Below are 56,009 nucleotides of genomic sequence, written 5' to 3' on the forward strand. Positions count from 1 at the left end.
TAAGTTAAATGTGTTATACTCTTAATAGAACAGGAGGTTGGAAGAATGGGGAAAAAAATCAAATTGATTGAGCCAACAAAGGCGCACATTTCCAAAGCCGAGCGGTTAGATCGTGAAGCTATGCGAGAAGAATTATTTGAATATCCCGACTTGAATACACAGCCTCCAACATTTTTGACAGGTGAGGCGCTAAATGAATGGAATCGGGTTGTGCCTCTACTACAAAGTGACATACCTATTTCAGAATTAGATTATTCTCTAATCACTTCTTACTGTGCAGCGGTTGGGACAATTATAGATTGTCAGAACGATATTAATAAACGTGGTGTGATACTAGCCGATACCGAAAAGCCTAATCCATCGGTTAGAGTGCAATCTCAAGCGATGAAAGATATGCGAATGTTAGCAAATTCATTGGGCATGAGTTTAGATTCCCGAATGAAACTAGCACTCAATAAAGTAAAAGAAAAGCCTGTAGATCCATTCGAAAGTTTGTTAGGCAGTGACTAATTTTGCACTTGAATATGCGGATAAAATCCTTTCGGGTGAAATATTTGGTGGGGAGAAAATAAAACAGGCGTGTGAGCGTTTTAAACGTGATTTGGAGCGTTCACAAAATGACGACTTCCCTTATTATTTCAACGAGCAACAAGCAAATAAAGCAATTGCTTTCATTGAATTATTACCTTCTACAGATGGTTCAAAGATTGAAATGCTACTTTTTCAAAAATGGATTCTTTCAGAGTTATATGGCTGGCGTGAAAAAGGAACAGAAAACAGGCGTTACAATCGTGCATTCATTTCCATGTCACGTAAAAATGGTAAAACCTATTTAGTTTCAGGCATGGCTGCCAACGCTTTATTAATGGAACAGCAACCAGCAGAAGGTAGACAGATTTTATTCGTATCAAATGCACTCAAACAAGCGAAATTGGGCTATAACATGATGAAAAATAGCCTAAATAAAATAGTGAAACAGTCGGAATTTATGCGCCACCGATTAAAAATATTAAATTCTGAAATACGTGATCTATCTTCTAATAGCTTCGCAATGGCATTAGCGAGCGATACATCTACTCTTGATGGCTACGCTGGAACAACCGTCATTATTGACGAATACCACGAACAGAAGGACAGGCGTGTATATAACGTTCTCAAATCTGGTATGGCACAAGAGGAAAACGGCTTACTTGCAATTGTGTCAACTGCTGGACTAAACGTGAATGTACCAATGTATGAAGATTATGAGTTACTTTCTCAAGTGCTAGACGGCAAAGAAAATGCAGACCGTTATTTCATTGCGATATGGGAAATGGATTCAAAAGATTGGATTGAAGATGAAAGCAAATACATTGCGGCCAATCCTATTTTCGAGCATGAGGAAATTAAACGAACGATGTTACCAGCTATTCGTGATGATGTTCAAATCGCACTCAAACAAAATAACTTAAATGCGGTATTGGTGAAAAATTTTAACATGTGGATGCAAGCAAGCGAGGATTCTTATATCAGTGTGGAAGATTGGAAAGCTGGAGAAGCAGAAACACAACCGGATATACGAGGGCGTGACATTTATTTAGGTATCGACCTTTCGAAAACAAACGATTTAACATCTGTAAGCTGGTGTGTTCCGTTGATTGAAACAGGACAACTATATTGTGATAGTCATTCATGGGTTGGTACAAAGTATGGATTAACACAAAAAATTAAACGAGATGGCATTAACTATGTAGCACTTGAACAAGAAGGTGAATGTTCCATCACAAAGTTAGCGAGTGGAATTATCGACTACGAGGATATTTTCAATTGGATCATGCAATTTATCCAAGATAACGAATTGAATGTACAAGCGATATGCTACGACAAATGGAACGCTAACACATTGATTACCAAGTTAGAAAAAGAACATCTTCCATTGGTAGAAGTCCGGCAAGGTGTATTCACATTAAACACACCGACCAGGACATTTAGAGAGCAGTTATATGATGGGAATATTATTCATTCCAAAAATAAGTTACTAACATATGCGGTCAATAATGCGATTTTAAAAATTGATAATAATGGTGTCATTATTAATAAGAATCGAAATAGCGAACGTATTGATCCGATAGCTGCATTGATGAACGCATACACACAAGCTATGTTCCATTTTGAAGATATAGAGGGGGCGAAAGCGAATAATGAGTTTTACGTTTCTGAAAACTTTAGTTTTTAGTCATTTACACACCGTTTTATTATTGCTAGGCATAGCATTTATTGTGGCAGCAGTACAGATTTTAACGAATATTGGCTACACACTTTTAACCACTGGCATATTCATTGTAATTATTGCTCTCTTAATTGAAAGGGGGTGGAAAGATAAATGAGTTTCTTTAAAAGTTTAAACACTGTACACGCACGTTCAGAGCCTTTTCTAGACCATCTAGTTAGCTTAACGTCAGATGATGCAACAATCCAATATACAAGCGTTAGGGCATTGAGAAATAGCGATATTTTCGCTGCGGTAAAAATACTTGCTGGTGATATTGCTTCTAGTGAGCTTATGGGGAATGGGAAAATCGTCAAGTTATTGAATAACATGCCTAACACTTATACAGATAGCTGGCATTTCTTCTTTAGTATAGCAGCCAATGTTTTATTGAATGGTAATGCTTTTGCGGAAATCGAACGAGATTCAAGTGGAAAAGTAATAGCGATTCACCAATTAAGCAATAGTGTAAGTGTTAAACAACTCGACAATGGCAGTATTGTTTACGAAACAACTACAGATGATGGCAAGCAGTACAAACTTGATAGCGAGGATATTCTTCACTTCAAGCACTTCACTACAGATGGATTAGTCGGGGTAAGTCCACTATACGCTTTAAATGGTGAGTTGAAATTACAGGATAGTGGCAACAAACTATTGTCTGGTTTCTTTAATCGAGGGGTTAATGGTGGCGGTATTTTAAAGGTAAAAAAATCCGATTTAGATGCAACAGCTAAAGAAGCTATTCGAAAAAAATTCGATGAAGCGAATGGCAGCACAGACAACGCGCTCAAAACAATTGTATTGGATGAAACATTTGAATATACACCAATTCAGATTAATACTGAGATCCTTAAATTAGTCAATTCTAACGATTGGACAACCAAACAAATTGCTAAAGTATATGGGCTTTCTACAGATCGTTTAGGTGTGGAAGCAAATCATAGTAATACAGAACAATCCAACAAAATGTATTTACAAAACACATTAACGCACTATTTAAAAGCGTTTGAAGGTGAGTTATACAACAAATTAGGTGTAGAGATTACCTTCAATGTAGACCGTTTCAATAGCGATGCACAAACCACATTTGAAAATGCGGTGAAGGCAGTGGAAACGTCCATTATGACAATTAATGAAGCACGTAAGAAAATCGGTCTTGATCCTATTGAAAATGGCGATAGATTAATAGAAAAAAATAAAGTCGAAAGTGGGGTAAGTCTATGACAACTGAAGAAAAAGAAAAGCGTTTAACTGAAAATGCAGACCTGGAAGCACCGACCAAAGCACAAACAGGAGAAGCAGATTCAGAAAACGCTCAAAATGATGATACAAAATCAGACGATACAACGCAAGAAGAAAAAGTGATTAGCGGTTACGCTATAAAATTTGGCACACCTTCTAAGGATTTAGGAGGCTTTGTGGAAGTAATCACACCCGAAGCACTTAAAGAAGTGGATCTCTCAAATGTAATTATGCTACATGGTCATGATTACGGTAAGCCCTTAGCAAGCGTAAAGGCTGGGACGTTAAAGTTAGAGGTTGATGAAATCGGGCTTCATTTTGAAGCAACGTTACAAGACACAACCTATGCAAGCGATATTTACAAAAACATCGAAGCTGGCATTGTGGATTCAATGTCATTCGGTTTCGAAATTGGTATAGATTCATTTGATAAAAAAGAGGACGGAATTGTTACACGTAGCATTGAAAAAATGAATGCGTTACATGAAATTTCAATTGTTACGATTCCAGCTTATAACGAAAGCAATGTGCAAGTTAATACACGCTCATATGAAGCATGGGTAAACCAAAACAACAATACGAAAGAGGTAGATAATATGGCTAAAACACTATTAAATAATGAAAAAACTGAAACACGTTCATTCGAACAATATATTCGTTCGCAAGGGCAAGTACGAGATGGTTTAACAACAGTGAATGCAGATGTAGTCATTCCGAAAGATGTTATTGGTGAAGTATTCGACCTTAAACGTCAACGCTACAACCTAGCACAATACGCTACAGTAAAAGAAGTTTCAAACGGTCAAGGTAAATATCCAGTAGCAACAAATCAAGAAGCGACACTTGCAACAAAAGCAGAATTAGCTTTAATTTCAGATGTGGAAGCCGAAATGTTTACACCAGTTGAATATAAAGTTGAAACGCGCGCTGGTAAAATTGCACTCTCAAATGAAGTGGTAGAAGATTCAGCCGTTGACATTGTGGCAGAGGTAAAGGCCCAACTTGAAAAGCTGGTGGAGAACACAGACAATGCGAATATCATTGCAAAATTAAAAGCCTTCACGAAAGTAACAGGTACAGGATTAGATGACTTGAAAAAAGTGAGTAATGTTACACTAGATCCAGCACTTAGCAAAACAACAATCGTCAACCAAGATTCATTTAACCATTTGGATACATTAAAAGATGCAGATGGGCGTTATATCCTTCAACCAGATGTAACAGCACCAAGTGGTTATTCATTATTCGGTAATCCTGTGGTAGTAGTATCAAACAAATTACTGCCTTCTCCAAAAGCCGGCACATATCCAATGATTATGGGAGATATTGCACAAGCCATTTTTGTAGCACGCAGAAACCAAGTTACTACGCAATGGGAACAATTCGATTACTACAGTCAAGGTCTGGCAGTTATTGTTCGTAATGACTATCAAGTAATTGATGCAGACGCAGCACGTTATATTGAAATTACACCAGCTTAATTTGATTCATAAAGGGATGGGCGTTATGTCTATCCCTATTTTTATAGAAAGGTAGGAATGATATGAACTTAGTAACGGCAACATTAGCAAACATTAAATTATCTTTGCGTGTAGATCAAGATTATGATGATGAAATAATTATGGCACTACTTGAAACAGCCAAGCAATACGTGAAAGATGCTATTGATAGTACCAGCACAAATGGTGTTATAGAGGGATATAAGCAGTATGATTGGGCAGTTAGCCTATTGACACAACATTGGTATGAAGGGCGTTTTGAAGCACCAAAGGAACACATTCCAACAACCGTACAGGCGTTACTTCAACAAATGCGAGGTAAATACTATGCTGGCGAGTAATTATAGACATCGTATTCGGATTTTAGAAGTAACTATTGAAGTAGATGAACTATTACAAGAGATTGAAGTGATTAAAGAAATCGGTTCGTTTTGGGCTGATATTCGCACCTCAAAAGGAGAAGATATTCAAACAGCCGGTACGGAGTTTCAAAAGAATACTTTCCGTTTCATCATGCGGTACAATCCAACAATCCGTAGCAATATGATTATTGAATATCAAGGGCAACGCTATGATATAGATGAAATCGTCAATGATAATATGAGGAATAAAACACTTACCATTATAGGTAGAACTAAATTAGGTTTATAAAAACCTCCTAAAATAGATTGTAAATAATATGGAACTATCACTCTAGTAATTCCACTTGTTACCATGATATTATATTTATTGTGGAAGGAGTGAATAATGTGCGGAATTATACTCAAAGAGAAGCGAAAGTAGCTATTAGAAGTCTAGATACAGCAGTAAATGAGTTATTAACAACAAGTTATGCCACATACCAATCCAAAATAAATCACTTTAATGAACTATCAATTTCAAATCCAATTATCGAATCGATAATTAAACCCTTTAAGGAAATTAAAGTTGATTTTGACGAAATTCATTATAGACAAAATGGTTTTCGGATTGATGAGGTAAGATTGCCAACTGATGTAAATGGTAGAATTGCATATTTGATTCAGATATTTGGAAAAGTTTCAACAGGAGAAATAGTCTTTGAAAAATATACCCATGCCATCTATAGACATCAAAGATTTGAGGATAACATACAAGAGTTTATGTATGATATTGCAAGACCTCAATTATTAGAATTGACTTATATACTAAATGATTTATTAGAATATGAAGTTGATGGTAAAGAAGTAATAACAGAAGCATCTTTTCAATTAATAAATCACGGTTCTATTATTGCTCATCAAGGCAGTAATTTAGCTTTGGGTAAAGATATTCAACAAACAGTATCCAATAATACTTTTTCTAAAGAACTGATTGAAAAAATTGAAGGCGTAGAAGATTTTACAGATCCACAAAAAAGTGAATTAAAATTATTGGCTAGTGAAGTACAAATTGAAATGGGTAAAACAGAACCTTCTCCAAGTAGGTTGAAAGAATTGGCTGGAAAAGTATATGAGATTGGAGAGAACGCGGCTTTAAAAGTTTTTACTACTGTAGTAAGCGATCCAAGATGGGGTCAAGCGGCTGCAGAAACTATGCTGAGTATTTTATAAAATATACTTTATAAGAAGACTATTTATATTTAACTAAGCAACTACAAAAAAAGTGGTTGCTTTTTATTATAGCTGAAGGACACCCGAATTATTGGGCGTCCTCTTTTTTATTTGGTGTGTATTCTATTAAATCAGAGATGTCGCAATCTAAAGCGATACATAACGCTTCTATAGTATTTAGATCAATTCGTGTTACCTCATTCTTTTGCAACGCATATAAAGTATTTTTATTTAATCCACTTTTCTCCACTAATTGTGGAACTTTAATTTTTCTTTCAAACATTATTCTATCCAATGTAATTTTTATCAATATAATCCCTCCTAATTCAATTATACAATGAAGTTGGTATTTTTTCATAATTACTATTGACTAAATATTAACTAGTATGTACAATGAAGTTAGTAAAAAGTACAATGAAGTTAGTACAAATCTATTTGAAGACCATCAAAGGTTAGTCGGTGAATGGACTAGAAATAGCCGATATCTAGAAAGGAGAGAGAAAATGAAAGTTACAGCTAAAGAATGGCGTGTCATGTCAGATCACAATAAACAATTACTTTTAAATGCGGTAGCAACTAAATAAAACATAGATGAAAAGGGGAATGAGAACATGCAACAACAAACACAATACACTTTAAGAACAGTCGCACATGAGAATAGTAGCAATGCATATATTTTATCTGCACAGATGATTCAATTGGAGGTAGTACAGGGTGCTGTAGCTCGCTTAATGGATAGAATTGACGAGATTACACATAAAGGTTGGGATAGAAATCCAGGAATGGCGTGTTGTGCAATTGATGAAATACGAGATACAGTGCGTCTAATTGATATGGCTTTATTTCCGTTATACAAGGAAATGTCAGAAGAAGTAAAAACCCTTAACATTCACGCACAAGAATTGTATGATACTGTAATTAGTGAATCAGAAGTTCAAAGTGTGTAGTTGAGAGCAAAATTGCGCTCTGCTCAAAATTAAGTATATATTGTGAGCTGAATTTTCAGCTGAGAGTTTTATGGTCAGGAATTCAGTGGTAAAAAAGAGCTCCCGGTTTAAGCCGAGAGCTCAGTATATTACAATTTAACATTACGTGTAGTAAAAACCGGTTCGTCACAAACAGTGCATTGCGCTTGATACGTTTCTTCCAAATATTTACCGTATTGACCCTTTTTTTCTTTAGAGTCATAGTATTCACCAAAGTATTGGTTTTCACACGTATCACAAGTGATGATTATCTCTTTCATATTTGTATCCTCCTTCTTTCATATTTTTCATTACTTTAATATCAAAACCCATTCTACAGAAAAAGACAATGATAGCATTTTGATATAATTGATAGAATATAGATAAAGGAATGTTTCAAAATGTGCTGTAACTCTTCAATACTAAAATGAGCAAAAAAATGTTAAAGGTAAATGATTCCTTTTTGTCGAATTGAGTAGATGAAAAGGGAAGTGAATATTATGAGTGAGATAGAGTTAGAAAAAAGATTAAGAATCGGAACTATCCAAAGTGGATTAAGGAGGGCGTATAATAGGTTAGAAAGCGATATAAATAGAACAAAAAATGATGAACAGTTTAATCAAAAAGTTTTTGATGTAAATGCATCAATTTGTGAACTCTTATTTTGGGTGAATGCTAATGATGAATGGCAATGTAAAAACAATGAAACATCCTATTTGCGTAAAAAGCAACCTAAAAAGGATGGTGCAGGTGAACTATATGGATTGAAACATGCATACAATGCATCAAAGCATAACATGAGCTATGTGAACCTCTTTAGCTTTGAAGGAACGAATGATTTTATAAAAGGCTCCAATTTAAAAATAAAAGATCCTTCAACACCAGCAATATGGGTAAATTGTCCAGATGACGAAGAGCATATTAATCAAGTCCTAAATTATAGAAAGTATCTTAAAGGTAAAAATGTTTTAACCACCTTTAATAAAGCAATAACGTTTTTAAATAAGATGAATAACCAAGTGATATTTCGGTAATAAGTATATAACCTGAAAGTTCATTTAACATTCGCACTCTCCGACTGAGGGTGCTTTTCTTATGTCTTCCACAGATTATTGTGGAGGGCGTTTATTACTTAGATTTGATCAACAAAAAAAGATTGAAGTTTAATAGCCCCAATCTAATTATTTCATCTATACAAACATGCCCACCAAAGCGTTAATAATAAGTCCTGAATTTAGCCCCAATTAGCCCCAAATCAGCCTCGAAAATTAGCCCCAATTTAATGTTATTTAAAGTGTTTATATGCATTGTTGATAAAAAATAAAAAGCCTACAGAATATTGATGTAGTAGGCTTTGTGGGAATTAATTATTGCTCTTTACAAAGTAATTTTATTAGTCCGTGAAGCATAAAGATGATAAATAACCTAACATTAATAAAAGACCAATACCCATTGTGATATCCATGCTCATGTTTTGTACCTCCTTTTAAAAAACGACACATTTATCCTGCATACTGCGAGTAAATGCCCTATTAATTAGTTTGGGGCAACAGGATGATGGTCATACAAGCGTTTTCCCAGGATGTGAAGTTTTTACTTTATACATAAATATTGTACAATGAATTTTAAAATTATGAAACCTTTTATAGGGCTTATGCGTATATATTAGTAATAGAATTACCAATTTGTACATAAAGAGAAGGTGTATATTAATGAAGAAATGGGTTCAAAAAAGTATCGTTATTATGGTTGCGTTTTTAACATTTGGATTAATTACGCCAACACATGAAATATGGGAAGCATTTGATCATAATCCGTCAAATCGTGCATCTATCGGACCATCATCTGGGACAAGCACTGCAGAAGCGGCTGCTATTCCGATAGAACAAACAGAAATACAAGAAGACCCTATTGACTACAGTACATTGCTCGTTGATGCGGCGAAAGAGCAGTCCTATGTGAAATTCGGCACAAAAATTGGCCCGAAAATTAGCAATGAATTTGACTCTATTATCTTCCCTAAAATGGAGGAAGCCATTGCAATGACAGTAGAAGGCTTAGACGATGCATCATTAGCATCGTTAACAATTTCAGAGAAGCCAAGTGGTAACTATGGTGAGAAAATTTTTAATATTACTAGCAATGAAACAGGCATGGATTTAATTCGCTTCCATGTTCGTACAGAAAAAAGACCACAGGATGGCTATTATTACAACTTCCACTACCACAGTGCTGAGGACGACTTTATGGCACACAATAACTTAGGGGATATATACTGGGAGAAAAACACACCTCCGAAGTGGTTGTCTTAAAAATCACGAAACACTCGTTTAAAATACGAGTGTTTTTTGTTTGTAAACATTGATAAATCAACGTTTATACTGATTGGCTAAGTAATTATATTTATACCTTATATGGGTGGGGGAGAGAGAAAAAAGGCGAGTGCCCCAAAAAGTGCCCCAATTTCATGTTTTTTTTGATTTCCTCAGAATCTTTAAAGGAACTCAGATTGATAATTTCATCCATAAGATTAGATAAGTGTGCTTCATCTGTTTCAATAGTATATAAATTTAAGAAGCAAGCTCCCATCCACTATATTTACACACAAGAATAAAGTGGTGCTCTTTCTACAACCGTCTATACATTTGTTTTTTTAGTTTAATAAAATATACAGAAAGTTATATTTTTTATTAGGGGGTGATTCTTTGTCAAACCAAACATCAACAAGTCAAAATAGAAAGTATACGATTACCACAGGACCATTTCTCGTTCCATTGGATGCTGCATTTGGACAGCCTAATAATCGACTTGTGATTCTTATTAAAAATCCTACAAGCAAACCACTAGAGGCTAATGTTGTGATTGAATATTGCCCTTCTTTACAGCTTTCAACTGAAGGGATAACACTTCCTTTTATAACTAATCAGAAAGAAAAACCTTTTCTAGAAGGTCTTCCGTCAACTGTTATACCTCCAAGGAGTTGTACTCGATTGGAATTCGATATTAGTTCTCTTGTAAATGGAATACTTCATGTTAAATCTACAGGCGATTATTTAGTAGGAGAACGTCCATTACTTGGAAAACTTGAAATCGAAGTGGTTGGGGGATCAGGCCTTACTAGTCCTACAAATCCTGGCCTCTCTGTTGCAGATCCTTCCATGGTATTCCATTATGGTGATATGAAGGTTATCCTTTAGGGACGTTAGATTATATAAAAAAATCATAAACCGAGCAAGAGTTGCGATAGAAGCACCGAGCTCGGTTTCATTTATTGATGATTAGCTAGTGAAAATAGTAAGAGATAAACTAGAAAAACAGAAGTAAGTATTTGGTGGAAATTTAATCTTTCAGTCGAAAGTTTGATGTAGAAAGGTATTACTTTGAATAATATATTTCTAAATTATATGGTAGGGAGAAGAGTGGTTACATAGTCTTAGAAGTCGAAATTAAAGAATAAGGGACCGTCATTAAAGAATTTTTGGTGTTGAAAAAGAAATGTATGTTTTGTAATGTGGAACATAAAAATAAAAGGGGGAGTATGATGAGTAATCGAAATCTTATACTTCGAAATGTAGTTGAAGATGATCTTCCTATTTTTTTGAGCATCAACAAAACTTTGAAGCCAACTATTTGGCTACCTTTACTAGTAAGGACCCCAACAATTGGGATAGCTTCATTATACTCTAGAACAAAATTCTTACAAATCAAGATATTATTAAGCAAACGATTATAGTCGAAAATAACGTAGTTGGATATGTTCTATGCTTTGAGCAGTTCGGAGAATCAGAAGTTAGCTATTGGATTGGAAATGAATATTGGGGAAAAGAGATCGCAACCAAAGCTTTACAGGATTTTCTAATACATGTTACAATACGTCCCCTTTATGCTCGTGCTGCTAAAGACAATGTAGGATCTCTTAGGGTTTTAAAGAGATGTGGATTCACGATTACAGGTGAGGACAAAGGTTTTTCCAATGCACGCAACAGAGACGTACAGGAGTTTATACTCACTCTCAATTAAAACTTAAGTCGAGGTATTATTGATTGCTTGGCTTTGTCATCCTTGTTGCATTGATTATAATAGTAAATCTAAATCAGCATTGATATGAATAAAGTCTATCCAAAAAGCCTTCCCCGTAATGGAGAAGGCTTATTTTTATTACTGAGTGATACGCTCGAAAAACGCTTTTGTTTTTTCTATATCCGTTACATGTCGATTGCATGTTTGGCTATCTGCGCAAATGTAATTACTATAATTCGTGAACGTTCCAACGACTTGCCCTTTTACAGACGTTGTAAATAGGCCAACATCAGAATGGCGGTTACATAGTGCACATATTCCTTTAATTGTATTGTTAGAGAAAGTTCCTTTAATTGCTTTTAGCTGTTCATCTTGTTCCAGTACGACATATTTTCGATGTGTACCAGGATCATCCCAAGCTAAATAACAAATTTGCTGAAAATCCATTTCTTCAAGCTTCGGTAGCTTGATCTTTTTTTCCTTTTTAAAAAGGCTCTTCACTGTGCTAGCAGTAACTGCTTTGAATGGGATTACGTATGGTTTTAATTGCTCTAAATACACTTCACCCTGTGCACGATCTGTCACATTAAAAAGCTGTTCAATTAGCTGAGTTTCCGCAGTGGAGAGCGATAATTTAGCTGTAATTTCGCTTTCAACAATACCATGTACGGCAAGGATAACGTTTTTATCCTTTGTCGTTGCAAGTGTTTGTATAATTTTTTTCATTTGCTGCTCAAGTAAATGATAGTTCGCGACCGTTAAAAACGGCTGAATTGTTTGTTTTTCCATTTGAATTCACTCCTGAATAGTAGGCTTTTTTATTAAAGGTTACTGGCCTAAAGAGATCCTTCAATCTATGTTATATGCGTTAACTTTTCTAGACCTCTTTGACCTGTAAAGTGTTTGGTCTAGAGCAAGCATTACAAAAGAATGCGTCCATTTCGATTCCTCCTTGAAAAGAAAACTATCCTTATTATAACATTTTTTAGGAATTAAATAAAGTTAGAAAATTCACTTATTTTTATATGTAATATTTGGTATAATAGTTTAATATTTGTTCATCACCCGAAGTTATCTATGACATTTTGATAAAAAACTGTCATGTAAATAGGTTGATTGGAGTGGAGACTGGGCGACTCCTTGGGGAATAGCGATTAGAGGAACGAAGGCTAAAACCATCACATCCTGTGATAACACCTTCGTGACCAACATCGTGTTGGCCCGAGACCCTGGAGCGAGCATCGCGAGTGAAGCGGCTCATCGGACGCCCCCAGGAAAGCGCCCAGTCGGAACGGAAATCGACCCCCACGATATGGTGATGAACTTGAATTTTTGAAAGGGGGAATTTTTATGAAACAGTTTATCCGTCATGAAAATTTATATATTTGGAGAGGGATTGTTAGTAACTAACATGGGATGTTTAGTACTAATAGACCTTCCAAACTCTTAATCTATTGAATATCTAGGAGGACTATTATGCTAAATCAACAAGGATTTAATTTATGGGCTGATGGTTACGATAAAACGGTTCAGCTAAGTGAAGAAAGCAACCAATATCCATTTGCAGGATATAAAGCAGTATTAAATACGATTTTTAACGAGGTCATGCAAATACCGAAATCAACTGTTTTAGACATTGGATTTGGCACCGGGGTGTTAACGGCAAAGCTTTATGACAATGGGCATACGATCAATGGATTCGATTTCTCCTCAAAAATGATCGATATTGCCGAAGAAAAAATGCCTGATGCAAACTTAATGGAGTGGGATTTGTCAAAAGGGCTGCCAACAGCACTTCTTCATCAAAAATATGACGCTATTATAAGCACCTATGCATTGCATCATTTTACCGATGAAATGAAGGTGCAATACATTAAAGAATTATTGTTACATCTAACACCTGAAGGCAAAATTTTTATCGGCGATATCGCGTTTAATACAAGAGCGGACCTTGAAAAGTGCCGTGAAGAAAGTATTGGCTATTGGGATGATGATGAATTTTACTTTGTCCATGAGGAAATGAGTTCCTTATTAAAAGGAGTATGCCAATTAGAATTTTACCCGATCTCGCATTGTGGTGGGGTTTTTGTACTTTCGAATTTTGCGTTGGAAGATGCTTAGATGATTATTTCTGATTATATATATGGTGAATTCGAGATAGAGGATATGTTAGCGGAACTTATTACGAGTAAACCGATGCAAAGATTAAAGGGTATTCATCAAGGTGGGGCAAGTTATCTTGTAATTAGCTAATGGAATGTAACACGTTATGAACATTCAGTTGGTGTCATGCTGTTAATTAAACAGCTCGGAGGCTCTTTAGAGGAGCAGATTGCAGGATTATTGCACGATGTTTCACATACAGCTTTTTCGCACGTCATTGATTTTGTCCTTGAAAATAAAGCGGAAGATTATCACGAAGATATTTTTATGGATGTCATTAGGTAATCAGAAATTCCTATTATACTAAAAAAATATAACTATGATTATGAACATTTCCTTTTAAATACTGCGAACTGGAGTTTACTTGAACAACCAGCTCCAGAATTATATGCAGATCGAGTAGATTTCAACAGGGTGTGTTCGTCAAGATTCTTTGAGTTTCTCGGTAAATCATAAAAAAGTTTCGATAAATCACGAAAAAGTTTCGATAAATTATATAAAACTCTCGATAAATTCACAAAATTCGTCGATAAGTCTAGTGTTCTTCTCGATAAAACGACTGAAAGGGCTGACTATTGTCAGCCCTTTATTTAAATACTCCTTTTAATATATCGGAAACTACGATATAATCGGTTTACGCGATATAATAAAGGAGTAAATTGTATGATCAAAGATATAAATAACTATTTTACATCGATTTTTTACCATCTGCATACAACGCATGAAGATTCAATTTCGCATCAGAGCGTACGTATTTTACAGATGATTCAAAAGGAAGATGAAGTAACAGTGCGTGATATTGCAGGGTTACTGAATATTTCTCAAAATACAGCGTCTGAGCATATCAAAAAGCTGGAGCGTAATGGCTGGGTGAAAAAGGAGCGGGCCCTCGACGATCAACGTAAAGTACATATTCATTTAACAGCTGATGGGCTTCATGTTTTAAAGAAAAACACAGAATTAGATGATAAAAAACTGCAACATGCACTAAACCAGCTTTCAGAAGAAGATCAACAAATGATTTTACAGGCATTTCGTTTATTAAGCGAGGTGGCTAAATAATGTACACATTTGTAAAAATTCTATGCTCAGCAGCCGTTATTGGTATTGTGACAGAGATTGCTAGAAGATTTCCTAGCTATGGTGGCATTATCGCAGCGCTGCCACTTGTCAGTATTTTAAGCATCATTTGGCTTACTGTGCAAAGTGAATCGAGTGAACATATTCAGCGATTTACGGTTGGTGTAATCGTTGGACTACCAGCAACAATGGTGATGCTATTTGTTATTTATATGGCGATGAAATCATCGATCCATATCGTTTTTGCCATTGGACTTGGTGTCATTTCGTGGGCAGTATTTCTAGGTGTTCAAAAAGCCATAGCTAGTATGTTTAATTTTTCTATTTAGGAGAATGATAGATGACAGTGATTCCTATTCAACAATTACCCCAACAAGATGTGGTGCATTTTTTTACGGAGCATTGGGGAAGTACAGAAATGGTCATTTCCAGTGGAATTTATGACTGTAGTAAATTAGAGGGGTTTGTCTATGTAGATGAACAAAACACGATTTTAGGTCTTGTGACATATAGTATTCGTGAAGAAGAATGTGAAATTATTTCCCTTGATAGTATTGTAGAAGGAAAGGGAATAGGTTCATTGCTAGTACAAGCAGTTGAAGAAAATGCTTTCGAACAAGGCTGTATACTCATCACCCTAATAACGACAAATGATAATTTACACGCATTAAAATTTTATCAAAAAAGAGGTTATCACTTAGTCGAAATTATACAAAACGCGGTCGAACAAGCAAGAGCATATAAACCTGAAATTCCTTTAATCGGCAATGATGGAATCCCAATACGTGATGAAATACGATTAGCAAAGCAATCTGGCTTTTACTGAGTCAGGTTGTATTTATTTTCAAGGTTTCATCACCTACGATTTCTCGCTATACTTGATAAGTAGCAAGAAAGTGAGGAATGACATGAAAAAATTACTATTTGTATTATTATTTAGCGTTCTAGTGGTGGGAGCCGCTTTCATCATTTATTTAAAAAGCAATCCACCGCTCGTCATGAACAGCTATACGAATCCTACAGATAATTCAACTATAAGAATCGTAGAAATAGAAAATAAAGGATTGCGTGAGATAGAGCTTCAACAAATACTCGTCAATGATAAAGTGCCTGAAAGTGCCGAGCTTGTCGTGAGTAAGTCTGAACCGTTTGAAGCGGAGACGAAGCTGGTTGGAAATCCGGATATTACCTATCATAAATTAAGGCAAATAACTATTTTTCCTAGTCAATACATAGATCGTCAGGCCATTGGGAAGCATCCTCAGCATTATGCAGTAAAGGTTGAAGCACTTTCTATTAAAAAAATAACGATTAAGTACAAGTATTTAAAAATACCATTTACTTTAACAGCCGAGTTACAAGCGAAAAAGTGAAGTGAAACTATCATCAGTGGGGTTTTCTTACCCCACTGATTTTTAGTCTTCACCAATGGTGCTTTCAAAGGCAGTTGACCTTTCACTAATTTTGGCTGGGATACTTGTATCAACCGCTTTGCTTATTACTGCATGTAAATGTGGTGTAATGGTTTTAATGGCTAAATCAGTATATACTCGTTATTTGTCTTATCCTTTATGCCTATGTCATTTCATAAGATTGTTTGATGAAAAAATACTGTGGCTCCTAAAACATGGTAATCTTATAGTAATAGCCATTGCAATGTTGGGAGGGACTAAATGGGATTACTCGTCGTTAGTATAGTACTTGTTATCTGCGTTTTTACTGTGACTTTAGTGGTTATTCTGAAGCATTCGAAGGAGGATGTTAAGCTAGAAGTAACTGCTGTATGTGAAGGGGAAAATGAAATAGGTCAAGCTATTATGAAGATATATTTTACATTTTCAATTGGCAAACTAGCACAGCGTAACAAAGAAATAATAGGCAGTATTGATTGGTCAAAAGGATGGATGCCTGTTTGCTATAATTTAAAGGAAAATGGGGTCTATCAGAAGCAACGATTACTTCCTGCTACAAATGAGACAACCTATACAACTTTCGAAATAAACGCTACAAATGTTATTGATCATCTGGGACGGGGTGAGGGGTATGTTGTATTAGTTTTAGAGGATTCTATTTCGACAGATAAATCTAGAGCAGGCGTGATTCTTGCTGTAACTGCTAATATGGTGACCTATCAACTATCTGATTCAACTAGCTGGAATAATGACTTTGCAGTTCATCAAAAAATACAAAAAAGCTATTCGTTAGGAGGAAAGGCCTGATGAATAGCTTTTCTATTTGGTAGGAAAAAACGGAACCTATTAAAGTGAATTTCGTAAAATATTAAAGGGAAAGAGTGTCTTGGTTGTATTTCTTATGATAATGGGAAAACCTTGGATCAAACGATGCCTAATCAATAATCGAAAAGAAGGTAAAAACTTTGGATATTTTAACAAATAAATTGATCATGATTGCTTTATTTATTCTCATCATTCATTCGATAGAGACACTTGCGTATGCAGTTCGATTATCAGGTGCACGTGTAAAATTATTAGCCTCTGCATTATCCTTGTTCAATGTAATGGTCATGGTTTCAAGGTTAGCAAATATGATGCAGCAGCCTTTTACTGGAAGTTTGGCTGACACAGCACCGAAAGAAAACACATTAGCGTTTGTGGAGCAGCAATTCCGAGTGCTTATTGGGGCAGCTTCACTAGGTACATTGGTAGGCATTCTACTATTGCCGACTTTTATCGCGATATTTTCAAGGGCCATTATTCATTTATCTGAGGAAAAAGGTTCCATTCCAGCGTTATTCAAAAAAGGTTTTAGTATAGAGTATGTTAAACGTGGAATAAAACACATTCATTTGCCAAGCTTGTCATACTTAAAGGGGATTAGCTGGCGTGATATCCCACTTAAATTATTTATTGTGAATGTCGTAATAACGGCCATCTATACAATTGGTGTCCTGTCTGCACTTTACGCTTCTTTATTAGTTCCAGAAAGAGCAACAACTGCTGTAATGGCATCAGGACTTATTAATGGTGTAGCAACGATGTTATTAATCATATTTATTGACCCTAAAATTTCCGTTCTTGCAGATGATGTTATTAATCAAAGAGGTAGCTACTTAAGCCTGAAACAAGCGTCTGTAATGATGATGGGTTCAAGGTTACTAGGCACATTTTTGGCGCAGCTTTTATTTATTCCAGGGGCAAAATATATAGCCTGGTTTACCCAATTTATGACGTGAGGAGTGTTTACACGGATAATCACTACTCAAGCAGAGTAACAGTTTTCAAGAAGGATTGATAACTTTCAAGTAAAGGGAAATCGATATCTAATGAAAAAATTATGTTTCCTAATTTTGATGATGTTTGTGTTAGTTGCTTGTAGTACGAATCCTCAAGAGGGGGTGCACTACATAGCGAAAAGTGAGCACTGGAAGGCTGTATATCACAGTAATACAGAAGATGGCTTACGAATTTTCTATCTAGGGGAAGAGAAAGACTTAGGTGATTTACAAAGGCTGTTTTTGAAAAGATTGTTGTTGCTATTCAACTAACTGGTAGGGAATCAAGAAAAAAGAGCCATTGACAATGGCTCAAAGGAGAAAAAAGAATTAACATAAAGATCAGAAGAAAAGTAACACAAGACAAGAAATCACATACTTCTTTTTAGGTTAAAAAATTGAATGATTGGATTGCATAGGTGAGCTATACATAGAGCAATAAACAGGGTGTAGTTGTTTCCATTTCCAATAAAGAAAAAGTCAATTACCCATAAAAGTAATAAGGTATAAAATAATATATGGTAACTTATAGAAGAACTCTTTTGAATAATTTGTTTACCCATTTCATCCTTCTTCACTTCTTGACGAGTACCCCAAGTGAAAAATTGCCCCCAGGATACAACTAAAGCAATGATTAATAAATATTCAGTTACACCGTAAGAAAAGTCTTCAAAATAAATATAACTAACTAAAGTACCACCAAAGTATATAGTTAGTATGAATAACACAAAAAAACTGACTATTTCTTTTTTACTCATCATCTCACTCCTTGAAATTGAAATAATTCATCAACAGTACTCTCTAATTGGTAAGCTAATTGAAAAGCTAATTGGAGTGTAGGATCATATTTATCATTTTCAATTGCATTGATGGTTTGTCTGGAGACCCCACAAAGTTTAGCTAATTCTTCTTGTGATAGTTTCTTTGATTTTCGTTTAAGTTTTATAATGTTTTCCATTTCCTTCTCCTTGAATAAAATGTAAAAAGCTTTTTACATTTATAATTGTATTTTACATTTTTTAGAATGTCAAATACTTTTGACTTTTTGTGTTTTGCAAAATTCTTCACTTAAACAATCAAAGTGCTTTTATTGAATGTTAGAGTCAAGATAACTAAAGCAACAATCCTTGAGTAAACAGCCTTTACAAAAAACAATAACAGGGTCTAAAGAAACAATCACTATACATGACACCCGAGTAAATACTGATAAACAGTTTATCTTATCGGAAAAAGAAAGTACGAAAATTTTTAAAAAAGATGCTGCCCCAATTATTCACATTCAGTGGCAGTCTCACAATGAAACTTTAGAAGTAAGAAATAGTTAAAAAAATAAGCATAGGGGAACGTGATGAAATAAGTGGATTTTGCAGTTAATGCGAAATCATTCATACATACCTTTACGCAGAAATAATTGAAAATAGAGTGATCCACATAGCTAATTTCCTACTATGGATAAGCAATTAAAATAACTTTTATTAACTTATCATCAAAAGTTGTAATTGACATTTTTGTTAAAACATATGCCATGTATATTAGTTGATTGGAGTGGAGGCTGAGCGACTCCTTGGGGATCAGCGATAGGGGAACTAAGGCTAAAACCATCACATCCTGTGATAACGCCTTCGTGACCAACATCGTGTTGGCCCGAGACCCTGGAGCGAGCAGTGCGAGTGAAGCGGCTCATCGGACGCCCCCAGGAAAGCGCCCAGCTGGAACGGAAATCAACCACACGTTATGGTGGTGATCCCTTAAATTGTTTCAAGAGAAAATATCAAATATTGACAAGTATTGAAAAATTCGTTATAGTAAGTAACAATTTCACAAAGCAATGAAATTGGCGATGAGAAGGACACGAGTTTTGATAAGCGATTTACAGAGAGGGAGGCAAGGGCTGAAAGCTTCCTAATGCAGCTAGCGAAACTTACTACCTTTGAGCAGTGCTTGGAAACTTGCACCGTACTTGCAACGTTACTGCATTTCAATGAGCCACTAGTGCATCTAGTGGGAATTTGGGTGGAACCACGGGTAATCAACACATGCTCGTCCCTTTATGGGGCGCGAGCATGTGTTTTTTTTATTTTAAAATAAAGGAGTAGAGAACATGTCAAATCAAGTAATTAACATTCAATTTCCAGATGGTAAACAACAAGCATTTTCAAAAGGTGTTACACTAACCGACATTGCACAAGCGATTAGCCCCGCTTTACGTAAAAAAGCAATCGTAGGGAGTGTGAACGGAACCATCATTGATTTGACGCGCCCGATTTTGGAAGATACACAAATTTCCCTGTATGATGCTAGCTCAAAAGAAGGAATTCAGGTAATTCGTCATTCAACAGCCCATTTATTAGCCCAAGCAATTAAGCGTTTATACCCTGATGCTCAATTTGGGGTCGGACCAGTTATAGAAAATGGGTTTTACTATGATATCGACATTGCGCATTCCTTTGCGCCTAATGATTTACAACAAATTGAAAAGATGATGAAGCAAATTGTTCAAGAAAATATACAAATTCAACGCAAAGAAGTAACAAGAGCTGAGGCACAACAGCTATTTGCTCATGATGCGCTAAAGCTAGAGTTATTACAGGATATTCCTGAACATGAAGTGGTGACGGTTTATGAACAAGGAGACTTTTATGATCTTTGTCGTGGACCCCATGTACCTTCTACAGGGAAATTACAACACTTTAAATTAATGAATGTATCAGGTGCTTACTGGCGAGGAGATAGCAATAATCAAATGCTTCAGCGTATATACGGTGTAGCGTTTGCCTCCAAAAAAGAGCTTGAGGAATATTTTGTTTTCCTAGAAGAGGCTGAGAAGCGCAATCACCGAAAGCTAGGAAAAGAACTAGAGTTATTTATGTTTTCAGAGGAAGCACCAGGGATGCCGTTTTATTTAGCAAATGGTCAAATTATTCGCAACGAATTAGAGTCTTATTTACGTCAATTACAAGCAAAATTTGATTACCAAGAAGTACGGACACCATCGATGATGAACCAGCGTTTATGGGAGCAGTCAGGGCATTGGGATCACTATAAAGAAAATATGTACTTTACACATGTAGACGACCAAAGCTTTGCGTTAAAACCTATGAATTGCCCTGGACATATGCTGATTTTTAAAAATGATTTCCATTCATATAGAGATTTACCGATTCGTATGGCTGAATTTGGGCAAGTTCATCGACATGAATTTAGTGGCGCATTAAATGGACTTTTACGAGTGCGTACGTTTTGTCAGGATGATGCACATATTTTTGTTACTCCACAGCAAATTGAAGATGAAATTGCGCTTGCCCTGAAGATTATTGATGAGGTATACCAAGTTTTTGGCTTCCAATACGATATTGAATTATCAACACGTCCCGCTGCTTATATGGGAGAACTTGACCTTTGGAACCAAGCCGAAGCGGCGTTAGAAAACGTACTTACGAATCTAGGCTTTCCTTTTACAATAAATGAAGGTGACGGAGCGTTTTATGGACCAAAAATTGATATTCATATTAAAGATGCCATTCATCGCAGTCATCAATGTGCAACGGTGCAGCTCGATTTCCAACTACCTGAGAAATTCGACTTAACATATGTCAATGAACAGAATGAAAAAGTAAGACCTGTCGTTATTCATCGAGCGGTATTCGGTTCTATTGATCGCTTTTTAGGCATATTGATTGAGCATTATGGAGGGGCGTTCCCAACATGGCTTGCACCTCAGCAAGTAAAAGTCATTGGAGTTGCTGATAAGCATCGAGTATATGTACAGCAAGTTGTTGAAGCTTTACAAAATGAACAAATCCGTGTAAGTATTGACGATCGTCAAGAAAAGCTAGGTAAAAAAATTCGTGAAGCTCAAATGAAAAAAACACCTTATATTGTAGTGCTTGGTGATAAAGAAATGGATACTCAATATGTCACTGTTCGTAAATATGGTCAGCAAGCATTAATTGAAAAACCATTGCAGCAATTTATAGAGGAAATAAAGCAAGAAATACAGCAAAAGGCCTTATCTTAAAAAGGGGACATCCGCATTCATCTCACCATTTATAGAGGTGGGAGACTTCTTTACCTGTACCTGTCACTGTCGTTTTGCTATCAGTACAAAAGGTTGCTGAAAGAAGTAAAACGGGGTCCTATAAAACAATTTAGCTCGACTCTAGGGGAAATCACTACTCCCAAGAGTCGAGCTATAACAGCCATGGAATTTATGTTATTTGCGGAATTTACTAAAAAATGTTAGTTTTTTCTTCGGATTTGCTACTATTAATCAATTTTCAAGCATACAATAAATTAAACAACAAACGAAATACAATTATTTGATGGTATTACTTTGGTAATTACTATCTCCTAAAAGGATAGATTGTGTCTCAGCGTCAATGACCAGGTATTTATGATAAGTCTCCTGATCCATTTGCTTAAAGGATGCTAAAAAATATACTTGTCGATTGGGATGGATAAAAGTATGTTGAGAGAGGTCTGTTTTTTTACGTATAAAGTTTGTTTTTAGATTAAATGTTTCCTCAGCCTTCGATACGTCCTTAAAGGCTATTCTTTGACGAATGTTCAAGGTAGCATTGTTATATTCCTCATAGATTGTCCTATCTAATTGATGATAAAAATCATTCTCGGTACGAAATGCTTGATATTGATTATTAGGATATTTATAAGATGTAGTTCTAGAAGGTATACAAAGAATCGGTGCTATGTTTTCTACTGAATCTTGAGGCTGCTGTAGTAAAAAGCTTGAAGCGACCAATGATAAAATAAATACCTGCATGATTAGGCCTCCTTTTTCCTGTCATCAAGAAGATAGCCCATTTCTATGTTATTTATACATATCTTCTCAACAGCAATAGGCTTTATAACCGGAATCTAATACAGGATAAAACTAGACGAATCATCGAAAATCGTTTTAGCTTGCTTTATTGATCGCTTTTGAATATTTATTTAGTAGGACATCTAATTCTTGGCTACAATCTACTACACTAGGATGGGTGAAACCTAAATCCATAGCCTTTTTATACATATCTTTTCTTTTATTTTCAATCTCCATCTTCAAGAATTGTTTAAACGATATATTAAGCAAAATCTTTTCCCCCTAATTTTTTTCTTCATATTCTTGAAATACATTGACCTCGATTCAACTTTTTCATTGTATCTCACCTAAAATGAAAAATATGTCATATTGTGTATAGCTTGAGAAATTCGTAATTTAGTCATAGAAAAAAATATTAATTCTTACAGGATGGAAAATAATACAGAATAATATCATTAGATATTTAGACCTGTATAAATTACTTTTATTGTATTGATGATGTGTTTTATCACCCTTAATATTAGAATATTAGTGTTTTTTTTTGACTAAATTTCAGAAAATGTTTAAGGTGATATTTAATAGATTAGCGACTTTTTTACTATAAAAATTTAGGCAGGTATCGACGAGAATTTTTATGGACTTTATTTTCTTGTCACAATTTATCAAATATACTTTTTTGTTGTTTGTTATTGAGGAGATTTATTTCTTGTTTAAATGTTGAGAATTTTCGAAATATATAGAATGGTGGGAGAAGTAGTTTGTGAATCTATTAAATGATAGGGGGAGGTATACAATGTTGAAGTTAAAGTTGCCAATGCTAAGCGTTATTGTCGTTTCTAGTGTACTGTTAATAGCATGTTCTGAAGAGAAATCAAAATCAGGAGAATCTCCAGGAACAACAACAGTTACTAACCATACGGTTCAACATGTGGAAGATTCTAAATCGACTCCTCCAGTCATTGATAGGGATTATGATTTTACATATTTAGAGGAATTATCAAAAGAAAAAAGAGATTTATATGAAGAATTCTTAAGCAATGAGAATATTAATAGTTTAAAGACTTTTACACCAGAAGAAATGGTGTTAATTATGATGAATTTAATATTAGAGCATAATTTCGAGAAACTCTATGCAATTACCTACAATAATAATGAGCTTCCAGATAAACAAACCTTTATTGATGAGTATATAAACTATTTATTAGATGAACAAATTCAGGATTATTTAATATACCGATACTACAATGATATCTCATTGGATAAAGAAACTAGTACAGAAAGTATAGCAATAGTTCAACTGGATATAATTTTCGGAAGCTCTCACTATCGTAAGATATTTGCTTTACTAAAAGAGGATGGTATGTGGAAGGTTGATTTATACAATTATATAAAAGAAAAGAAAGCAAAATCTGAAGAAAAATAGAGGAAACAATTATGACCGTAATATATTTTGTAAGACACGCTCATTCTCACTATACAGTTGATGAGTATAATCGTCCGCTTTCTGCTAAAGGGGTTGAGGATAGGGATCGTGTGACTAAATTATTTACCAATAAATTAATCCATACTATATATTCAAGTCCCTATAAAAGATCTGTTCAGACGGTGGAAGGTATAGCACAAGAACATAAGTTAGAAATAAATACGATAGATTCTTTGAAAGAAAGAATATTATCTACTGAAAATATACTTGATTTTGACGCTGCGATGCATCAAGTATGGAGTCATCCGTATTTCGCATTTGAGGGTGGAGAATCAAATGAAACCGCCAAGGAAAGAGCTATTACTGCCTTGCAAAAAATTATCCTTGCACATCCAAATGACAATATAGTGATTGGTACACACGGCAATATTATGGTCTTAATGATGCAATATTTTGATGCACAATATAATAACTCATTTTGGAAGGGACTTTCAATGCCTGATGTTTATCAACTTACATTGCAGCATTTCGTGTTAGGTGATGTACAAAGAATTTGGAAAGAATAGGGGATGAAAAATAGAAGGGGCTGTCAACTGGCAGCCCCTTGCTTCATTTTATCGAGAATTTTTGTGATTTATCGTGAAAATCAAAGTACTTCTAGCCCTTCAGAAGATTGTTTTTCCAATTGAGTCCATTCTTCTCGTAATAAACCGAATAACAAGACATCATGAAATTGACCGAAGCGGAAAAGCTCATTTCGTAAACTACCTTCTTTTGTAAAGCCACACTTTTCATAAGAACGAATAGCTCCTTTATTAAAGCTGAAAACCTGAAGCTTGATTTTATTAATGGAAATATAATTAAAAATAAAGTGAATAAGAGTATTCATTGCATCCGTTCCAAGGCCTTTACCATGCCATTGTTCGCCAATTGAAATGCCTACAAAGCAAGTGCTATTTTTCCAGTTGATTCCATAGACAGCGCAGGAACCGATAAGCTCATTTGACGACTTTTCGAATATACCGAAAAAAAACTCCTCTTTTTTTCCACTAATACTTTGGAAAAATGAAGAATGATCCTCAAAGGTATTTGGAAAGGGAATGTCGTCATTAGCCAGTAACAACGTCTTCTGTTCACTTTCAATTTTTACAAATGCTTCTAAGTCGGAGGAAGTCATTTGCTGTAAAGTAATAGCTTGTCCTGTAAGAAATTCTTTAAAATAGTTTTCCATTTTTTTGTTTTCTCCCTTGTTTAAGAGCTGCAGTTAGAGGTTACATCCCTTGTGTTATTTGTTGTATAAACAAAAATTAACTGCACTTTTCGCACTCATATTCACAACCCCTTAAGTTTAGATAACTTTATAGTAGCATTTTTGGTGATAAATGGAAATAAGAATTTTTAGTGGCTTATCTCCATAACGATGGGGTGATTTCCGTTCCAACTGGGCGCTTTGAAAGCACCGATGTTGGTCACGAAGTCGTTATCACAGGATGTGATGCTTTTAGCCTTCGTTCCTCTATTGCTGATCCCCAAGGAGTCGCCCAGTCGTAACGAAGATCAACTTATACTATACAGGGCATACTTTTTAACAAATGTATCCCCAACTTTTGGTCATGAATCTATTTAAATATATTTTTTTGAAGGGCGCCAATTTGTCTGAATGTCTACATCTTGTTGCTCCATCCAATTTAGAAAATCCTCTGTGCATTGAATATCGTAGTCTAACACTGCCTCATATACATAAATCGAAGGAAGTGTTATGGATTTTTTAAGCAGTTCTTCTTTAATATTCAAAATATACTTCCGACTTTCATTTGTTAAGGAATCGTTCATTAACGATACTAAATCTCTTGATAGAGGGCCATTCCGTGTTTCTGAAAACAGCCACATATCAATATTCCAAACTTCTGATGGCATTTGCTCATATTGTATTTTAAAATAGATACCATTAAATGGTGTTTCTAAATAATTACGATACTTTAATTCTAAAACTTTCTGATTGCTAGTTAAATCAGATAATATCGTCATAGCTTCTACTGCATTAGGGCGAACACAAAATGTTTCGATGTCGATATCTTGATCCACTAGTAAATCGTATGCTGTAGCGCCGACAACATAAGTTTCTCCAATGGTATTCCATTTTTCTATCAGCTCCAATTCTCCTAAAATGAGCATGGCCGTTTCTTTTCGTTTTTGAGCCCTCTCTAATAGTTCCAATATGATCACCTTCTCTAAAATAATTTTCTAAATCATGTTAGAATACATTATATTTTCTGTTTTTTCAATATATTATAATAGGAATAAACTTTACTAAATGTGTACTTTCAATCTATAAATGAAATGTCAAATTCCGGACACATTGTTTATCAGCGCAAAAGTGAATCGTCAGTGGCGAATGTCGTGTGTAGCAAAAGCAATGCGACAGTTACAATTACGCCAAGGTGGAACGACGACTCAAGATGAAAGGGGAGCTATGATGAGATTAAAATTTTATGAAAAAAAAGATGATCACTTAATTGAACGATATACGATCACAGAGGAGCAGCTTCGCTATACGATGTCTCCGAAAGAGTGCATTGAACTAGTGAAACAGGATAACAATCGTCATGCTATTCTTGTATTAGATGAAGATAAGCTCGTGACATTCTTTGTGTTACATGAAAAAGAGGGCGTTAGGCCATATTCCTCTAATGAACAAGCGATTTTAATCCGTGCCTTTTCAACAGATTTCTATGAACAAGGTAAAGGCTATGCGAAAGCGGCATTACAACTTTTGCCAGACTTTGTTTTGGCGCATTTTCCAACCATTAATGAGCTTGTGTTAGGGGTTAATCTACCGAATACTGCCGCACAGTCACTTTATAAAAAATGCGGATTTGTCGATGAAGGAAGGCTGGTAACAGGGCTCAGAGCTAAGATTAAGGTGATGAGTTATTACTTAAGTTAAAGTAACAGCGAAAAACTTGATTAGAACATAATTTTGTGTATAAAGAATGAGGTGAACAGAATGACACAATTGCTGGAAGCAAGTATGAAGCATTGCAATGAAATATGTGCGATTGATCAAGAAGTAATTGGAGATTACTCGAGAAGCGAATATTTGCGTACAGCCACTAACGAACAACGTTGTATTATTCAACAAACAGAAAAAGAGATTACTGGTTTTCTTATTTTTACGAATGACTTTTTTGAAAACTGCTTCATCTCATTAGTTATTGTTAAGCCCTCTGAGAGAAGAAAGGGCGTTGCAACAGCACGGCTAGCTTTTTATGTAGATTTGGCAGCGACACCCAAAATTTTTTCTTCTACTAACCAATCCAATATTAGTATGCATAAGGTATTTGAAACGGCAGGATTTATAAAAAGTGGGTTTATTGAAAACTTAGACGAGGGAGATCCAGAAATCATTTATGTGAAATATAAATAGAAGCAAGGCAAATCTCGCAGTAAGATTTCTGCTGCGAGACTTGCAACTATGAAATTTTATTTTCTTGCTTGTATTATTAAATATCTTGATGAATGCCTATTTGAATGTTTAAAAACTGATGTAATTTCCACAAGAGCTGAATTTAAAGAAAAAGTCATATAGATTGCTGCATATAATGATGTGGGAAAGGAAATGAAGATTAGTCAAATGAAATGGGCTGGTTATGCCGCATGTATCTGGTCGCTCTTGTATATTCCGATTCACGTTTATTGGGCATTTAGAGGAATGGCATGGATGCCTGGGGTTGGAAAGAGGAGGCGATAAAAAAACAGAGTTGATTTCTACGCATTTATGTAGATTAACTCTGTTTTTTTGTTGCCCATCAAGATTTAGTTTAGCAACAATCTTTAAGAAAACGGCTGAGAAAATATACTTATATTTCAAGTATTAGTAAGATGTAGGTAGAGTCTTGCCATCTTTTCGTTAATATAGGTGGCTTGTTTTTTTGATATGAGGGCGTCTTTAAGAGATCTTTTCTCTACTTTGTGTCACGTAATTGTAACAATTCTGAAAAAATAAAATCATTTAAAGGGAAATGATGGCACTTATTTTAATGAATAACGTTATTTTTATTGGTAGCTACTATATAGTTTCCTCAAAAAATGGATCATCACAAAAGGGTGAGGAGGTAAATACCATTTATATAAGTTGATTGGAGGTTGGACGCACCCAGGAAATGATGTTGCGTAAAAAAATACTTTGGAGGATTTTACATTGAGTAAAGAAACATTATTAAGTTTAAGTAGTAATTCATTGTTCGTGGCATTTATTTTACTACTAATCGCCATTATACCGATTGGACTTGCCGTGAAATCCAAAGGAAAGATGTTTGGAAAAGTCGGTCTTCTACTTACATATATTGCATTTGCTTTACAGCTAGTTTATTTCATTTTAAGATGGATTGCTGTTGATCATGCACCTGTAAGTAATATGTATGAGTTTATGACGTTCTTTGGCATCATGCTTACTGGTAGCTATTTGATTATACATTTTTTATATAAGCAAATTGTTGTAGGCTTGTTTACAATCCCTGTGTCATTAATTATTCTCGGTTATGGAAGCGTTTTTACAAAAACGGTTTCACCGCTTGTTCCATCATTGCAAAGTAATTGGTTAACGATTCATGTTATGACAGTTGCATTTTCTAGTGCTGTTTTATCGATCTCATTTGCAACAGGTATTATTTATTTGTTAAAAACATTAGATGTTTCTAAGTTTTCGAAGAGTACAGTTGCCTTGGAATTTGTTATGTATTGTTTAATTGTCGTAATTGGCTTTATTGGGGTTGGTACTTATTTTAACTTAGCAGGGGATAAAATCGAGGTTCAATTTGAAAATAAGCTAGAAAAGAAAGAAACAGCCGAATATACGATGATGCCATTGATTGTCAATAAAGGTGCAGTAACAGCTAGTGGGGATCAGGTTGGCGTTTTGCAAATTACCAATAAGCTAGACGCGAAGAAATTGAACACGATTGTATGGTCATTTATCGTTGGAACGATTTTATATGGGGTGATTGTACTCATTACGAGAAGACGATTAATTGTTTTGTTAAAGCCATTAACAAACCGTGTACAGCCAGCATTAATGGATGAAATTACATATCGAGCTGTTGTCATAGGTTTCCCATTATTTGCCCTAGGAGGTCTGTTGTTTGCTATGATTTGGGCACAGATTGCTTGGAGTAGGTATTGGGGTTGGGATCCTAAGGAAGTGTGGGCACTTATTACATTTTTATTTTATGCCGCTTTCCTTCATTTCCGACTTTCAAAAGGCTGGGAAGGGGAAAAGACAGCTTGGTTAGCGATTATCGGATTTGGAATTATAGTGTTTAACCAAGTATTTGTAAATTTAGTCATTGCAGGTTTACATTCTTACGCATAAGAGAGCTTGCAAATTTCCTAAGTTGAATATAGTTAACTAAAAAAGAGACATCCGCAATTTGGATGTCTCTTGAATTTTGCACTCTACATGTTAAAGCTATAAATTAAAGCTTTACAACATTAGTAGCCTGAGGTCCGCGATTACCTTCTTCAACGCCGAACTCTACTTTTTGGCCTTCTTCTAAAGTTTTAAAGCCATCTGATTGAATAGCAGAGAAATGTACAAATACATCATTTCCACCTTCTACCTCGATAAAACCAAAACCTTTTTCTGCGTTAAACCATTTTACTGTACCTTGTGTCATGTGAAAAACCTCCCAAAAAAATTAAACAATCATATTGCTTCGATCGCTTGCAAAAAAATCACATACTCAAAAGCTCGTATTACTTTTGAATACGTGATTTTAGCGGTTAAGATGAAGTAATGTAATTATTGATTTGATTATATAACAGTTCCAGACATTTATCCAGTATATTCCGAATTTAGTAATATAAAATTTACATTACCTCTATTTTAACCATGCTTTTTCTTTAGCGACAATGACAGCCTCTGCACGTGATTCTACGTTTAGTTTGACAAAAAGTTTAGATAAATAATTTTCAACAGTGCGCTGTGTGACCCCAATGGCTGAAGCAATTGCTTTATTTGTACAACCTTGGGCAACAAGCTGTAAAATCTCTTGCTCCTTGTCACTTAGTAAAACATCTTGCTGCAAATTTGGAAGATTGGTCCGTTGCTGTACAAAATCTAAAAAATCAGCTGATAGAAGGATCTCGCCCCTTAGTGCGGCTTCAATGGTTTGAATCACTTGCTGTTTCGTGGCAAGTTTTGATAATAGTCCATCGATTTTTTTCTCGATAAGCAGTTCGTAATAATCGGAAACCTCATATCCTGTATAGAGTAAAATAAGTGCTTCTGGTTGCTTTTTCTTAATCATTTCTGCAAGTTGAATACCATTGATGGGCTTCATATTAATATCGATCAAAAATAATTGAAAAGATTGAGCATCCATTCTCGACAGAACAGCGACGCTATCCTGTTCCGTGTCTATATGGACATTTGTTAAATCTTGTAATAACGTTTTTGTACCATCTAAAACGACAGGATGGTCATCTATAATAAGAATATTAATCATCTGAATCCACGTCCTCTTGTATTTGAATAAATATATGCATTCCTTCATTTAAATTGGAGGTTATCGTGATATCCCCATTAAAAGCACGGACTCGTTCTCGAATACCATTAATGCCCATAGAAGCTGAAGATTGCATTAAACCTTCAATATTACAGCCAATACCATTATCATCGTATTGGAGGATGAAGCCACGATCTATCGCTAGTAGTTTTAGTGAAACTTCGGTTGCCCCAGCATGCTTAATGGCATTATTTAAGAGCTCCTGCACTAGGCGATAGACGACTAAATGTAAAGTTACATCCTGAAATTGGACACGTTCTATTTGAGCTTTTAACAAAAAGTCTGCTCGTATTTTTACCTTTTGCATTAGTTTCTTTAAGGCGATTTGTAGCCCAAATGTGTCTAGCAAAGGAGGGCTTAAATTCTCACAATACTCACGTAAGTCCTTCGATGCATTCAGCAACTGCTCACGAATATTTAATACCTTTTCTTTTTTTATAATAGGCGAGCTAGCAAGTACATCTAACTCTCTCGCTAAATGAAGTTGCTCTTGCAAAATAGTATCATGTAATTCCTGTGCTAAAATACTTTTCTCCTTTTCAATGATATTCCATAATAATTTGTCGAGCCAAGGAAGCTGTGTATCATTGTGATCCTTCATAAGCTTTATTTCACATACTAAATCTTCAATGAGCTTTAAATTATCAATAAACATCGAGACATAGAGGGCGAGTAACTCTAGCCAAAGAAGCTCTTCTTTTTGTAATACATGTCTAATGGTTAACATGATTTTTTCTTCGCCTGTATCATGTAATAATAGATGATTCTCTATGTTGACTTCATCACAAGTGACAGGCGCTTCTTCCGTTATTGTTGTAATCGTAAAGGCTGTGGTACCAAGCTTTTCTGTTATTTCATACTTAAATTGATCCAGTAATTCTTGCTGATTCTTTGCTTTACCCATACGATTAACCGCAGCATATAAATTATGTACATAATTGCCAGTGGATGAAAAAATAATCTTTCGATATTTAAAATCAAGCTGCTCTTTTATATAGAAACTAGCAATGATGACGAGGAATACTAGTATAAAGACACTCGTAATTTTAACAATCGATAAATTGTCAATTAACAGGATGGTAATACCCGTAGTTAATAGTAATGCACTAAAAAAAGCAAGTGTTGAATAATAACGTAAACGAGATAATTGATATTCAATATCGAATAATCGTTCATTCACTTGAATGAAGATAAAAGAAAAAGGAATAAACAATAAAAATAAGGCAGCTACTTCAGCATGTAAAATAGGGTTCTGCCCTAATAATACAGGTATGACGAAAAACAGTAAAAACGGCAAGAAAGGCGTAATAAATGCAATAGTGATTAAACGGATTTTTTCCAGTTTAGTTCGTATATAACTTGTTAATAAAATATAAATGGCATAGAGAACTAGTGCAGCAAACATTCCTAACTTAATTAATGCTGCTTTCGTATCAAAGTCAGAAATCACATTTATAATGAACTCAGAGCAAGGGATAAATAATAGTAGCGTTACATATAGCCACTTGGTATTAATGTAGGGCCATTCTACACGTTGGTAGCGGAAATAAAATTGTAAAAAGTGAATGAAAAGCACTATGCATAAAACGATACCGGTCCCTATTACTAATGATCCAATTAGATTTCCTCTAACTGAAGCTCCCGTGCTTACATAAGCCAATGAACAGGTTAATAAAAATAATGTAAGTAGACTAGTTAGTGGATTATCCTTATTTCTTCGCCATAAATAGATAGCAACGCCAAAAGATAGAACAAAATAAAAAAGTGGAAAAATAATTTGCAAATAAAATTCTTCCGGAATATCTTTATGCTTAATTGAAACAGCATGAACATCCCCATTAGGTTTCATAAATGTTAGTTCTTTTGCACAACGAACGTAAGAATCGAGTTGATTAGAACTAATGGACTTGCCATCAATTGTCAGTAATAGATCACCTTTTTCGATATTATTTTGCTGTGCCCAATTTGGATAATAGAACTCGGTCATGACTAGTTGGTCGCTAGTTGTGTCTACCGAAATGCCGATATAAGGTATTTTCGATGCGACTACAAGTACATAAATACCGAGGAGTAGGTAGGTTATAAAAATACTATATGTCCATTTACTCATCGTTTTCTCTCAATTATTTGCATGATAAAAATGCCCCATTTCAATCTTAAGTACTACTATATTATCCATAATTTTTGGTAATTTTGGAATACCGAAAAAGTTGTTTCGGAAAACCACTATTGCTTTTTCGGAATAACGAAGTAGTTTTTTCGGTGTAGTCTATGATAGTGTAAATCTATCATATGTGACGAAAAGGGGGAGCGTTGCATGACAAAGAAAGGATTGTCACTTGTCCTTTTTCTAGTCGTCATAATGTCGTACCCAATGACAACAATCGCTAAGAACTTAGAGAATGATGCAGTGAAAGTAGATATTTGCATTATTGGGGGTGACAATCGTTTTGTTTATAAGATTCCAAAGAATTTACATAATGATACGCCGTATGTTGAAATGAAGAATAAAATTGAATCCTCCTTAGCGAGTCATTGGAAGATCGAGGACGCTCGCTATGAAGCCCACCAGACGGATGTTTCGTATGTTTTTTCGATTAAAGATTTAATTAATGAAAAACAAGATGGGGGAATAAAGGTAGCGATTCCATATACATTTTTAGTAGGGATGTTTGGCGAAAACGATGCCATTCAATTACGGATTTTGGCCAGCAAATTAATCGATTGGCAAGCTAACTCAATGGATTTGGCAACTCCCGGCTTTGTGGAACCGCCTACTTATTTTAGTGAGCAGGAATATGTGTATGAGGGTGATGTCAACGAGCTACTAGATCAGCGGGTTGGCCATTTTAATGGCTCGATTATGAAAGGGCAAATGGTACTATATATTGTTATTTATTTTAGCTTTATTGTGGCGCAACTTATTGCCTGTTTCATATTATCGAGTCGCTTAAAAAAGAGAATTATTAAAAACCCAGAAAACATGCATCAGTTCCGTAAGCTTAATTATATGTATCAAATCATTCCATTCATTATTATCGGAGTGCAAATTGTTTATCTAATCATGTCAGGGTTACTGACTGCGATTGGTCTCTATTTTAACCCAGGGGTTGACCTATTGTTTATTATTGTCCCTGTTTTATTTAATATTATTTTGTTGCCAATGTTTTTTGTCACGACGGAGTCTGAAATCGCAAGGGAGCTAGAACACAATTCCTTTAGTGCAAACAGGTAAATATTGTATTTATTCTTTTGGCATTCACATGTTGTTATTAGATGATATAATGGTCAACAGCATACTTGAAGGAGCTGTTGGTGAACATGGCGCATCCAGAAATCGCGTACTTAAATTTATTACAACATATATTAGATAATGGTGTTAAAAAAGAAGATCGTACAGGAACAGGTACATACAGCGTATTTGGCTATCAAATGCGATTTGATTTAAGCAAAGGCTTTCCTCTATTAACGACGAAACGTGTACCATTCAAACTTGTAGCAAGTGAGCTACTTTGGTTTATTAAAGGGGATACAAATATTCGCTATCTACTGCAAAACAACAATCACATTTGGGATGAATGGGCTTTTAAAAAATGGGTTGAGTCTGATGAATATTCAGGTCCCGATATGACAGACTTTGGTCGTCGTTGCTTAGTGGACGAATCTTTCAATGCTGACTATCAAAAAGAATTAGCTTCATTTTGTGAGCGTGTAATTACAGATGATGAATTTGCAAGTAAATACGGCGAGCTTGGAAATGTTTACGGCAAGCAATGGCGTAATTGGACAACATCAACAGGGGAAAGCATCGATCAATTGCAAGATGTAATCCATCAAATCAAGCACAATCCAGATTCACGACGCATTATTGTCAATGCATGGAATCCAGAAGATGTTATCAATGCAGGAGCAAAGGGCAGTAAAGCTGCACTACCTCCGTGTCACGTGATGTTCCAATTTTATGTCGCAAATGGTAAATTGAGCTGTCAGCTAATGCAAAGAAGCCTCGATACATTGCTAGGCTGCCCATTTAATATTGCCTCATATGCATTACTGACACATTTAATTGCACACGAATGTGGTTTAGAGGTAGGCGAATTTATTCATAGCATTGGGGATGCTCATATATATTCAAATCACGTGGAGCAAGTAAAAGAACAGCTTTCACGCGAACCTAAGGACCTACCAACCTTAAAAATCAATCCAAATAAAGCGTCAATTTTCGACATAGAGCTCGAAGATCTTTCAATTGAGGGCTATGATCCACACCCAACAATTAAAGCACCAATTGCCGTTTAAAATGAAGCAGCAGCCGTTTTGGTTGCTGTTTTTTTAGCAAACAAACAAAGGTGGATAGATAGCTTGGGGTGACAGATGGAAAAGGCGAGGTGACGGATGGAACCGGCAAAGTGATGGATAGAAGTCGGAGTGACGGATGGAAAAGCAAAAGTGACGGATGGAACCGCAAAAGTGACGGATGGAAAAGTAAAAGTGACGGATGGAACCGGCAAAGTGACGGATAGAAAGCAGAGTGATGGATAGAAAGGTCAAAGTCGTGGATAGAGTGGCCAAATCCGTGGATAGAACCGTCAAAGTCGTGGATAGAGTAGCCAAAGTGATGGATAGAGCCGTCAAAGAGATGGAAAGAAGTCAGAGCGACGGATAGAAAAGGCGAAGTGACGGATAGAACCGACAAAGTGATGGATAGAAGAGCCAAAGCGACGGAAAAAAATCAGAGCGACGGATGGAACAGGCAAAGCGAAGGATAGAAGAGCCAAAGTGACGGATAGAACAGGCAAAGCGACGGATGAAAGAGGGGAAGTGACGGAAAGAACATTCAAAGTGATGGATAGAAAGGGCAAAGTCGTGGATAGAGTGGCTAAATTCGTGGATAGAACCGTCAAAGTCGTGGATAGAGTGGCCAAATTCGTGGATAGAACCGTCAAAGTCGTGGATAGAGTGGCCAAAGTGATGGATAGAGCCCTCGAAGTCGTGGATAGAACGCCAGAGCAACGAATAAAACAAAAAGAGAAACCCTTATTACTCATAATAGAGCCAAACTTTCTAATAAAAATATAAAGTATGTTTAAATTTATGAAATTTTTTCCGATATAATTTTTAATCTTGAAGTTTCAAATAAAAATTTAGAGGTGAGTGATGTGAGGCGATCATTGATTTTTCAAATAGACGGAAGAGAACGGAAGCAGCGTTTAAGGACAAAATTGCTTACGAATATGCCTCAAGAAAAAGTGGAATCTGAGCTACCACACATCTCTACAAAATTAACATCGGAGCAAATACATATAATGATGCAAGTCATTGAGGAAATTCGCCTAAAACGCTATAAAGAAAGACTGTAAATGTAAGCGCCTTCTAAGCTATAATAGCTGAGGAGGTGTTTTATTATGAACGTGGTATTTGTAGATTCGGTTTTAGGTACAGAGCTTTTGCATATGGTGTCACATGATGTGGCGGGGGTTTTAGCTGCGGCGCAGGGGGAAAGTGTGACGTTTCCAGTTGGCCATTTTAAGTATGAATTCCATAACTTAGATTTTTATGAGGAAGATGGAGAAATACGACAAGAATTAGTCATTTACGTAAAGAAAGTATAATTCTTCGTAAAATGAAAACAATAAACGCAGGTGCAAATAGAGCAATTTGTTTGCTTTTATTCAAACCTGTAACTATAATAGTTACAACGGGTGGTGATACATATGGTGAACAGTCGGTTTTCGGTAGCGATCCATATTCTTTCGCTTATTGCTACAACATCTGATAAAAGTCAGTTGACGTCTGAGTACATCGCTGGGAGTGTGAATACAAATCCAGTTGTTGTGCGACGTATGATTGGTGTGCTAAAAAAAGCGGGTTTGCTTACCTCGCAATCAGGTATTGCAGGCTATGACCTTTTAGTAGAGCCAAAAGATTTAACGCTTTTAGCTATTTACCATGCGATTGATGGGCCAGAGCAGCTATTTGCGATTCACGATGAGCCAAATCCAGCATGTACAGTTGGTCAAAAAATCCAACGGACATTGGAAGGTGTTTATACATCTGTTTGGCATGCAATGGAAGAACAATTACAAGCACAAACTTTACAGGATGTGCTAGATCAACTTCGTTAAATCAACGAAGTCGATCTTTTGTATCTAACCTGTAACTAAAATGGTTACAATTGAAAAATAGGAGGAATTATAATGATGAAAATTGCAGTAATTGGTGCAACAGGGAAAGCAGGACAAAAGATAGTAGAGGAGGCACTACAACGTGGTCATGATGTAGCTGCGATTGTACGTTCAGCTTCAAAAGTAACAGGAAATATTCCAGTAATTGAAAAGGATGTTTTTGCATTATCTCAAGAAGATGTGAAAAGTTTTGACGTAGTCGTAAATGCATTTGGTGCTCCTGCTGGTCAGGAGGAATTACATGTGAAAGCTGGCCGTCATTTAATTGATATTTTCACGGGTATTGATACAAAATTATTTGTTGTCGGTGGAGCGGGTAGTCTGTTTGTAGACCCCGAGAAAACTGTACGCGTAATGGATACACCGGATTTTCCAGAAATGTTTTACGCAACAGCTAAAAATCAAGGTGAAAATCTACATGACTTACAACAATCTACTATTACTTGGACATTTTTAAGCCCATCTGCTTTCTTTGATCCAGAAGGTCCACGTACAAGTAGCTATACTGCTGGAGAAGATCATTTATTAGTAAATGCTACTGGCGAAAGTTATGTTAGCTATGCAGATTATGCCGTTGCAGTGTTAGATGAAATTGAAAATCCAAAGCATGTAAACAGACGTTTTACAGTGACTTCTAATAAATAATGATGAAACCGAGCGTTCAACTGCGCTCGGTTTTTATCTTCATTTTGGAATTGTTTTTGTAGAGAAAGAGAACAATAGCAACAGGTCTTTTTGTGCGAAAGCGAAGCGTCAGCACCAATTAGACATGGTGAAATTAAGTATTTTTCATTTTACAGACAATTGACTGTTTACAATACGTCAGTTATTAGCTACTATCAAGTGTGAGTATTACATAAAAGGAGACGACAATTATGTCCACACAACGTATAGAAAAAGACTTTTTAGGTGAACGTGCATTACCAAGCAATGCTTATTACGGAATCCAAACGCTTCGTGCAACTGAAAATTTCCCGATTACAGGGTATACAATTCATTCGGCACTTATTAAAGCAATGGGTATTGTTAAAAAAGCAGCTGCTTTGAGTAATATGGAGGTACACCTACTTTCAAAAGAAATCGGAGATGCAATTGTCGAAGCTGCACAAGAAGTTATTGATGGCGAGTGGGATGCTGAATTTATCGTTGACCCAATCCAAGGTGGCGCAGGCACATCGATTAATATGAATGCCAACGAAGTTATTGCTAACCGTGCCTTAGAGATTTTAGGCAAAGAAAAAGGGGACTACCATACTATTAGCCCAAACAGCCATGTAAATATGTCACAATCAACAAATGATGCTTTCCCAACAGCTATTCATATTGCTGTGTTGAATTTGATAGATGAATTACTTCTTACAATGGAAAACATGCAAGCTGTGTTCCACCAAAAAGCGGAGCAATTTGCACATGTTATTAAAATGGGTCGTACGCATTTACAAGACGCTGTACCGATTCGATTAGGGCAAGAATTTGAAGCATATTGCCGTGTAATCACTCGCGATATTGCGCGTATTCGCCAAACTCGCCCAAATTTATATGACGTAAATATGGGAGCAACAGCTGTTGGGACAGGATTAAATGCATTCCCTGACTATATTCAATCAGTTGATATTCATCTAGCAGAAATTTCAGGATTGCCGCTTAAAGGCGCTACACACTTAGTAGATGCAACACAAAATACAGATGCTTATACAGAAGTATCAGGCGCATTAAAAATCTGTATGATTAATATGTCGAAAATTGCTAATGACCTTCGTTTAATGGCATCTGGGCCACGTGCTGGATTAGGGGAAATCATTTTACCAGCGCGTCAACCTGGATCGTCTATTATGCCAGGGAAAGTAAATCCTGTTATGCCAGAGGTATTGAACCAAGTGGCCTTCCAAGTAATTGGTAATGACCATACGATTTCTTTAGCATCTGAAGCAGGACAATTAGAATTAAACGTAATGGAGCCAGTACTGGTCTTTAACTTAATTCAATCTATTAGTATTATGAATAATGTGTTCCGAGCATTTACACAAAATTGCTTGAAGGATATTGAAGCAAACGAAGAACGTATGAAAGAATATGTGGAAAAAAGCGTTGGTGTACTAACAGCAGTAAACCCGCATATTGGCTATGAAGTAGCTGCACGAATTGCACGTGAAGCAATCCTATCTGGTCGTTCAATTCGTGAGCTTTGCCTTGAAGAGGGTGTACTAACGAAAGAACAATTAGATTTAATTTTAGATCCATATGAGATGACTCATCCAGGTATTGCCGGATCAAGTATTATGAAATTAAAATAATTTATGATGAAAGCACTTTGTCTAGAGCAAAGTGCTTTTTTGTTGTTGAAAACTAATTGGTCAAGGGAATCTGGGTGAATGTTGTGCAGCTTAATAGGGTTGATTGCCGTTTCGATTATATTCCTGTGGGCGAGTGTTTGTTGGCGCTCCGCTTTCGCGCAGAATACATTTGCCGCTGGCGCTTCGCTTTCGCGCAGGAAACATTTGCAGGTCCACCACCCCCCCTTTTGGAAAACGCCTTGTCTTTACGGAAATCAGCCTCAAGAAAGAGTCAAACTTTTATATCACATCTTAAACAAAATAGTTTTGAACAATATGAAAACACTTTTTCTGTTGTGATTCTTTATTCTTACAAAAAATGGACTTTTTTCTATGCATTTTAGGATATTTAAACTATAATTATTTCTAGAAATAATATTATAGTTGGGGGAATTTAGTATGAGTTTACGGAAAAAAAGTATAATTGGCTTTTCTATTTTAAATGTTCTCATGGGTGTTATTTTGATTATAGACCTGACAAATTTAACCTCATTAGAATGGCTATCCACTTTATTAACAGTAATAGGAATGACTATGACCATTTCGTGTATTTTCTATGTGAAATATAAAATTATCAAGCCAATTAAACAATTAGCAGTTTCCGCCCAAGCTATAGCTGAGGGGAATATGGACACTTCTCCTATCGAAATAAATTCCAATGATGAGGTTGCAGAGTTAGCTAAAGCGTTTATTGAGATGAAGGAACAATTACATACGATGACACAAAAAATTGCTAGTAGTTCTACAGATTTATCAGCGAGCATTGAGGAGCTATCAGCAAGTACAAATGAAATTACAGATGCAGTAAACGAAGTTGATTCACAAATGGAGAATACGACTGAGGGTCTTAAGAAAGCAGCGCAGTCTGCAAATGAAAGCGCTATAGCTATGCAGGAAACTGCTGATGGCATTGAACGTATTACCGTGGCTACGCAAGATGTATTTGATCATGCTAAAGAAGCAAATGACATTGCAGGTAGTGGTGCGGAAATTTTACACGTAGCTAAAAATCAAATGGAATTCATTTCTGAATCTACTGAAAAAACAAGTCAATTAATGCAGCAATTATCAGGCAAAATGACAGATATAAAATCGATGACAGACATGATTACCGCTATTACAGATCAAACGAATTTACTTGCATTAAATGCAGCGATTGAAGCGGCGCGTGCAGGAGAGCATGGTAAAGGCTTTGCTGTAGTAGCGGAAGAAGTTCGAAAATTAGCGGAGCAATCTAAGAATTCGGCTATTCAAATTGTCGAGCTAGTAGTTGGCATTGAAAGCGATACAAAACAAGTAGCTACCTCTGTCGAAGAAGACTTGAAAAACGTTCAGCAGGGCGTCTATGTCATTGATGAGGCTACAAAGTCATTTGGTACGATCTCTCAGCATGTTAGCAAAATGACGAACCAGCTAGAGGATATTTCCGCAACCGCTGAAGAGCTTACAAGTAGTGCGAATGAGGTTACAAAATTAGTTTCGACTATCGCAAATGGAATGGATAGTTTAACGAATTCCACAGAAGTCGTTCTACAGTCAGTTGATGAGCAAAGTGCCTCTATGCAAGCGGTCAACATGGTAGTGTCACAAGACCTATGTGTACAAGCTGAAAATTTACAAAAGCTTACACAGAGATTTAGTAACTAATTGAAAGAAATATAAATAAAAGAGGCTATTTTTGCAGGGGAAACCTTTCTGCGAAATAGCCTTTTCTATTTAAAGTGAGGTCTACTCAATTACCTGTGGCTAATAGCTTTCGAATTAACTATTAAATAAGCCGAAAAAATCAGTTTTTATCGTTAAAAATACTATGCAAATCATAAACATCATTTCTGCGATAGTAGCAACAAAGTCTTTTCTATTTTCTGCGTATTTCCAGTCCATAAATGCTCGTAAAATTTCAGAGGATACTAAAAAGACAATTATGATAAACCATGTTTCAAAATACCATGCAATTTCAACCGTATCAGTGTTAATTGTATAATACGCGCTAATTAATACTAGAGTCGTAAAAAGTAATCGTACCGACAGATCAAGTTTTCTATGTCTTTCGTTCAGGAAATCATGAGAAAACCATTTTTTTCTCTCAGCACCTAGTAACTTCCTTATTACAAATCCAAAAAGACTAATTATTACTAGTAGCACAATTAGAAAAAGCATTAATGTTCTTAGTTCGATAATAATAGTATTCAATGTCATTTACCTCTCAAAACCGCCATTTTCTAAGGCTAAAGTAGCTCCGGATTATTTATGTATTTTTATTGCTTGAACAATGAATAAAATTCCTAAAAAACATAAACTCCCTAATAAAACATGAAGGGTTATATTCCAACCTTCTCTGACATTTTGAAAGAGTTTAATATATAAACACGCCATATAAGCACATAACGACACCTCAAATGCCCCTAAACATTTTCAATGATCTCGATAATTCTATATGTATAGAGAGTGTAGCGCAATACAGTATGTGATAGAACTGAAATGGTAAATCGGTAATCAATGGAAATACCCGTGGGAACCTACGGGCATTTTGAAATATGAATGACATTTTGTGATTTTTTGTAGTTGTTGGTATAATTTTGAAAGAAGGGTGGGGAACTTAAATGGGGATAAATTTTAATAGCTTTCTTAGAGAAGAAATGTCAGTTATAGATATTCAGGTAGCTATGGAACACGGTGAGATCACATCAAAAGAATTAACTATGTATTATTTACACAGAATTGCTAAGCATGACCAAAGTGGACGGAAAATTAATTCAATGCTTGAAATTAATCCTGAAGCGATATTTATTGCTGAAGCTTTAGATGAGGAAAGAGTGACAAAAGGGGTTAGAGGACCTTTACACGGAATTCCGGTTGTTTTAAAAGACAATATCGAAACGAAAGATTTTATGCATACTAGTGCAGGCGCAATTGCATTAGAAAACTATTTAGCTGAGCAGGATGCATTTCTAGTAAAAAAGCTTCGTGAAGCGGGGGCTGTTATTTTAGGGAAAGCAAATATGACTGAATTAGCGAACGGTATGTCGAGTACGATGTGGGCGGGGTATAGTTCTCGAGGTGGACAAACACTTAATCCTTATGGAGATCCAGAACTGTATGTTGGAGGATCCAGCTCGGGGTCAGCGGTAGCAGTGGCATCGAATTTTGCTGTTCTATCAATTGGAACGGAGACAGATGCCTCGATTTTAAGTCCTGCTATTACAAATTCAGTAGTCGGCATAAAACCGACTGTAGGGCTCATAAGTCGTCAGGGTATTATTCCGTTTACATACTCTCAAGACACAGCAGGACCAATGGCAAGAACGGTTACAGATACAGCTATTTTATTGGGCGTATTAACTGGAGTAGATAAAGACGACGTAGCTACATATAAAAGTGAAAGAAGGATCCATCAAGACTACTCAATCTTTTTAGATGCTACAGGATTAAAGGGCGCTAGAATTGGTGTTTATAGGAATGCCTCCAAAACTTATTATGAGTCAGAAGAATATGACGAAACCCTTTTTAATAATGCAATTCAGGTTTTAAGAGAGCAAGGAGCCGTTATTTTTGAAGACATCGATATTCCTTCTTTCCATAGGGACTGGAAATGGGGAGTACCGCAATATGAATTTAAGCATAGTTTAAATAATTTCCTTGTAAATCTACCATCCCACATGCCTGTACATTCTATCTCTGAGTTAATTCAATTTAATAAACTATCGGAAGAAAAGTCGTTAAAATATGGGCAGGACAAATTGGAAACGAAAGAGAATTTACCGAACACTTTAAGAGATTCTGACTATCTAAATGCAAAACTAGAGGACTTGTATTTTTCTCAAGAACAAGGAATAGATAATACATTAAAAAAATATGACTTAGATGCGATAATGTTTCCATCATATATAGGCTCGACAATTAGTGCGAAAGCCGGATATCCATCTATTGCCGTCCCTGCAGGGTATATGAAAAATGGCAGACCGTTTGGCATAACTTTCGCAGGAACTGCATTTAGTGAAGATGTTTTAATAAAACTTGCATTTTCATATGAACAAGCAAGTAATTTACGAAAAGTCCCGAAGTTGTCATAAGATCCTATCAGACTCAAATGGGTAATTAAGCGTAAAGAAGCAGGAGTTTTGAAACTTTATATTTGATTTTAATAATCTAATAAGAATGTGTAGAACAAACCCGTTTTGAGGGGATATACAACAATACCCATTTAATACATGAAATCTTGAGGAACGCATTCACGAACTCCAGAATTTCTCAAGGAGTTAAACAAAGCTGCACGGAATAGACTTCATACATAAAGGACACATCAACGAGGTGTGGCTTTTTATTATACCTCAGGAGGTTGAGTATGAAATTTAAAAGGATCACCCGGAGGATAGCGATCCTTTGTAAAGTTTTGAAGGTGTAAGGTTTAAAAAAGTATTCCCTTACAACAGTTATGAGCATTATAGGTGGTAATTAGTATTAATAACCTTTCATCATGAAAGTAGCACCGACAATAATCAAAAGAATGAATAGAACAACAATTAGCGCAAATGCTGAACCAGTTCCACTCCCGTAATATTCAGACATAGTATCGCCTCCTCTCTATAATTTATTATATGTACAGTTGTTAAAAGGAATTGTGATATTTGTCTTACTTAAACGAGATTAAAGCCCGTGCTTCACATATTATGACTAATATAATGAGATTGATTGTTGATTAAAAAGTATTTGATTTCATTTGCATATTAAATCATAAAGGAGAATGATGAAGTGAATTTTGGTTATTACCCAAATTGGACTGCAGATACTCAAAATGCTCTTGCTCAAGTACCTGGTGAAGGTGATTTCCGATGATGCCAAGTAGAATGCCAGGAGGAATGCCAAGTAGAATGCCAGGAGGAATGCCAAGTAGAATGCCAGGAGGAATGCCAAGTAGAATGCCAGGAGGAATGCCAGGAAGATTCCCAGGAGGAATGCCAGGAGGAATGCCAGGAAGATTCCCAGGAGGAATGCCAGGAGGAATGCCAGGAAGATTCCCAGGAGGAATGCCAGGAAGATTCCCAGGAGGAATGCCAGGAAGATTCCCAGGAGGAATGCCAGGAGGATTCCCAGGAAGATTCCCACGAAGATTCCCAAGAGTAATACCGATAGTAATACCAGTACCAGTACCAGGAGGAGGAGTCTATCCAGTACCAGGAAGTGGATATCCAACATCACCACCTCCTCAATATACGCCTCAAAAGCCTCAAGGATTTAATTACCTAATAGATTCGGGCGTTATGTCAAATTGCCTTAATAAATATACGTATGTTTGGATGACCGATGGAAGTGAATTTTGGTATTTTCCAACTAATTTAGGAGCTAACTCTGTAGGGGGTTATTATTATGATGGATATCAGTGGGTTTATTTTGCCATAGATACACAGTATATTGATGCCGCTGTTTGTAGTTAGAAATTTAAACATGAGTTGTTTAATAATAACCAAAGTAAATGAATGTAGTATGAAGTTTTAATAAGAATTATTATTATTTTTAGTGAAGCATCTCAATTGAGGTGCTTTTTATTATGCCTTGAGAGGTTGAGTACGAAATTGAAAGAGGAAAAATTAAATGGATCACCCGGAGGATAGCGACCCTTAGTAAAGTTTTGGAGGTGTAAGGTTAAATTAGTATTCCCTTACAACAGTTATGAGCATTATAGTTGGTAATTGGTATTAATAACCTTTCATCATGAAAGTAGCGCCGACAATAATCAATAGAATGAATAGAACAACAATTAGCGCAAATGCTGAACCAGTTCCACTTCCGTAATATTGAGACATAATATTGCCTCCTTTCTATAATTTATTATATGTACAGTTGTTAAAAGGAATTGCGATATTTGTCTTACCCATGAGGTCAATTAAGCTAGACGACCTTACAGTTACCGAGTTCCACGAGAGTTTAAGGGCACGTATAGACCAACTGGACAATAAAATTAGACAGATTAAAGTAAGCAATAATAGTAGCAGTACATTCCTTTTATACAATTGAGAGGTGATTAAATGAAGTGATTAGATGAAAAGTTAATTCAAGATACGATCAAGACAATCCAAACTCCATATAATTTTAACTTTTACGAGGAAAATCCATTTTCGATTAATGCAGTAATAACTAATTCTACATACAGTCCTAATTCCTCGTATCATATCCATTCATTAAGTTTATTCCAGTGTGGTGATTACACTAAGATAAAAGAGGATAGCGATAATATTTACATGGTTACGTCAGATATTTTAGAAATGTGTGTAGGAAAGTATAAGGGAACATTAGAGTATTGTAACTATTCAATTGCACGATATGAATTAGAAGAAATTATAGTAGGATATGACAAGATGGATAGACCAATTTATGAAACAGTTGAAACTTTAGTAGGTGTTATTCCTACAATTTTAAAATACAAAGATTTTTCAATCTCATCTAATGAAGCGGTTAATCTGAATGAACCAATCTATGAGATTACAGTACGTGATAATGAAGCAAGTAAGGAGTACTAGGAGTATTTTGGATTAAATGAGGATACATATGCTAAAGTAACTGTTTATAATGTGAGTTATCGCATTATTAATGTAGATTACAGCAAGCAAGGAATAATTCGAATTAGATTAGAAAAGTATTGACAAGAAGCGGATACCCCAAACTGTTTATTTTGTATGCTACCATATCAATTTTCACACGCCCATAAAAAAGAAGGCTGTTTTCTAAAAGATTGTTGTTATTAAAACATAAAGACAGATTAAATCTACAAAATGTGTAGATGGATTGTTCCAATCTCCAAATAACATCTTCAACAGTTTCATTATCTGCATTTAAATAAGGTATGGAATCTGTATATTCTTCATAAGCCTTTATCACTTGTTCAGCACATAATCGAGTAACTTATCTATTCTACAATAGAAATTAAACAACTTCCATGTATTCAACGTTTACTTCTTTAGCAGTCATGATAGAACAACTAATATAAATGACTATTATTATATTATTCTTCACTCCACCTTCCTTTTTGTCCAAACAACTGTATTTGATATGAATAAAATATTGAATAGAAGAGGAGGTGAATATAAAATGGCATCATTTGAAATTGGAGCGAGAAGTCTTTTCAATTTTCGAAACGAACGATTTTTCCTATTAGTTGAAGATGAAATTACAATTCCAGCTCAAGGTGTGGAGATTGATCCAGTTAATATCTATGAGATTGACCAACAAACTTTCAATTTTATCAGAGATGAAGGAGATACACCTGTGATTCGACCAGTTATTACTCTTCCACCTGTACCACCTGGATTTAAATTAGAACGAAAATGTATTTTTACAGTTGATAATGCATACTACGTAATTTATGATTTAGAAAATGGAACAGATAACAATGTTTTACTAAGAATCGGTGCAGCATTATTTAACTCCTTGAGAAATTCTGGTGTTCGTGAATGTGTTCCTCAAGATTTCATTAATTAGATGAATATTGTTATATATCCCCCACAATAAGGGTGGGTTTTATATTGAAAACAAGCGATCAATTTTATTGGTTGCTTGTTTTTTATTTTGAAGGATGTTTAACACTGTGTTCTGTTTCTCCATTTACTTTTATGATATATACTTGGTAGGAATGGGGGAGCATTTTTTCTATGAGATACAATTTACTATCAAAATTCAAATCCTTTGCAAAAAAATAAAACAAAATTTATTTGTACTCTACTTGTCTTATAAAGATCCAAGAACCCCATGGTATGCTAAACTTGTGGCAATATTTGTAGTTGCTTATGCCTTTAGCCCTATAGATTTAATTCCAGATTTCATTCCTGTTCTAGGATACGTCGATGATTTGATAATTGTACCTTTTGGAATAATCCTTGCATTAAAATTAATTCCAACATATGTGATTGATGATAATAAAGAATCTGCGGAAAAGTTAAAACAATCTGGAAAACCTAAGAATTGGTTTGTTGGCATTCTTTTTATAATTATTTGGATTATCTTTGCTGTTTGGATTTGTAAAGTTATTATTCATCATATTTAATGTATTGTTCAGCAAAACTCCTTCTTTCTTGCTGAACAATTACTTTCAGATATTCATTCAACATAGAGATGGAATTTTATTATTTCACTTTGGTATATCTGTTTAGAGGGTAACGGAAGGACTATAGTATTTAGCTGTAGTCTTTTTTTCTTTTATGAGTGAATCGTCCTCTTTTTTATTTGTAATAATATGGAGAAATATGAAAATTTACTTTTAAACTGACATCAATTGACTTTTAATCCACACACCTTTACAATTGATTTTAATAATTCAACAGGAATGTGGAGTATTTTAAATATCTCACAACTGAATAGCGTGGAGTAATAGGTGTAAATTGCGTGCAATTTACTTAAAAGGGAAGTCGGTGCAAATCCGACACTGTCCCGCAACTGTAAATGTGAGCGACTTTTCATATACCACTGTTAAACGATGGGAAGGGGAAAAGTAGCGATGATCATGAGTCAGGATACCTGCCTATTATGAGTACACACCATAACCCTACGAGGAATAGGAGGTGGCATGTTGACAAAACAGAATGCTCTGTTCGTCACTGTACGTCAAGCAGCCAAAATAAAAGAAGGTAGTCGCTTTCGAGGCAATTCTTTTATTCTTGGGTATAATTTGACATTATGTGATGAATGAAAAAGATAGAATGAAGGATTTCCTCTAATTGTAGGAGATCCTTTTTTTATGCGAAAGAAGACTTCCGTTTTGGAAAATATGTACGAAAAGAGGATGGAATTATGACGAATATTCATGAAAGTACAGCACAGGAATCGCAATATGTAGAAATGAAAATTTGTAAGCAGCCACGCACTGAAGTTGTCAAGAAAGCTACAACAAGAATGGTTGTAGAATCAATTGTCGATCAATTAATAGCTAGCAACCTTATTAGTAATGAACGATTGTTTGATCAAATTTTATATAACAAAGATATTATTTGGATTCAAAATGAAAGTTTTAATGGGCACCTTTTTGCAAAGGCTAACATTACAGATCAACTAAAAACAAAAACAAATGATTTTATGATGTATATGCCGACAAATCCAATTATGTACGAGGTGAATGGTGAACATTATCATTTAATTACACGCATTGATTCGACTCGTGCAAAACCAAATATAGAGCGACTTGCCCATGCTCCTAAGCCAATACTAAGTGCTGCTCGGGTAAATGATTTATTGTGCTCGATAGTGATGCGTTTTTATGAAGTATATTTAGACGATTTATCACGAGTAGCTCATAAAAATAAACAACTGATTAATTTTGTAGAGCGAGAGTATCATCAATTTTTAGAAGCTGTGAAGGAACTAAATGATTATCATTTAAACTGGCACCCACGTGGTAAAGGTCATGAACTATTGCTCGAACTGATTGATAATTTACAACTTTTGAAAAGTAGACCTGGCAAGGTTTTAATGGATTTCTCTTATTCCCACAGCTACGTTGTTGTGGAACCTTCATATCGCATTTTCAAACAGACACAGAAAATGATACAAGCTTTGTGAATTAAAAATGCGCGGGGTGAAGATGAATACCCGCGATAGCAGGGGAAATACCCGCGATAGCAGTGGGAATACCCGCGGAAGAAAGGTAAATACCCGCGGAAGGAAAGCAAATACCCGCGCGAGACAAGATAATACCCACGAAACATGAAAAACAGGACATTGATCTAACAAATCATGTCCTGTTTTTTAAAATTTAGTCAATACAATGCATCGCTGCTTGTGCCTCGTGCCATGGAACGGAGTAGCCCTTGCCTTTTGCGCAAAAAATACTAGAGGATGAATATTCAGGATCGGCGTTCTTATCGTAGCCAATTTGCTCAATAATGTCTTCTGTATCGTGACACGTATCGTAGCCATCAAATTGTAGTGAGAGTACGCCTTTCCCATTGGTGTAGGCGGCAAAGGTTGTACTGTAGTTCATAAATGTTGAGACAGGGGCTCGACCGGTTACAATCGCATCATGTTCAGTTATGATGGGCGCGTCAAATGTACCGGCAGCTTGCTGAATGTCTGTCATCATGCGACCAATAAAATCACTAGGCGCTTTAAGTTTAAAGCGGTAATATGGCTCAAGTAATACATTTTCTGCTTGTTCCAGCCCTTGCCGTAATGCACGGAATGTTGCTTCACGGAAATCGCCACCTTCAGTATGTTTAATATGTGCGCGTCCCGTTAAGAGCGTGAAGCGAATATCTGTCACGGGAAAACCGGTTAACAGCCCATGATGATCGCGCTCGAATAAATGTTTTTCAATAAGTCGTTGATGCCCAACTGATAAATCATCCGCGTGGCATGTGTTGACAAATGTATTGCCGGTACCGCGTGTATTTGGCTCCATCAATAAATGGACTTCTGCGTAATGCTTTAATGGCTCAAAATGGCCATAGCCTGTCACAGTTGTGGCGATCGTTTCCATATACAAAATCTGTGGATCGCTAAATGAAATGTCTAGCGAGAAGCGTGTATGAAGCACTTCGATAAGCACCTCGAGTTGGATGACACCCATAATATGTACATGAATTTCTTGAAATTTTTCATGCCATAGCACACGTAATGAAGGTTCTTCTACTTCAAGTATGCGGAAAGTTTTTAAAACTTCCTTTATATGCTGATCGCCTTCATAGTGTACTTTTGCCTGTAAAGTCGGTACTAACTCATAGGGCTGAGGATTACTTGAATAACCGATGATATCGCCAATGTTTGATTGACTAATCCCTTTAACTGCGAAAATCTCCCCAGCCTGGACCTCTTGAGCTGTTTCATAACGGCTGCCGTTGTATAGTCGAATCTCAGTCACTTTTTCAGTAACGTCTCCAAATGAAAGTTCATCACGGACATGTAACGTTCCTTGTAAAGCCTTGATAAAAGTTAAGCGTTGATGTCCATCATGACGAATTTTAAACACCTCACCTTGAAACGGAGCATTGTTATTAAAATGTGTCTCTGTAAGGAGGGGGAGCTGTGCTAGGAACTCCTTTATCCCAATATCTTTTAAGGCAGAGCCAGTAAAACACAAAAAGGCTTTTTCCTGTTTAATCAACTTGTGTATATGAGTCATGCAGCTTGAGCTATCCAATGTCTCATTAAGAAAAGCATCGAGAAGCTGCTCATCACGTTCAGCAATCCACTCCATCATATCATTTGAAACATAGTCAGCACGGAGCGGTTCGTCTACGAATAGAACATCCGCAGAGCAATCCTTTTGAAGCTGCTCCATAACGGCTTCAACATCTGCCCCTTCGCGATCAATTTTGTTGATAAAAAAGAAGGTTGGGACGTGATATTGGCGTAAAAGTTGCCACACAGTTTCGGTATGGCCTTGTATTCCTTCGACGGCACTTACAATAATGATGGCATAATCCATTACCCGAATGGCGCGCTCCATCTCTGGGGAGAAATCGACGTGCCCAGGTGTATCGATCAATGTATATGTAACATCTCCAAGCGTCATGCGACCTTGCTCCGCAAAAATCGTTATGCCTCGCTGACGCTCCAGTTCATGATTATCTAGAAATGTGTCCTGGTGATCCACTCGCCCACGGGCTTGAATACTGTTTGTGTGAAATAGTAACTGCTCGGAAAATGTTGTTTTACCGGCATCGACGTGAGCAAGTACTCCAATTGTTACATGCATAAAAAGATCCTCGTTTCTATTGATTCATTAACAACATTGTAACAGAATTGGTATAAAAAATATTTCATATAGTGTTTATGTCGCAATAGTGTTAATATATGTATGATTGTGAATTTACTAGTCAGTCAACATTTACAACTAAATAAAAACGACGTATTGGTGCAAATGACCTTTGTCATTTGCTTAAAAGGGAAATCGGTGCAAATCCGATGCTGTCCCGCAACTGTAAATGGAGAGTCTATACAAGATGCCACTGTAGCCACGCTATGGGAAGGCGTATAGATGATGAACCTAAGCCAGGATACCTGCCAATCTATATTTTTTACTTAAACCACGAGGATGGGGATAGTGAATAGGTTGAAAAACCTTTCTTTCGCTATGCTAACCTCTTGGAAACAAGGGGGTTTTTTTATGCCCTTTTCTAGAAGCGCTAACTGGTAGCAAAGGAGTCTAAACGATTTCTTTCTATATATTTAACATCAAAGGAGAAGAGGACATGAAGAAATGGAAAAGCTTATGGCTAGTCTTTGCGATAGCATTGATAGCAATAGTGGGTGCGTGTAGTGAAAAGGACAAACCAGAATCTGCTGCTCAAGGTGAGAAAGTAGAGCCTTCACAAGCTGAAAAGACAGAATTAACGATTGAAAATAATGGAACAACACAAGTATATAAGGAAGCACCTAAAAAAGCGATTAGCTTAAATCAACATGTGACAGAAATTATGTTGGCTTTAGGTTTAGAAGATTCAATGGTAGGAACGGCATACTTAGATGACAAAATTTTCGAGCCCTTACAAGCGGCCTACGATAAAGTGCCCGTGCTAGCTAAACAGTATCCTACAAAAGAGCAGGTTATTGATGTAGAAGCAGATTTTTTATATGGTGGTTGGAAAAGCGCCTTTGGAGAGAAAGGTGTTGGTACACAGGAAGAGCTTGACACATTAGGGATTCACACTTATTTACATACAGCCTCAAGCATGACGAAACCAACTTTAGATGATATTTTCACAGATATTCGAAATATCGCAAAAATTTTCCTTGTTGAGGATCGTGGAGAAGCTTTAATTGAAAAAATGACAAAGGATGTAGAGGCTGTCCGTGCAAAATTACCGCAAGATGGAGAAGACCTGCGTGTTTTAGTGTTTGATAGTGGTGATAAAGATGTCTTCACTGCTGGACAAAACTTTATGAATGAGCTTGTTACGATGGCTGGCGGTAAAAATATTTTTAGTGATGTGGAATCAGGATGGACTACGGTGTCCAAAGAAGATGCTGTAGAACGTAATCCAGCAGTTATAGTTGTCATAGATTACGGAGAAACAACGGCGAAAGCAAAAATAAATTTCTTAAAAAATGATCCAGCCTTGAAAGAAATGGAAGCGGTCAAAAACGAACGCTTTGTGATCTTACCACTTTCCGCCGCGTCTGAAGGGTTGCGTGCTGCAGAAGCCATTCAAATTTTGGCGAAAGGCTTCTATCCCGAAAGCTTTTAAGCTACTAAATACATTGGGGGCAAGCGATTAGCTAGCTCCTTTTTCATAAGGAGAAGTATTGATGAATGCATTCCGTTCGAATATACCAGACAAAACCTTCGAAAAGCTAAACAATAATGGAGATTTTACTCGCCTTGCCATAAGCCCAGGCATTATTAATAAACATTATACCTCTGCGCAATTCCAAACAATAGCAAAGGTTGTAGGGGAAACTGGTGCCATCAAATACTCTGCCTCTTACAGTATATTATTATCAATCCCAACAGTAGATGTAGAAAAGACGATTGAGGAGCTAGAAAACGCTAGCCTATTTGTGTCAAAGCAAGGGCCGATTGTAGCGATGAAAGCATGTGATTTTTGTGATGGTGATAAGATGGAGGCAGCACCGATTACAGAAAAGCTATATCATTCATTAGAAGGAATAACTGTCCCTACAAGATTACGGGTAAACGTAAATGGCTGTGCTTCTGCTTGTTACAATGCGGTATATGATGATATTGGGCTTGTCTATCAAAAGGATAGCTTTGATGTCTATTTAGGAGCAATACCGATGGGGGCGAATGCACAAGCCGGGACTCTGTTTGCGAAAAGGGTAGGAGTGAAGCATATTGAAGTCTTTTTAAAGCGAATCATTGAGCTCTATAAGGAACATGCTCGTCCGAATGAACCCTTTTATAAATTTTACCGCAGAACAAAATGCGCTGATTATTGGAAAGACTTAATCTGACTCATTAGCATAACGTGGGCTTGATTCCCGTACCGACCAGGTGCTTTCCTAGGTGCGTCCGATAAGACGCTTCATATGATGATAAAAAGCTAGAAGTGGATTATCATCAGTATATCGATTTGCCTTAATAGAGAAAAGAGAGATTTTTACATCATAAAAACGCAAGAAATCATTGTTTTTAAAATTGATTTCTTGCGCTTTTTAGGTTTTGATAATTTTTGTCCCAGCCTATAACAAAAAAACATTGTTGAGTTGTTTGGTTTTCGTAGAGCTGTTAAAAATTCATATGTAATATAACATCGCTCCAAAAAAGTCTATAGGTAAAAACAAATTTTCCTAAAAAAGAGGAATAATACTTAGGGTGTCGAAATATTGTATTACGTAACGAAATTTTCTCACAAAGGGGATAGGGTAATTATGACATTGAAACAAGGGATGAAACCAGAAGATCTATATCAATTAAAATCAGTGGCAGATCCACAAGTATCACCTGATGGAACAGAAGTTGTGTATGTAGAGACTCATATTGATGAGAAGAAAAAGGACTATGTTTCTAATTTATTTTACATAAACTTAAATGATAAAAAACCGCAACAATGGACATTTGGTGAAGATAAAACGAATTCACCTGTTTGGTCTCCAGATGGCAGTAAAATCGCGTTTGTGTCAACGAGAAATGGCATGCCACAAATTTTTGTTCTTTCTAAAGCAGGTGGGGAAGCGAAACAAGTTACCAATTGTAAAAACGGTGCGTCATCGCCTACTTGGTCTCCTTGTGGAGAGAAAATCGCCTTCTCTATCAAGCTTGGTAAAGATGAAAACATCGATGATAAAGCTGAAAAGAATCAAAAAGAAGACAAAGAGCTAAAACCACTTGAAATAGAGAAGATGAAACATAAATCAGATGCAGCTGGATTTATAGATATGGAGCAATTTTATCAAATTGCGATCGTTCATCTTGAATCAGGAGAATTAGAGCTAGTGACGGAAGGGAAACATAATTTACAGCTTGGTACATGGTCTCCGAACGGTAAATATCTTTCGTACATTGCGGACTTAACAGAGGACCTAGACTTTTCCTTCATAAGTGATATTTACCTATTAGATCTAGAAACGAAACATGGTCGCAAGCTAACAGAAGGGGCAGGGGTGTTCTATCAAACTTCATGGTCTCCGAACAGCCGCTTCATAGCTTATGTTGGAAGTGGAAGAGAATTTGAAAATGCAACACATGCAAAGTTATGGATTTATGATTTGAACAATAACAATAAGACATGTGTAACGAGTGAATTTGACGCGCCTGTCGGTGATTTTGTTGTCGGCGATTTCCTTCAAGGTGTTGTTGCTCCGTGTGTCCAATGGTTGGAGGATAATAAAAGCTTTTACTTCCAAGTGACAGATCGCGGCAATACAGCTATTTATTTTGGCAATCTATCGGGAGAATTATATCCAGCTATTCATGATGATCAGTATGTATATGGTTTTTCGCTTGATGATAAAAATGATAGAGCGGTAGTCGCAATTAGCACGACTACAAACCCTGGTGATCTATTTTACGTAAATTTAAATACGGGTGAAAAGGAACAGCTTACTACAGTTAATGAAGAATTTTTAAAGACGAGAGCATTATCTGTTCCAGAAGCAATTGAATATGAAGGGGCAGATGGCTGGAAAGTAAGCGGCTGGATGATGAAGCCAATCGGATATGAGGAAGGGGAAAAATATCCACTTATTCTTGAAATCCATGGTGGTCCGCACGCAATGTATGCCAATTCCTATTTTAACGAATTCCAAATTCTTGCTGCTCAAGGCTTTGCGGTTTTGTATACGAATCCTCGTGGAAGTCATGGATATGGTCAAAAATTTGTGGATGCAGTCCGTGGCGATTATGGCGGCAATGATTATTATGATCTAATGGCTGCTGTTGATTATGCATTGGAGCAATTTGATTTTATTGACCAAAAACGTCTCGGTGTTACAGGTGGAAGCTATGGGGGCTTCATGACAAACTGGATTGTCGGACAGACAAATCGCTTTAAAGCAGCCGTTACGCAACGATGCATTTCTAACTGGATAAGTTTTTATGGCGTAAGTGATATCGGCTATTACTTTACAGACTGGCAAATCCAAGCGGGACTAAACGATATAGAGAAGCTATGGCAACATTCACCACTTAAGTATGTGGACAATGTGGAGACGCCATTGTTAATTTTACACAGTGAAAAAGACTATCGCTGCCCGATTGAGCAAGCAGAGCAATTGTTTATCGCCTTAAAACACCGTAAAAAAGAAACAAAATTTGTGCGCTTCCCTGAAGCCAATCACGAACTTTCAAGGAGCGGAAAACCAACGTTACGAATTAATAGACTAGAATATATTAGAGATTGGTTTGTGGACTATCTATAAGAGAAATATTGGTGGCTTAAGAAGTGAAAATCTTCTTAGGCCACCTTTTTAAAATACTTTACTCGATTAACATTAAAATGATTGTAGACGTTTGTAGGTTTGGAATAAAGTTTGATCTGAAATATCCCCCAAATCCATATTTTAAGTTAAATGATAAGAACTCTTTTTGAAAAATGATTGATCAAAATGGGTTAATTCTTTGTGAAATACTATGCGATTTTGATAATAAAGTTTGATCATTTTCTACCTAGTAATTCTAAAACAATCGCGCCCGATCGTATTATAAGGTCAGCCAGAAAATATTTCTGGTTGACCATTTTTTATATCGATATATGATAACGGTAGCCGGGGTAGA

62 protein-coding genes, 1 pseudogene and 2 riboswitches are annotated in these 56,009 nt (G+C 36.0%); of the genes and pseudogenes, 46 read left to right on the forward strand and 17 right to left on the reverse strand.

Going from position 1 to position 56,009, the window contains the following annotated elements; all coding sequences use genetic code 11:
* The first annotated feature begins 45 nt into the window (after positions 1-45).
* The 7 genes from ACQKMI_RS19255 (at position 46) to ACQKMI_RS19285 (ending at position 6,563) form a co-directional block, all read left to right on the forward strand.
* On the forward strand, positions 46-510 hold the full coding sequence (locus ACQKMI_RS19255) for a phage terminase small subunit P27 family (RefSeq protein WP_427491515.1): 465 nt from the start codon (positions 46-48) through the stop codon (positions 508-510).
* Positions 503-2,215 carry a terminase large subunit gene (locus ACQKMI_RS19260; RefSeq protein ID WP_427491517.1) on the forward strand — a complete coding sequence of 571 codons (1,713 nt, stop codon included), beginning with the start codon at positions 503-505 and terminating at the stop codon, positions 2,213-2,215. Before ACQKMI_RS19255 ends, ACQKMI_RS19260 begins: the two co-directional genes overlap by 8 nt.
* A 147-nt stretch (positions 2,216-2,362) precedes the next feature.
* Positions 2,363-3,475, forward strand: a complete 1,113-nt coding sequence (locus ACQKMI_RS19265) for a phage portal protein (RefSeq protein WP_427491519.1) — start codon at positions 2,363-2,365, stop codon at positions 3,473-3,475.
* The gene (locus ACQKMI_RS19270) at positions 3,472-4,974 is read left to right on the forward strand and encodes a phage major capsid protein (RefSeq protein WP_427491521.1); all 1,503 of its coding nucleotides are present in this window, start codon (positions 3,472-3,474) and stop codon (positions 4,972-4,974) included. The genes ACQKMI_RS19265 and ACQKMI_RS19270 overlap by 4 nt, the downstream gene beginning before the upstream one ends.
* A gap of 62 nt (positions 4,975-5,036) precedes the next feature.
* Complete coding sequence (locus tag ACQKMI_RS19275; protein ID WP_427491522.1) at positions 5,037-5,333, forward strand: head-tail connector protein; 297 nt, start codon at positions 5,037-5,039, stop codon at positions 5,331-5,333.
* Positions 5,320-5,643, forward strand: coding sequence for a phage head closure protein (locus ACQKMI_RS19280; RefSeq protein WP_427491524.1), 324 nt, complete (start codon positions 5,320-5,322; stop codon positions 5,641-5,643). The genes ACQKMI_RS19275 and ACQKMI_RS19280 overlap by 14 nt, the downstream gene beginning before the upstream one ends.
* A gap of 98 nt (positions 5,644-5,741) precedes the next feature.
* Positions 5,742-6,563: a hypothetical protein gene (locus tag ACQKMI_RS19285; protein WP_427491526.1), complete on the forward strand. Its 822-nt coding sequence runs from the start codon at positions 5,742-5,744 to the stop codon at positions 6,561-6,563.
* Between the two features lie 88 nt (positions 6,564-6,651).
* Here ACQKMI_RS19285 and ACQKMI_RS19290 read toward each other — a convergent pair whose 3' ends face one another.
* Complete coding sequence (locus tag ACQKMI_RS19290; protein WP_036162304.1) at positions 6,652-6,873, reverse strand: helix-turn-helix domain-containing protein; 222 nt, start codon at positions 6,871-6,873, stop codon at positions 6,652-6,654.
* 76 nt (positions 6,874-6,949) lie between these two features.
* Between ACQKMI_RS19290 and ACQKMI_RS19295 the strand changes: the two genes are divergently transcribed.
* Both ACQKMI_RS19295 and ACQKMI_RS19300 read left to right on the forward strand, forming a co-directional pair.
* Positions 6,950-7,147: a hypothetical protein gene (locus ACQKMI_RS19295; protein ID WP_427491528.1), complete on the forward strand. Its 198-nt coding sequence runs from the start codon at positions 6,950-6,952 to the stop codon at positions 7,145-7,147.
* Positions 7,148-7,174: 27 nt separating this feature from the next.
* Positions 7,175-7,510 (forward strand): hypothetical protein, encoded by a 336-nt coding sequence (locus ACQKMI_RS19300; RefSeq protein ID WP_427491530.1) that lies wholly within the window; start codon positions 7,175-7,177, stop codon positions 7,508-7,510.
* A 128-nt stretch (positions 7,511-7,638) separates the two neighbouring features.
* Here ACQKMI_RS19300 and ACQKMI_RS19305 read toward each other — a convergent pair whose 3' ends face one another.
* Entirely contained in the window at positions 7,639-7,809 is a 171-nt protein-coding gene (locus ACQKMI_RS19305) for a hypothetical protein (RefSeq protein WP_427491531.1), read from the reverse strand.
* A 219-nt stretch (positions 7,810-8,028) separates the two neighbouring features.
* On the opposite strand from ACQKMI_RS19305, the gene ACQKMI_RS19310 reads away from it, so the two are divergent.
* From ACQKMI_RS19310 to ACQKMI_RS19325, 4 genes are all read left to right on the forward strand, one after another.
* Entirely contained in the window at positions 8,029-8,562 is a 534-nt protein-coding gene (locus tag ACQKMI_RS19310; RefSeq protein ID WP_427491533.1) for a hypothetical protein, read from the forward strand.
* 678 nt (positions 8,563-9,240) lie between these two features.
* Complete coding sequence (locus ACQKMI_RS19315) at positions 9,241-9,840, forward strand: YpjP family protein (protein WP_427491535.1); 600 nt, start codon at positions 9,241-9,243, stop codon at positions 9,838-9,840.
* 393 nt (positions 9,841-10,233) lie between these two features.
* Positions 10,234-10,725: a hypothetical protein gene (locus ACQKMI_RS19320; protein WP_427491537.1), complete on the forward strand. Its 492-nt coding sequence runs from the start codon at positions 10,234-10,236 to the stop codon at positions 10,723-10,725.
* 532 nt (positions 10,726-11,257) lie between these two features.
* On the forward strand, positions 11,258-11,548 hold the full coding sequence (locus tag ACQKMI_RS19325) for a GNAT family N-acetyltransferase (RefSeq protein WP_427491617.1): 291 nt from the start codon (positions 11,258-11,260) through the stop codon (positions 11,546-11,548).
* 138 nt (positions 11,549-11,686) lie between these two features.
* Here the strand turns inward: ACQKMI_RS19325 and ACQKMI_RS19330 are convergent, their stop codons facing one another.
* Positions 11,687-12,337, reverse strand: a complete 651-nt coding sequence (locus tag ACQKMI_RS19330; protein WP_427491539.1) for a FusB/FusC family EF-G-binding protein — start codon at positions 12,335-12,337, stop codon at positions 11,687-11,689.
* Between the two features lie 687 nt (positions 12,338-13,024).
* Here ACQKMI_RS19330 and ACQKMI_RS19335 point away from each other — a divergent pair.
* From ACQKMI_RS19335 to ACQKMI_RS19375, 9 genes and pseudogenes are all read left to right on the forward strand, one after another.
* A complete protein-coding gene (locus tag ACQKMI_RS19335) occupies positions 13,025-13,669 on the forward strand; it encodes a class I SAM-dependent methyltransferase (protein ID WP_427491541.1) in 645 nt (214 codons plus the stop codon).
* A pseudogene (locus ACQKMI_RS19340) lies at positions 13,670-14,119 on the forward strand (HD domain-containing protein); the annotation flags it as partial.
* Positions 14,120-14,374: 255 nt separating this feature from the next.
* Positions 14,375-14,773 carry a MarR family winged helix-turn-helix transcriptional regulator gene (locus ACQKMI_RS19345; protein WP_427491542.1) on the forward strand — a complete coding sequence of 133 codons (399 nt, stop codon included), beginning with the start codon at positions 14,375-14,377 and terminating at the stop codon, positions 14,771-14,773.
* Positions 14,773-15,120 (forward strand): DUF3147 family protein, encoded by a 348-nt coding sequence (locus ACQKMI_RS19350; protein ID WP_079561061.1) that lies wholly within the window; start codon positions 14,773-14,775, stop codon positions 15,118-15,120. Before ACQKMI_RS19345 ends, ACQKMI_RS19350 begins: the two co-directional genes overlap by 1 nt.
* 11 nt (positions 15,121-15,131) lie before the next feature.
* A complete protein-coding gene (locus tag ACQKMI_RS19355) occupies positions 15,132-15,617 on the forward strand; it encodes a GNAT family N-acetyltransferase (RefSeq protein WP_427491544.1) in 486 nt (161 codons plus the stop codon).
* Positions 15,618-15,699: 82 nt separating this feature from the next.
* The gene (locus tag ACQKMI_RS19360) at positions 15,700-16,164 is read left to right on the forward strand and encodes a hypothetical protein (protein ID WP_427491546.1); all 465 of its coding nucleotides are present in this window, start codon (positions 15,700-15,702) and stop codon (positions 16,162-16,164) included.
* A 300-nt stretch (positions 16,165-16,464) separates the two neighbouring features.
* Positions 16,465-17,010 carry a hypothetical protein gene (locus ACQKMI_RS19365; RefSeq protein ID WP_427491548.1) on the forward strand — a complete coding sequence of 182 codons (546 nt, stop codon included), beginning with the start codon at positions 16,465-16,467 and terminating at the stop codon, positions 17,008-17,010.
* A 185-nt stretch (positions 17,011-17,195) separates the two neighbouring features.
* Entirely contained in the window at positions 17,196-17,984 is a 789-nt protein-coding gene (locus ACQKMI_RS19370) for a lipid II flippase Amj family protein (protein WP_427491619.1), read from the forward strand.
* Positions 17,985-18,074: 90 nt separating this feature from the next.
* The gene (locus ACQKMI_RS19375) at positions 18,075-18,296 is read left to right on the forward strand and encodes a hypothetical protein (protein ID WP_427491550.1); all 222 of its coding nucleotides are present in this window, start codon (positions 18,075-18,077) and stop codon (positions 18,294-18,296) included.
* A 98-nt stretch (positions 18,297-18,394) separates the two neighbouring features.
* On the opposite strand, the gene ACQKMI_RS19380 is transcribed toward ACQKMI_RS19375, so the two are convergent.
* Positions 18,395-18,781 (reverse strand): hypothetical protein, encoded by a 387-nt coding sequence (locus ACQKMI_RS19380; protein WP_427491552.1) that lies wholly within the window; start codon positions 18,779-18,781, stop codon positions 18,395-18,397.
* On the reverse strand, positions 18,781-18,981 hold the full coding sequence (locus tag ACQKMI_RS19385) for a helix-turn-helix transcriptional regulator (protein ID WP_427491554.1): 201 nt from the start codon (positions 18,979-18,981) through the stop codon (positions 18,781-18,783). Before ACQKMI_RS19385 ends, ACQKMI_RS19380 begins: the two co-directional genes overlap by 1 nt.
* Before the next feature lie 1,143 nt (positions 18,982-20,124).
* Between ACQKMI_RS19385 and thrS the strand changes: the two genes are divergently transcribed.
* Complete coding sequence (gene thrS, locus ACQKMI_RS19390; protein ID WP_427491555.1) at positions 20,125-22,041, forward strand: threonine--tRNA ligase; 1,917 nt, start codon at positions 20,125-20,127, stop codon at positions 22,039-22,041.
* A 297-nt stretch (positions 22,042-22,338) separates the two neighbouring features.
* Here thrS and ACQKMI_RS19395 read toward each other — a convergent pair whose 3' ends face one another.
* Positions 22,339-22,803, reverse strand: a complete 465-nt coding sequence (locus tag ACQKMI_RS19395; protein WP_427491557.1) for a hypothetical protein — start codon at positions 22,801-22,803, stop codon at positions 22,339-22,341.
* Between the two features lie 135 nt (positions 22,804-22,938).
* Positions 22,939-23,079 carry an aspartyl-phosphate phosphatase Spo0E family protein gene (locus ACQKMI_RS19400; protein WP_198516187.1) on the reverse strand — a complete coding sequence of 47 codons (141 nt, stop codon included), beginning with the start codon at positions 23,077-23,079 and terminating at the stop codon, positions 22,939-22,941.
* Between the two features lie 556 nt (positions 23,080-23,635).
* Between ACQKMI_RS19400 and ACQKMI_RS19405 the strand changes: the two genes are divergently transcribed.
* Together ACQKMI_RS19405 and ACQKMI_RS19410 are read left to right on the forward strand one after the other, a co-directional pair.
* Complete coding sequence (locus ACQKMI_RS19405) at positions 23,636-24,265, forward strand: hypothetical protein (protein WP_427491559.1); 630 nt, start codon at positions 23,636-23,638, stop codon at positions 24,263-24,265.
* Positions 24,266-24,276: 11 nt separating this feature from the next.
* Positions 24,277-24,831 carry a histidine phosphatase family protein gene (locus ACQKMI_RS19410; RefSeq protein WP_427491561.1) on the forward strand — a complete coding sequence of 185 codons (555 nt, stop codon included), beginning with the start codon at positions 24,277-24,279 and terminating at the stop codon, positions 24,829-24,831.
* 80 nt (positions 24,832-24,911) lie between these two features.
* Here the strand turns inward: ACQKMI_RS19410 and ACQKMI_RS19415 are convergent, their stop codons facing one another.
* Both ACQKMI_RS19415 and ACQKMI_RS19420 read right to left on the reverse strand, forming a co-directional pair.
* The gene (locus ACQKMI_RS19415; RefSeq protein ID WP_427491563.1) at positions 24,912-25,496 is read right to left on the reverse strand and encodes a GNAT family N-acetyltransferase; all 585 of its coding nucleotides are present in this window, start codon (positions 25,494-25,496) and stop codon (positions 24,912-24,914) included.
* Positions 25,497-25,888: 392 nt separating this feature from the next.
* Complete coding sequence (locus ACQKMI_RS19420) at positions 25,889-26,482, reverse strand: hypothetical protein (RefSeq protein WP_427491565.1); 594 nt, start codon at positions 26,480-26,482, stop codon at positions 25,889-25,891.
* Positions 26,483-26,741: 259 nt separating this feature from the next.
* On the opposite strand from ACQKMI_RS19420, the gene ACQKMI_RS19425 reads away from it, so the two are divergent.
* The 3 genes from ACQKMI_RS19425 to ccsB all read left to right on the forward strand — a co-directional run bounded on the left by ACQKMI_RS19425 (position 26,742) and on the right by ccsB (position 29,636).
* Positions 26,742-27,212 (forward strand): GNAT family N-acetyltransferase, encoded by a 471-nt coding sequence (locus ACQKMI_RS19425; RefSeq protein WP_427491621.1) that lies wholly within the window; start codon positions 26,742-26,744, stop codon positions 27,210-27,212.
* 60 nt (positions 27,213-27,272) lie between these two features.
* Positions 27,273-27,692, forward strand: coding sequence for a GNAT family N-acetyltransferase (locus tag ACQKMI_RS19430; RefSeq protein ID WP_427491567.1), 420 nt, complete (start codon positions 27,273-27,275; stop codon positions 27,690-27,692).
* 774 nt (positions 27,693-28,466) lie between these two features.
* Positions 28,467-29,636 (forward strand): c-type cytochrome biogenesis protein CcsB, encoded by a 1,170-nt coding sequence (gene ccsB, locus ACQKMI_RS19435; RefSeq protein ID WP_427491569.1) that lies wholly within the window; start codon positions 28,467-28,469, stop codon positions 29,634-29,636.
* A gap of 103 nt (positions 29,637-29,739) precedes the next feature.
* Here ccsB and ACQKMI_RS19440 read toward each other — a convergent pair whose 3' ends face one another.
* From ACQKMI_RS19440 to ACQKMI_RS19450, 3 genes are all read right to left on the reverse strand, one after another.
* Positions 29,740-29,940: a cold-shock protein gene (locus tag ACQKMI_RS19440; RefSeq protein WP_053592785.1), complete on the reverse strand. Its 201-nt coding sequence runs from the start codon at positions 29,938-29,940 to the stop codon at positions 29,740-29,742.
* Positions 29,941-30,144: 204 nt separating this feature from the next.
* The gene (locus tag ACQKMI_RS19445) at positions 30,145-30,771 is read right to left on the reverse strand and encodes a response regulator (protein WP_427491571.1); all 627 of its coding nucleotides are present in this window, start codon (positions 30,769-30,771) and stop codon (positions 30,145-30,147) included.
* Positions 30,764-32,941, reverse strand: coding sequence for a sensor histidine kinase (locus ACQKMI_RS19450; RefSeq protein WP_427491573.1), 2,178 nt, complete (start codon positions 32,939-32,941; stop codon positions 30,764-30,766). The genes ACQKMI_RS19445 and ACQKMI_RS19450 overlap by 8 nt, the downstream gene beginning before the upstream one ends.
* 207 nt (positions 32,942-33,148) lie before the next feature.
* Here ACQKMI_RS19450 and ACQKMI_RS19455 point away from each other — a divergent pair, with 207 nt between their 5' ends.
* A complete protein-coding gene (locus ACQKMI_RS19455; RefSeq protein ID WP_427491575.1) occupies positions 33,149-34,066 on the forward strand; it encodes a hypothetical protein in 918 nt (305 codons plus the stop codon).
* An 86-nt stretch (positions 34,067-34,152) separates the two neighbouring features.
* A complete protein-coding gene (locus ACQKMI_RS19460) occupies positions 34,153-35,130 on the forward strand; it encodes a thymidylate synthase (RefSeq protein ID WP_427491577.1) in 978 nt (325 codons plus the stop codon).
* A 351-nt stretch (positions 35,131-35,481) separates the two neighbouring features.
* On the opposite strand, the gene ACQKMI_RS19465 is transcribed toward ACQKMI_RS19460, so the two are convergent.
* Complete coding sequence (locus ACQKMI_RS19465; protein WP_427491579.1) at positions 35,482-35,856, reverse strand: hypothetical protein; 375 nt, start codon at positions 35,854-35,856, stop codon at positions 35,482-35,484.
* A 146-nt stretch (positions 35,857-36,002) separates the two neighbouring features.
* Between ACQKMI_RS19465 and ACQKMI_RS19470 the strand changes: the two genes are divergently transcribed.
* The 7 genes from ACQKMI_RS19470 (at position 36,003) to ACQKMI_RS19500 (ending at position 40,996) form a co-directional block, all read left to right on the forward strand.
* Positions 36,003-36,191: a hypothetical protein gene (locus ACQKMI_RS19470; RefSeq protein WP_427491581.1), complete on the forward strand. Its 189-nt coding sequence runs from the start codon at positions 36,003-36,005 to the stop codon at positions 36,189-36,191.
* 45 nt (positions 36,192-36,236) lie between these two features.
* Positions 36,237-36,443 (forward strand): thymidylate synthase, encoded by a 207-nt coding sequence (locus tag ACQKMI_RS19475; RefSeq protein WP_427491583.1) that lies wholly within the window; start codon positions 36,237-36,239, stop codon positions 36,441-36,443.
* Between the two features lie 102 nt (positions 36,444-36,545).
* Positions 36,546-36,956, forward strand: a complete 411-nt coding sequence (locus tag ACQKMI_RS19480; protein ID WP_323650102.1) for an Rrf2 family transcriptional regulator — start codon at positions 36,546-36,548, stop codon at positions 36,954-36,956.
* Positions 36,957-37,031: 75 nt separating this feature from the next.
* Positions 37,032-37,661, forward strand: coding sequence for an NAD(P)-dependent oxidoreductase (locus ACQKMI_RS19485; protein WP_427491623.1), 630 nt, complete (start codon positions 37,032-37,034; stop codon positions 37,659-37,661).
* A 230-nt stretch (positions 37,662-37,891) separates the two neighbouring features.
* The gene (gene aspA / locus ACQKMI_RS19490; protein WP_323650100.1) at positions 37,892-39,310 is read left to right on the forward strand and encodes an aspartate ammonia-lyase; all 1,419 of its coding nucleotides are present in this window, start codon (positions 37,892-37,894) and stop codon (positions 39,308-39,310) included.
* A gap of 56 nt (positions 39,311-39,366) precedes the next feature.
* Positions 39,367-39,693, forward strand: a complete 327-nt coding sequence (locus tag ACQKMI_RS19495) for a hypothetical protein (protein ID WP_427491585.1) — start codon at positions 39,367-39,369, stop codon at positions 39,691-39,693.
* Between the two features lie 55 nt (positions 39,694-39,748).
* Positions 39,749-40,996, forward strand: coding sequence for a methyl-accepting chemotaxis protein (locus tag ACQKMI_RS19500; RefSeq protein ID WP_427491587.1), 1,248 nt, complete (start codon positions 39,749-39,751; stop codon positions 40,994-40,996).
* 114 nt (positions 40,997-41,110) lie between these two features.
* On the opposite strand, the gene ACQKMI_RS19505 is transcribed toward ACQKMI_RS19500, so the two are convergent.
* The gene (locus tag ACQKMI_RS19505; protein ID WP_427491589.1) at positions 41,111-41,542 is read right to left on the reverse strand and encodes a DUF4181 domain-containing protein; all 432 of its coding nucleotides are present in this window, start codon (positions 41,540-41,542) and stop codon (positions 41,111-41,113) included.
* 410 nt (positions 41,543-41,952) lie between these two features.
* Between ACQKMI_RS19505 and ACQKMI_RS19510 the strand changes: the two genes are divergently transcribed.
* On the forward strand, positions 41,953-43,422 hold the full coding sequence (locus ACQKMI_RS19510) for an amidase family protein (protein WP_427491591.1): 1,470 nt from the start codon (positions 41,953-41,955) through the stop codon (positions 43,420-43,422).
* A 388-nt stretch (positions 43,423-43,810) separates the two neighbouring features.
* Here ACQKMI_RS19510 and ACQKMI_RS19515 read toward each other — a convergent pair whose 3' ends face one another.
* Positions 43,811-43,918: a YjcZ family sporulation protein gene (locus tag ACQKMI_RS19515; RefSeq protein WP_079561094.1), complete on the reverse strand. Its 108-nt coding sequence runs from the start codon at positions 43,916-43,918 to the stop codon at positions 43,811-43,813.
* 263 nt (positions 43,919-44,181) lie between these two features.
* Here ACQKMI_RS19515 and ACQKMI_RS19520 point away from each other — a divergent pair, with 263 nt between their 5' ends.
* Complete coding sequence (locus ACQKMI_RS19520; RefSeq protein WP_427491593.1) at positions 44,182-44,784, forward strand: hypothetical protein; 603 nt, start codon at positions 44,182-44,184, stop codon at positions 44,782-44,784.
* Positions 44,785-45,045: 261 nt separating this feature from the next.
* On the opposite strand, the gene ACQKMI_RS19525 is transcribed toward ACQKMI_RS19520, so the two are convergent.
* Complete coding sequence (locus ACQKMI_RS19525) at positions 45,046-45,153, reverse strand: YjcZ family sporulation protein (RefSeq protein ID WP_415732168.1); 108 nt, start codon at positions 45,151-45,153, stop codon at positions 45,046-45,048.
* 435 nt (positions 45,154-45,588) lie between these two features.
* Between ACQKMI_RS19525 and ACQKMI_RS19530 the strand changes: the two genes are divergently transcribed.
* From ACQKMI_RS19530 to ACQKMI_RS19545, 4 genes are all read left to right on the forward strand, one after another.
* Entirely contained in the window at positions 45,589-45,867 is a 279-nt protein-coding gene (locus ACQKMI_RS19530; protein ID WP_427491595.1) for a hypothetical protein, read from the forward strand.
* Between the two features lie 568 nt (positions 45,868-46,435).
* The gene (locus ACQKMI_RS19535; RefSeq protein ID WP_427491597.1) at positions 46,436-46,825 is read left to right on the forward strand and encodes a spore coat protein; all 390 of its coding nucleotides are present in this window, start codon (positions 46,436-46,438) and stop codon (positions 46,823-46,825) included.
* A 151-nt stretch (positions 46,826-46,976) separates the two neighbouring features.
* Positions 46,977-47,387, forward strand: a complete 411-nt coding sequence (locus ACQKMI_RS19540; protein ID WP_427491598.1) for a YkvA family protein — start codon at positions 46,977-46,979, stop codon at positions 47,385-47,387.
* Between the two features lie 308 nt (positions 47,388-47,695).
* A riboswitch (cobalamin riboswitch) is annotated at positions 47,696-47,879 on the forward strand.
* A 251-nt stretch (positions 47,880-48,130) separates the two neighbouring features.
* Entirely contained in the window at positions 48,131-48,895 is a 765-nt protein-coding gene (locus tag ACQKMI_RS19545; protein ID WP_427491600.1) for a hypothetical protein, read from the forward strand.
* Positions 48,896-49,088: 193 nt separating this feature from the next.
* Here ACQKMI_RS19545 and ACQKMI_RS19550 read toward each other — a convergent pair whose 3' ends face one another.
* Positions 49,089-51,029, reverse strand: a complete 1,941-nt coding sequence (locus tag ACQKMI_RS19550; RefSeq protein ID WP_427491602.1) for a GTP-binding protein — start codon at positions 51,027-51,029, stop codon at positions 49,089-49,091.
* 140 nt (positions 51,030-51,169) lie between these two features.
* Positions 51,170-51,356, forward strand: a riboswitch (cobalamin riboswitch).
* A 169-nt stretch (positions 51,357-51,525) separates the two neighbouring features.
* On the opposite strand from ACQKMI_RS19550, the gene ACQKMI_RS19555 reads away from it, so the two are divergent.
* The 3 genes from ACQKMI_RS19555 (at position 51,526) to ACQKMI_RS19565 (ending at position 55,654) form a co-directional block, all read left to right on the forward strand.
* Positions 51,526-52,521 (forward strand): ABC transporter substrate-binding protein, encoded by a 996-nt coding sequence (locus ACQKMI_RS19555; protein ID WP_427491604.1) that lies wholly within the window; start codon positions 51,526-51,528, stop codon positions 52,519-52,521.
* 61 nt (positions 52,522-52,582) lie between these two features.
* Positions 52,583-53,248 carry a precorrin-3B methylase gene (locus ACQKMI_RS19560; protein ID WP_427491606.1) on the forward strand — a complete coding sequence of 222 codons (666 nt, stop codon included), beginning with the start codon at positions 52,583-52,585 and terminating at the stop codon, positions 53,246-53,248.
* Positions 53,249-53,665: 417 nt separating this feature from the next.
* Positions 53,666-55,654, forward strand: coding sequence for a S9 family peptidase (locus ACQKMI_RS19565; protein ID WP_427491608.1), 1,989 nt, complete (start codon positions 53,666-53,668; stop codon positions 55,652-55,654).
* The last annotated feature ends 355 nt before the right edge of the window (positions 55,655-56,009 follow it).

Source organism: Lysinibacillus sp. NPDC097214 (genome assembly GCF_050277945.1).
GTDB lineage: Bacteria > Bacillota > Bacilli > Bacillales_A > Planococcaceae > Lysinibacillus > Lysinibacillus xylanilyticus_B.

What these genes read in the sequence shown, in the direction of transcription:
- ACQKMI_RS19345 (WP_427491542.1), top strand. Translation starts at nt 14,375, where the DNA reads ATGATCAAAGATATAAATAACTATTTTACATCGATTTTTTACCATCTG.
- ACQKMI_RS19520 (WP_427491593.1), top strand. Translation starts at nt 44,182, where the DNA reads ATGATGCCAAGTAGAATGCCAGGAGGAATGCCAAGTAGAATGCCAGGA.
- ACQKMI_RS19455 (WP_427491575.1), top strand. Translation starts at nt 33,149, where the DNA reads ATGACAAAGAAAGGATTGTCACTTGTCCTTTTTCTAGTCGTCATAATG.
- ACQKMI_RS19395 (WP_427491557.1), bottom strand. Translation starts at nt 22,803, where the DNA reads ATGCAGGTATTTATTTTATCATTGGTCGCTTCAAGCTTTTTACTACAG.
- ACQKMI_RS19355 (WP_427491544.1), top strand. Translation starts at nt 15,132, where the DNA reads ATGACAGTGATTCCTATTCAACAATTACCCCAACAAGATGTGGTGCAT.
- ACQKMI_RS19500 (WP_427491587.1), top strand. Translation starts at nt 39,749, where the DNA reads ATGAGTTTACGGAAAAAAAGTATAATTGGCTTTTCTATTTTAAATGTT.
- ACQKMI_RS19405 (WP_427491559.1), top strand. Translation starts at nt 23,636, where the DNA reads ATGTTGAAGTTAAAGTTGCCAATGCTAAGCGTTATTGTCGTTTCTAGT.
- ACQKMI_RS19560 (WP_427491606.1), top strand. Translation starts at nt 52,583, where the DNA reads ATGAATGCATTCCGTTCGAATATACCAGACAAAACCTTCGAAAAGCTA.
- ACQKMI_RS19445 (WP_427491571.1), bottom strand. Translation starts at nt 30,771, where the DNA reads ATGATTAATATTCTTATTATAGATGACCATCCTGTCGTTTTAGATGGT.
- ACQKMI_RS19425 (WP_427491621.1), top strand. Translation starts at nt 26,742, where the DNA reads ATGAGATTAAAATTTTATGAAAAAAAAGATGATCACTTAATTGAACGA.
- ACQKMI_RS19400 (WP_198516187.1), bottom strand. Translation starts at nt 23,079, where the DNA reads ATGGAGATTGAAAATAAAAGAAAAGATATGTATAAAAAGGCTATGGAT.
- ACQKMI_RS19360 (WP_427491546.1), top strand. Translation starts at nt 15,700, where the DNA reads ATGAAAAAATTACTATTTGTATTATTATTTAGCGTTCTAGTGGTGGGA.
- ACQKMI_RS19510 (WP_427491591.1), top strand. Translation starts at nt 41,953, where the DNA reads ATGGGGATAAATTTTAATAGCTTTCTTAGAGAAGAAATGTCAGTTATA.
- ACQKMI_RS19280 (WP_427491524.1), top strand. Translation starts at nt 5,320, where the DNA reads ATGCTGGCGAGTAATTATAGACATCGTATTCGGATTTTAGAAGTAACT.
- ACQKMI_RS19315 (WP_427491535.1), top strand. Translation starts at nt 9,241, where the DNA reads ATGAAGAAATGGGTTCAAAAAAGTATCGTTATTATGGTTGCGTTTTTA.
- ACQKMI_RS19365 (WP_427491548.1), top strand. Translation starts at nt 16,465, where the DNA reads ATGGGATTACTCGTCGTTAGTATAGTACTTGTTATCTGCGTTTTTACT.
- ACQKMI_RS19475 (WP_427491583.1), top strand. Translation starts at nt 36,237, where the DNA reads ATGAACGTGGTATTTGTAGATTCGGTTTTAGGTACAGAGCTTTTGCAT.
- ACQKMI_RS19295 (WP_427491528.1), top strand. Translation starts at nt 6,950, where the DNA reads ATGTACAATGAAGTTAGTAAAAAGTACAATGAAGTTAGTACAAATCTA.
- ACQKMI_RS19550 (WP_427491602.1), bottom strand. Translation starts at nt 51,029, where the DNA reads ATGCATGTAACAATTGGAGTACTTGCTCACGTCGATGCCGGTAAAACA.
- ACQKMI_RS19275 (WP_427491522.1), top strand. Translation starts at nt 5,037, where the DNA reads ATGAACTTAGTAACGGCAACATTAGCAAACATTAAATTATCTTTGCGT.
- ACQKMI_RS19430 (WP_427491567.1), top strand. Translation starts at nt 27,273, where the DNA reads ATGACACAATTGCTGGAAGCAAGTATGAAGCATTGCAATGAAATATGT.
- ACQKMI_RS19270 (WP_427491521.1), top strand. Translation starts at nt 3,472, where the DNA reads ATGACAACTGAAGAAAAAGAAAAGCGTTTAACTGAAAATGCAGACCTG.
- ACQKMI_RS19380 (WP_427491552.1), bottom strand. Translation starts at nt 18,781, where the DNA reads ATGAGTAAAAAAGAAATAGTCAGTTTTTTTGTGTTATTCATACTAACT.
- ACQKMI_RS19370 (WP_427491619.1), top strand. Translation starts at nt 17,196, where the DNA reads ATGATTGCTTTATTTATTCTCATCATTCATTCGATAGAGACACTTGCG.
- ACQKMI_RS19480 (WP_323650102.1), top strand. Translation starts at nt 36,546, where the DNA reads ATGGTGAACAGTCGGTTTTCGGTAGCGATCCATATTCTTTCGCTTATT.
- thrS (WP_427491555.1), top strand. Translation starts at nt 20,125, where the DNA reads ATGTCAAATCAAGTAATTAACATTCAATTTCCAGATGGTAAACAACAA.
- ACQKMI_RS19415 (WP_427491563.1), bottom strand. Translation starts at nt 25,496, where the DNA reads ATGGAAAACTATTTTAAAGAATTTCTTACAGGACAAGCTATTACTTTA.
- ACQKMI_RS19485 (WP_427491623.1), top strand. Translation starts at nt 37,032, where the DNA reads ATGAAAATTGCAGTAATTGGTGCAACAGGGAAAGCAGGACAAAAGATA.
- ACQKMI_RS19410 (WP_427491561.1), top strand. Translation starts at nt 24,277, where the DNA reads ATGACCGTAATATATTTTGTAAGACACGCTCATTCTCACTATACAGTT.
- ACQKMI_RS19265 (WP_427491519.1), top strand. Translation starts at nt 2,363, where the DNA reads ATGAGTTTCTTTAAAAGTTTAAACACTGTACACGCACGTTCAGAGCCT.
- ACQKMI_RS19555 (WP_427491604.1), top strand. Translation starts at nt 51,526, where the DNA reads ATGAAGAAATGGAAAAGCTTATGGCTAGTCTTTGCGATAGCATTGATA.
- ACQKMI_RS19440 (WP_053592785.1), bottom strand. Translation starts at nt 29,940, where the DNA reads ATGACACAAGGTACAGTAAAATGGTTTAACGCAGAAAAAGGTTTTGGT.
- ACQKMI_RS19460 (WP_427491577.1), top strand. Translation starts at nt 34,153, where the DNA reads ATGGCGCATCCAGAAATCGCGTACTTAAATTTATTACAACATATATTA.
- ACQKMI_RS19350 (WP_079561061.1), top strand. Translation starts at nt 14,773, where the DNA reads ATGTACACATTTGTAAAAATTCTATGCTCAGCAGCCGTTATTGGTATT.
- ACQKMI_RS19335 (WP_427491541.1), top strand. Translation starts at nt 13,025, where the DNA reads ATGCTAAATCAACAAGGATTTAATTTATGGGCTGATGGTTACGATAAA.
- ACQKMI_RS19525 (WP_415732168.1), bottom strand. Translation starts at nt 45,153, where the DNA reads ATGTCTCAATATTACGGAAGTGGAACTGGTTCAGCATTTGCGCTAATT.
- ACQKMI_RS19450 (WP_427491573.1), bottom strand. Translation starts at nt 32,941, where the DNA reads ATGAGTAAATGGACATATAGTATTTTTATAACCTACCTACTCCTCGGT.
- aspA (WP_323650100.1), top strand. Translation starts at nt 37,892, where the DNA reads ATGTCCACACAACGTATAGAAAAAGACTTTTTAGGTGAACGTGCATTA.
- ACQKMI_RS19545 (WP_427491600.1), top strand. Translation starts at nt 48,131, where the DNA reads ATGACGAATATTCATGAAAGTACAGCACAGGAATCGCAATATGTAGAA.
- ACQKMI_RS19540 (WP_427491598.1), top strand. Translation starts at nt 46,977, where the DNA reads ATGGGGGAGCATTTTTTCTATGAGATACAATTTACTATCAAAATTCAA.
- ACQKMI_RS19530 (WP_427491595.1), top strand. Translation starts at nt 45,589, where the DNA reads ATGGTTACGTCAGATATTTTAGAAATGTGTGTAGGAAAGTATAAGGGA.
- ACQKMI_RS19255 (WP_427491515.1), top strand. Translation starts at nt 46, where the DNA reads ATGGGGAAAAAAATCAAATTGATTGAGCCAACAAAGGCGCACATTTCC.
- ACQKMI_RS19565 (WP_427491608.1), top strand. Translation starts at nt 53,666, where the DNA reads ATGACATTGAAACAAGGGATGAAACCAGAAGATCTATATCAATTAAAA.
- ACQKMI_RS19310 (WP_427491533.1), top strand. Translation starts at nt 8,029, where the DNA reads ATGAGTGAGATAGAGTTAGAAAAAAGATTAAGAATCGGAACTATCCAA.
- ACQKMI_RS19300 (WP_427491530.1), top strand. Translation starts at nt 7,175, where the DNA reads ATGCAACAACAAACACAATACACTTTAAGAACAGTCGCACATGAGAAT.
- ACQKMI_RS19305 (WP_427491531.1), bottom strand. Translation starts at nt 7,809, where the DNA reads ATGAAAGAGATAATCATCACTTGTGATACGTGTGAAAACCAATACTTT.
- ACQKMI_RS19375 (WP_427491550.1), top strand. Translation starts at nt 18,075, where the DNA reads ATGAAAAAATTATGTTTCCTAATTTTGATGATGTTTGTGTTAGTTGCT.
- ACQKMI_RS19515 (WP_079561094.1), bottom strand. Translation starts at nt 43,918, where the DNA reads ATGTCTGAATATTACGGGAGTGGAACTGGTTCAGCATTTGCGCTAATT.
- ACQKMI_RS19385 (WP_427491554.1), bottom strand. Translation starts at nt 18,981, where the DNA reads ATGGAAAACATTATAAAACTTAAACGAAAATCAAAGAAACTATCACAA.
- ACQKMI_RS19330 (WP_427491539.1), bottom strand. Translation starts at nt 12,337, where the DNA reads ATGGAAAAACAAACAATTCAGCCGTTTTTAACGGTCGCGAACTATCAT.
- ACQKMI_RS19535 (WP_427491597.1), top strand. Translation starts at nt 46,436, where the DNA reads ATGGCATCATTTGAAATTGGAGCGAGAAGTCTTTTCAATTTTCGAAAC.